This is a genomic window from Methylobacterium guangdongense, from assembly GCF_038442355.1.
Classification (GTDB): Bacteria; Pseudomonadota; Alphaproteobacteria; order Rhizobiales; family Beijerinckiaceae; genus Methylobacterium; species Methylobacterium guangdongense.
Genome location: NZ_JBBXMX010000001.1, coordinates 111,994 through 167,291, shown reverse-complemented (window position 1 = coordinate 167,291; position 55,298 = coordinate 111,994). Strand labels below are relative to the sequence as shown.

General features: G+C 70.6%; 57 protein-coding genes and 1 tRNA gene (2 of these 58 only partly in view). 40 read left to right on the top strand and 18 right to left on the bottom strand.

The window, feature by feature from the left end; translation table 11 throughout:
- The 3 genes in view from grxC to AAHG09_RS00840 are tightly spaced (at most 17 nt apart) and all read left to right on the top strand, a layout consistent with a single transcriptional unit that may run on beyond the window.
- Positions 1-143, top strand: partial view of a glutaredoxin 3 gene (gene grxC, locus AAHG09_RS00850; protein WP_342104570.1) — the 3' portion only. Its footprint begins 127 nt before the window's first position; 143 of the gene's 270 nt are visible here — the last part of the coding sequence; its start codon lies beyond the left edge, outside the window; the stop codon is at positions 141-143.
- On the top strand, positions 136-993 hold the full coding sequence (locus AAHG09_RS00845) for a carbon-nitrogen hydrolase family protein (protein WP_342104568.1): 858 nt from the start codon (positions 136-138) through the stop codon (positions 991-993). Before grxC ends, AAHG09_RS00845 begins: the two co-directional genes overlap by 8 nt.
- A 17-nt stretch (positions 994-1,010) precedes the next feature.
- On the top strand, positions 1,011-1,466 hold the full coding sequence (locus tag AAHG09_RS00840) for a DUF1178 family protein (RefSeq protein WP_342104567.1): 456 nt from the start codon (positions 1,011-1,013) through the stop codon (positions 1,464-1,466).
- A gap of 39 nt (positions 1,467-1,505) precedes the next feature.
- On the opposite strand, the gene AAHG09_RS00835 is transcribed toward AAHG09_RS00840, so the two are convergent.
- Positions 1,506-1,994: a disulfide bond formation protein B gene (locus tag AAHG09_RS00835; protein ID WP_342104565.1), complete on the bottom strand. Its 489-nt coding sequence runs from the start codon at positions 1,992-1,994 to the stop codon at positions 1,506-1,508.
- Between the two features lie 2 nt (positions 1,995-1,996).
- Positions 1,997-2,578 (bottom strand): YqaA family protein, encoded by a 582-nt coding sequence (locus tag AAHG09_RS00830; RefSeq protein ID WP_342104563.1) that lies wholly within the window; start codon positions 2,576-2,578, stop codon positions 1,997-1,999.
- A 125-nt stretch (positions 2,579-2,703) separates the two neighbouring features.
- Between AAHG09_RS00830 and AAHG09_RS00825 the strand changes: the two genes are divergently transcribed.
- From AAHG09_RS00825 to AAHG09_RS00810, 4 genes are all read left to right on the top strand, one after another.
- Positions 2,704-2,788, top strand: a tRNA-Leu gene (locus AAHG09_RS00825).
- Positions 2,789-2,948: 160 nt separating this feature from the next.
- A complete protein-coding gene (locus AAHG09_RS00820; RefSeq protein ID WP_342104561.1) occupies positions 2,949-3,890 on the top strand; it encodes an NAD(P)/FAD-dependent oxidoreductase in 942 nt (313 codons plus the stop codon).
- Positions 3,887-4,804: a histone deacetylase family protein gene (locus tag AAHG09_RS00815; RefSeq protein WP_342104559.1), complete on the top strand. Its 918-nt coding sequence runs from the start codon at positions 3,887-3,889 to the stop codon at positions 4,802-4,804. Before AAHG09_RS00820 ends, AAHG09_RS00815 begins: the two co-directional genes overlap by 4 nt.
- Positions 4,805-4,977: 173 nt before the next feature.
- Positions 4,978-5,151 (top strand): hypothetical protein, encoded by a 174-nt coding sequence (locus tag AAHG09_RS00810; protein WP_342104557.1) that lies wholly within the window; start codon positions 4,978-4,980, stop codon positions 5,149-5,151.
- 45 nt (positions 5,152-5,196) lie between these two features.
- Here AAHG09_RS00810 and AAHG09_RS00805 read toward each other — a convergent pair whose 3' ends face one another.
- The 3 genes from AAHG09_RS00805 to AAHG09_RS00795 form a co-directional block, all read right to left on the bottom strand.
- Entirely contained in the window at positions 5,197-6,363 is a 1,167-nt protein-coding gene (locus AAHG09_RS00805; protein WP_342104555.1) for an alanine racemase, read from the bottom strand.
- A 74-nt stretch (positions 6,364-6,437) separates the two neighbouring features.
- The gene (locus AAHG09_RS00800; RefSeq protein ID WP_342104553.1) at positions 6,438-7,073 is read right to left on the bottom strand and encodes a 2-dehydro-3-deoxy-6-phosphogalactonate aldolase; all 636 of its coding nucleotides are present in this window, start codon (positions 7,071-7,073) and stop codon (positions 6,438-6,440) included.
- Entirely contained in the window at positions 7,070-7,948 is an 879-nt protein-coding gene (locus AAHG09_RS00795; RefSeq protein WP_342104551.1) for a 2-dehydro-3-deoxygalactonokinase, read from the bottom strand. The genes AAHG09_RS00800 and AAHG09_RS00795 overlap by 4 nt, the downstream gene beginning before the upstream one ends.
- 214 nt (positions 7,949-8,162) lie before the next feature.
- Here AAHG09_RS00795 and AAHG09_RS00790 point away from each other — a divergent pair, with 214 nt between their 5' ends.
- The 12 genes from AAHG09_RS00790 to AAHG09_RS00735 all read left to right on the top strand — a co-directional run bounded on the left by AAHG09_RS00790 (position 8,163) and on the right by AAHG09_RS00735 (position 20,322).
- On the top strand, positions 8,163-8,921 hold the full coding sequence (locus AAHG09_RS00790; protein WP_342104549.1) for an ABC transporter ATP-binding protein: 759 nt from the start codon (positions 8,163-8,165) through the stop codon (positions 8,919-8,921).
- On the top strand, positions 8,914-9,657 hold the full coding sequence (locus AAHG09_RS00785) for an ABC transporter ATP-binding protein (protein ID WP_342104547.1): 744 nt from the start codon (positions 8,914-8,916) through the stop codon (positions 9,655-9,657). The genes AAHG09_RS00790 and AAHG09_RS00785 overlap by 8 nt, the downstream gene beginning before the upstream one ends.
- 93 nt (positions 9,658-9,750) lie before the next feature.
- Positions 9,751-10,968 carry an ABC transporter substrate-binding protein gene (locus tag AAHG09_RS00780; protein WP_342104545.1) on the top strand — a complete coding sequence of 406 codons (1,218 nt, stop codon included), beginning with the start codon at positions 9,751-9,753 and terminating at the stop codon, positions 10,966-10,968.
- 28 nt (positions 10,969-10,996) lie between these two features.
- Complete coding sequence (locus AAHG09_RS00775; protein ID WP_342104542.1) at positions 10,997-11,884, top strand: branched-chain amino acid ABC transporter permease; 888 nt, start codon at positions 10,997-10,999, stop codon at positions 11,882-11,884.
- 21 nt (positions 11,885-11,905) lie between these two features.
- Entirely contained in the window at positions 11,906-12,892 is a 987-nt protein-coding gene (locus tag AAHG09_RS00770; protein WP_342104540.1) for a branched-chain amino acid ABC transporter permease, read from the top strand.
- Between the two features lie 92 nt (positions 12,893-12,984).
- Positions 12,985-13,338, top strand: coding sequence for a hypothetical protein (locus AAHG09_RS00765; RefSeq protein ID WP_244043582.1), 354 nt, complete (start codon positions 12,985-12,987; stop codon positions 13,336-13,338).
- Between the two features lie 381 nt (positions 13,339-13,719).
- Positions 13,720-15,666 carry a DNA mismatch repair endonuclease MutL gene (mutL, locus tag AAHG09_RS00760; protein WP_342104533.1) on the top strand — a complete coding sequence of 649 codons (1,947 nt, stop codon included), beginning with the start codon at positions 13,720-13,722 and terminating at the stop codon, positions 15,664-15,666.
- A gap of 146 nt (positions 15,667-15,812) precedes the next feature.
- Positions 15,813-17,018: an acyl-CoA dehydrogenase family protein gene (locus AAHG09_RS00755; protein ID WP_342104529.1), complete on the top strand. Its 1,206-nt coding sequence runs from the start codon at positions 15,813-15,815 to the stop codon at positions 17,016-17,018.
- Between the two features lie 16 nt (positions 17,019-17,034).
- Positions 17,035-18,213, top strand: coding sequence for an acetyl-CoA C-acyltransferase family protein (locus AAHG09_RS00750; protein ID WP_342104527.1), 1,179 nt, complete (start codon positions 17,035-17,037; stop codon positions 18,211-18,213).
- A gap of 1 nt (position 18,214) precedes the next feature.
- A complete protein-coding gene (locus tag AAHG09_RS00745) occupies positions 18,215-18,982 on the top strand; it encodes an SDR family NAD(P)-dependent oxidoreductase (protein WP_342104525.1) in 768 nt (255 codons plus the stop codon).
- A 3-nt stretch (positions 18,983-18,985) separates the two neighbouring features.
- On the top strand, positions 18,986-19,996 hold the full coding sequence (locus tag AAHG09_RS00740) for a phosphotransferase family protein (RefSeq protein ID WP_342104522.1): 1,011 nt from the start codon (positions 18,986-18,988) through the stop codon (positions 19,994-19,996).
- A gap of 2 nt (positions 19,997-19,998) precedes the next feature.
- Positions 19,999-20,322: a DUF6285 domain-containing protein gene (locus tag AAHG09_RS00735; RefSeq protein ID WP_342104519.1), complete on the top strand. Its 324-nt coding sequence runs from the start codon at positions 19,999-20,001 to the stop codon at positions 20,320-20,322.
- A gap of 33 nt (positions 20,323-20,355) precedes the next feature.
- On the opposite strand, the gene AAHG09_RS00730 is transcribed toward AAHG09_RS00735, so the two are convergent.
- Positions 20,356-21,972: an AMP-binding protein gene (locus tag AAHG09_RS00730; protein WP_342104517.1), complete on the bottom strand. Its 1,617-nt coding sequence runs from the start codon at positions 21,970-21,972 to the stop codon at positions 20,356-20,358.
- A 199-nt stretch (positions 21,973-22,171) separates the two neighbouring features.
- Between AAHG09_RS00730 and AAHG09_RS00725 the strand changes: the two genes are divergently transcribed.
- The 4 genes from AAHG09_RS00725 (at position 22,172) to AAHG09_RS00710 (ending at position 24,925) form a co-directional block, all read left to right on the top strand.
- Positions 22,172-22,717, top strand: coding sequence for a phasin family protein (locus AAHG09_RS00725; RefSeq protein ID WP_342104515.1), 546 nt, complete (start codon positions 22,172-22,174; stop codon positions 22,715-22,717).
- A gap of 8 nt (positions 22,718-22,725) precedes the next feature.
- Positions 22,726-23,661 (top strand): alpha/beta fold hydrolase, encoded by a 936-nt coding sequence (locus AAHG09_RS00720; RefSeq protein ID WP_342104512.1) that lies wholly within the window; start codon positions 22,726-22,728, stop codon positions 23,659-23,661.
- Positions 23,662-24,048: 387 nt separating this feature from the next.
- Entirely contained in the window at positions 24,049-24,495 is a 447-nt protein-coding gene (locus AAHG09_RS00715) for a helix-turn-helix domain-containing protein (protein WP_342104510.1), read from the top strand.
- 76 nt (positions 24,496-24,571) lie between these two features.
- Complete coding sequence (locus AAHG09_RS00710; protein WP_342104508.1) at positions 24,572-24,925, top strand: cupin domain-containing protein; 354 nt, start codon at positions 24,572-24,574, stop codon at positions 24,923-24,925.
- 7 nt (positions 24,926-24,932) lie between these two features.
- Here AAHG09_RS00710 and rsmD read toward each other — a convergent pair whose 3' ends face one another.
- From rsmD to AAHG09_RS00690, 4 genes are all read right to left on the bottom strand, one after another.
- Complete coding sequence (gene rsmD / locus AAHG09_RS00705; protein WP_342104506.1) at positions 24,933-25,490, bottom strand: 16S rRNA (guanine(966)-N(2))-methyltransferase RsmD; 558 nt, start codon at positions 25,488-25,490, stop codon at positions 24,933-24,935.
- Positions 25,487-27,364 carry a pseudouridine synthase gene (locus AAHG09_RS00700; RefSeq protein ID WP_342104503.1) on the bottom strand — a complete coding sequence of 626 codons (1,878 nt, stop codon included), beginning with the start codon at positions 27,362-27,364 and terminating at the stop codon, positions 25,487-25,489. Before AAHG09_RS00700 ends, rsmD begins: the two co-directional genes overlap by 4 nt.
- 162 nt (positions 27,365-27,526) lie before the next feature.
- A complete protein-coding gene (locus AAHG09_RS00695) occupies positions 27,527-27,703 on the bottom strand; it encodes a DUF1328 domain-containing protein (protein WP_012317097.1) in 177 nt (58 codons plus the stop codon).
- 78 nt (positions 27,704-27,781) lie between these two features.
- Positions 27,782-27,973 carry a CsbD family protein gene (locus tag AAHG09_RS00690; RefSeq protein ID WP_342104499.1) on the bottom strand — a complete coding sequence of 64 codons (192 nt, stop codon included), beginning with the start codon at positions 27,971-27,973 and terminating at the stop codon, positions 27,782-27,784.
- Between the two features lie 147 nt (positions 27,974-28,120).
- Here AAHG09_RS00690 and AAHG09_RS00685 point away from each other — a divergent pair, with 147 nt between their 5' ends.
- Positions 28,121-28,567, top strand: coding sequence for a nucleoside deaminase (locus AAHG09_RS00685; RefSeq protein WP_342104497.1), 447 nt, complete (start codon positions 28,121-28,123; stop codon positions 28,565-28,567).
- Positions 28,568-28,613: 46 nt separating this feature from the next.
- Complete coding sequence (locus tag AAHG09_RS00680) at positions 28,614-29,318, top strand: SDR family NAD(P)-dependent oxidoreductase (RefSeq protein WP_342104496.1); 705 nt, start codon at positions 28,614-28,616, stop codon at positions 29,316-29,318.
- A 69-nt stretch (positions 29,319-29,387) separates the two neighbouring features.
- Here the strand turns inward: AAHG09_RS00680 and AAHG09_RS00675 are convergent, their stop codons facing one another.
- The gene (locus tag AAHG09_RS00675; protein WP_342104494.1) at positions 29,388-31,235 is read right to left on the bottom strand and encodes an outer membrane beta-barrel protein; all 1,848 of its coding nucleotides are present in this window, start codon (positions 31,233-31,235) and stop codon (positions 29,388-29,390) included.
- Between the two features lie 282 nt (positions 31,236-31,517).
- Here AAHG09_RS00675 and AAHG09_RS00670 point away from each other — a divergent pair, with 282 nt between their 5' ends.
- Together AAHG09_RS00670 and AAHG09_RS00665 are read left to right on the top strand one after the other, a co-directional pair.
- Complete coding sequence (locus AAHG09_RS00670) at positions 31,518-32,033, top strand: Ros/MucR family transcriptional regulator (RefSeq protein WP_342104492.1); 516 nt, start codon at positions 31,518-31,520, stop codon at positions 32,031-32,033.
- A 199-nt stretch (positions 32,034-32,232) separates the two neighbouring features.
- The gene (locus tag AAHG09_RS00665) at positions 32,233-33,411 is read left to right on the top strand and encodes an MFS transporter (RefSeq protein WP_342104489.1); all 1,179 of its coding nucleotides are present in this window, start codon (positions 32,233-32,235) and stop codon (positions 33,409-33,411) included.
- Positions 33,412-33,450: 39 nt separating this feature from the next.
- On the opposite strand, the gene AAHG09_RS00660 is transcribed toward AAHG09_RS00665, so the two are convergent.
- Positions 33,451-38,295, bottom strand: coding sequence for an NAD-glutamate dehydrogenase (locus AAHG09_RS00660; protein ID WP_342104487.1), 4,845 nt, complete (start codon positions 38,293-38,295; stop codon positions 33,451-33,453).
- 159 nt (positions 38,296-38,454) lie between these two features.
- Between AAHG09_RS00660 and AAHG09_RS00655 the strand changes: the two genes are divergently transcribed.
- From AAHG09_RS00655 to AAHG09_RS00640, 4 genes are all read left to right on the top strand, one after another.
- The gene (locus AAHG09_RS00655) at positions 38,455-38,871 is read left to right on the top strand and encodes a MarR family winged helix-turn-helix transcriptional regulator (RefSeq protein WP_342104484.1); all 417 of its coding nucleotides are present in this window, start codon (positions 38,455-38,457) and stop codon (positions 38,869-38,871) included.
- 30 nt (positions 38,872-38,901) lie between these two features.
- Positions 38,902-40,188, top strand: coding sequence for an MFS transporter (locus tag AAHG09_RS00650; RefSeq protein WP_342104483.1), 1,287 nt, complete (start codon positions 38,902-38,904; stop codon positions 40,186-40,188).
- 189 nt (positions 40,189-40,377) lie between these two features.
- Positions 40,378-41,544, top strand: coding sequence for a multidrug effflux MFS transporter (locus AAHG09_RS00645; RefSeq protein WP_342105441.1), 1,167 nt, complete (start codon positions 40,378-40,380; stop codon positions 41,542-41,544).
- Positions 41,545-41,615: 71 nt separating this feature from the next.
- On the top strand, positions 41,616-42,140 hold the full coding sequence (locus AAHG09_RS00640) for a DoxX family protein (protein ID WP_342104481.1): 525 nt from the start codon (positions 41,616-41,618) through the stop codon (positions 42,138-42,140).
- A gap of 15 nt (positions 42,141-42,155) precedes the next feature.
- Here AAHG09_RS00640 and AAHG09_RS00635 read toward each other — a convergent pair whose 3' ends face one another.
- The gene (locus tag AAHG09_RS00635; protein WP_342105439.1) at positions 42,156-43,604 is read right to left on the bottom strand and encodes an MFS transporter; all 1,449 of its coding nucleotides are present in this window, start codon (positions 43,602-43,604) and stop codon (positions 42,156-42,158) included.
- A gap of 217 nt (positions 43,605-43,821) precedes the next feature.
- On the opposite strand from AAHG09_RS00635, the gene AAHG09_RS00630 reads away from it, so the two are divergent.
- The 5 genes from AAHG09_RS00630 (at position 43,822) to panE (ending at position 48,029) form a co-directional block, all read left to right on the top strand.
- Complete coding sequence (locus tag AAHG09_RS00630; protein WP_342104479.1) at positions 43,822-44,712, top strand: DUF3313 domain-containing protein; 891 nt, start codon at positions 43,822-43,824, stop codon at positions 44,710-44,712.
- Positions 44,713-44,870: 158 nt separating this feature from the next.
- Positions 44,871-46,364 carry an IMP dehydrogenase gene (gene guaB / locus AAHG09_RS00625; protein ID WP_244007699.1) on the top strand — a complete coding sequence of 498 codons (1,494 nt, stop codon included), beginning with the start codon at positions 44,871-44,873 and terminating at the stop codon, positions 46,362-46,364.
- Positions 46,365-46,380: 16 nt separating this feature from the next.
- Complete coding sequence (locus AAHG09_RS00620; protein WP_342104473.1) at positions 46,381-46,617, top strand: hypothetical protein; 237 nt, start codon at positions 46,381-46,383, stop codon at positions 46,615-46,617.
- A complete protein-coding gene (locus tag AAHG09_RS00615) occupies positions 46,614-47,021 on the top strand; it encodes a type II toxin-antitoxin system VapC family toxin (protein ID WP_342104472.1) in 408 nt (135 codons plus the stop codon). Before AAHG09_RS00620 ends, AAHG09_RS00615 begins: the two co-directional genes overlap by 4 nt.
- A gap of 63 nt (positions 47,022-47,084) precedes the next feature.
- Complete coding sequence (gene panE / locus AAHG09_RS00610) at positions 47,085-48,029, top strand: 2-dehydropantoate 2-reductase (RefSeq protein WP_342104469.1); 945 nt, start codon at positions 47,085-47,087, stop codon at positions 48,027-48,029.
- A 10-nt stretch (positions 48,030-48,039) separates the two neighbouring features.
- Here panE and AAHG09_RS00605 read toward each other — a convergent pair whose 3' ends face one another.
- Positions 48,040-48,225 carry a hypothetical protein gene (locus AAHG09_RS00605; RefSeq protein WP_342104467.1) on the bottom strand — a complete coding sequence of 62 codons (186 nt, stop codon included), beginning with the start codon at positions 48,223-48,225 and terminating at the stop codon, positions 48,040-48,042.
- A gap of 152 nt (positions 48,226-48,377) precedes the next feature.
- On the opposite strand from AAHG09_RS00605, the gene AAHG09_RS00600 reads away from it, so the two are divergent.
- Positions 48,378-49,739, top strand: a complete 1,362-nt coding sequence (locus AAHG09_RS00600) for an RsmB/NOP family class I SAM-dependent RNA methyltransferase (protein WP_412759978.1) — start codon at positions 48,378-48,380, stop codon at positions 49,737-49,739.
- 80 nt (positions 49,740-49,819) lie between these two features.
- Positions 49,820-50,827 carry an alpha/beta hydrolase gene (locus AAHG09_RS00595; protein WP_342104465.1) on the top strand — a complete coding sequence of 336 codons (1,008 nt, stop codon included), beginning with the start codon at positions 49,820-49,822 and terminating at the stop codon, positions 50,825-50,827.
- 4 nt (positions 50,828-50,831) lie between these two features.
- Here AAHG09_RS00595 and AAHG09_RS00590 read toward each other — a convergent pair whose 3' ends face one another.
- From AAHG09_RS00590 to AAHG09_RS00575, 4 genes are all read right to left on the bottom strand, one after another.
- Positions 50,832-52,070 carry a peptide ABC transporter permease gene (locus tag AAHG09_RS00590; protein ID WP_342104463.1) on the bottom strand — a complete coding sequence of 413 codons (1,239 nt, stop codon included), beginning with the start codon at positions 52,068-52,070 and terminating at the stop codon, positions 50,832-50,834.
- A gap of 105 nt (positions 52,071-52,175) precedes the next feature.
- The gene (locus AAHG09_RS00585; RefSeq protein WP_342104461.1) at positions 52,176-52,700 is read right to left on the bottom strand and encodes a DUF2937 family protein; all 525 of its coding nucleotides are present in this window, start codon (positions 52,698-52,700) and stop codon (positions 52,176-52,178) included.
- Positions 52,701-52,769: 69 nt separating this feature from the next.
- A complete protein-coding gene (locus AAHG09_RS00580) occupies positions 52,770-53,783 on the bottom strand; it encodes a WD40 repeat domain-containing protein (protein WP_342104458.1) in 1,014 nt (337 codons plus the stop codon).
- The gene (locus AAHG09_RS00575) at positions 53,780-54,454 is read right to left on the bottom strand and encodes a YoaK family protein (RefSeq protein ID WP_342104455.1); all 675 of its coding nucleotides are present in this window, start codon (positions 54,452-54,454) and stop codon (positions 53,780-53,782) included. Before AAHG09_RS00575 ends, AAHG09_RS00580 begins: the two co-directional genes overlap by 4 nt.
- A gap of 207 nt (positions 54,455-54,661) precedes the next feature.
- Between AAHG09_RS00575 and AAHG09_RS00570 the strand changes: the two genes are divergently transcribed.
- Complete coding sequence (locus AAHG09_RS00570) at positions 54,662-55,090, top strand: response regulator (protein WP_342104453.1); 429 nt, start codon at positions 54,662-54,664, stop codon at positions 55,088-55,090.
- Between the two features lie 23 nt (positions 55,091-55,113).
- Positions 55,114-55,298 carry the 5' portion of a photosystem reaction center subunit H gene (locus AAHG09_RS00565; RefSeq protein WP_342104450.1) on the top strand. Its footprint extends 172 nt past the window's final position, so the window shows 185 of its 357 coding nt (coding positions 1-185); its start codon is at positions 55,114-55,116; the stop codon falls past the right edge of the window.

Genomic DNA, 55,298 nt, shown 5'->3' with positions numbered 1-55,298 from the left:
CCATGGTCGAGAAGGCCGGTGGCCGTACCAGCGTGCCGCAGATCTTCGTGGGTGGCCGGCATGTCGGCGGCTGCGACGACCTGTACGCCCTCGACCGGGCCGGCAAGCTCGACCCGCTCCTGAAAGACACGGCCGATGCCTGAGGCACGCTTCACGGCCGCCTGCGTGCAGATGCGCTCGGGCCGCGACCCGGGCGCGAACCGCGATGCGGCCGTGGCGGGCGTGCGCGCGGCGGCGTCCCGGGGCGCGGCCTACGTACAGACGCCGGAGATGACGTCCCTGGTCGAGCGCAACCGGCAGCAACTGTTCGCGCACGTCACCACCGAGGATCGGGATCCCATGCTGGCAGCCCTGCGTGAAACCGCGCGCGAGACCGGCACGGTGGTGCAGGTCGGCTCCATCGCGGTGCGCACCGGTGAGAAGATCGCCAATCGGGCCTACCTGATCGACGCCGGGGGCACGATCGTTTCGTCCTACGACAAGCTGCACCTGTTCGATGTCGATCTGCCGAGCGGCGAGCGCTGGCGCGAATCGGCGACCTATACCGGCGGTGCCTGCGCGATCGTCGCCGAAACGGCCCTGGCCACGATCGGGCTGACGATCTGCTACGATATCCGCTTCCCCGGCCTGTACCGCGCCCTCGCGGAGGCGGGTGCCGATGTGCTGACGGCGCCGGCCTGCTTCACACGCCAGACGGGCGCGGCCCATTGGCATGTGCTGCAGCGGGCGCGGGCGATCGAGACCGGCGCCTTCGTCATCTCGGCGGCGCAGGGCGGCGTCCATGAGGACGGCCGCGAGACCTACGGGCACTCGATCATCGTCGATCCCTGGGGGCGCGTGCTCGCCGACGCGGGCGGGGACGAGCCCGGACTCATCCTGGCGGAGATCGACTTGGCGCAGGTCGCCGATGCCCGGGCGCGGATCCCGTCGCTGAAGCACGGGCGCGCCTTCACCGTCGAGCGGGTCGGCCGACAGGTCGAGCCGGCACAGTAGACACCTCACGCAGAACAATGATCCGGTACAGTCTCGTTTGCGAGGCCGGGCACGGCTTCGAGAGCTGGTTCCCGTCCTCCGATTCCTTCGACACGCAAGTGGCGCGCGGGCTCGTCACGTGCCCCGTCTGCGAGAGCGCGTCCGTCAGCAAGGCGCTGATGGTGCCGAGCATCGCGCGGACGGATCGCGACCGGACGCCTGCCGCGCCGCCGCCGCAGGCCGAGGCTCCGGTGGCCCTGATCGCCGAGCCCGAGCGGCAGCTCCGGGCGATGCTCAAGGCCTTGCGGGAGCACGTCGTGGCGAATTCCGAGCATGTCGGCGACCGCTTCCCCGAGGAAGCACGGAGGATCCACTACGGGGAGGCGGAAGGCCGCGCGATCTACGGGGAGGCCAGCCCGACCGAGGCCCGCGCCCTGATCGAGGAGGGGATCGACGTCGCCGCGATCCCGATCCTGCCGGACGATCGGAATTAGACGCTGCTTTCAGGGGAGGGCGCCGGGCTCGCGGGGGCCTTAGCGCCGCACCGCCGCGGTGCCCGCCAGCGACGCCAGCGCGAAGGCCAGCACGGCGTTCCAGCCGGCGAGTGAGACTCCGAGCACGCGCAAGGCGGCCACGGAGCAATCCACCACCTTCGTCGACTGGAGGGCATTGAGGAAGTCGCCGATCTGGCCTGGATTGGCGCCGGTGCCCCCGCCGCAATCGGTCGGCCCGGGCCAGAAGCCCCATTCGGCCCCCGCGTGATAGATCCCGATGCCGGCGCCGTAGAGCAGGCCGAGGGCCGCGAGGCCGAGGGCAAGCCGGGCCAGGCGCTCCGGGGCGAACAGCGCGATCAGGCCGAGTGGCACGGCTGCGTAGTAGGGCAGGCGCTCCGTCAGGCACAGCTTGCAGGGCGCGTAACCGTAGCCGTACTGCATCACCAGCACGGCGGCGAGGATCGCCGCAGAGAGGATCGCCAGCCACAGGCCGGCGGTTTTGAGACGAAGCGCGGCCGCCGTATTCATCGCTACAGGATCACCTTGAACAGCACGAAGCCGAGAACGATTACCGCCACCGAGATCGCCGCCACCACGTTGAGATGGCGATCGAGGACGCCGCGGATCTGGACGCCGTAGCGGCCGAGCAGCCCGGCTAGGATGAAGAACCGAGCGCCGCGGGTGATGATCGACAGGACCGTGAACCAGAACAGCGAGTAGTGGGCGAAGCCCGACGTGATGGTGACGAGCTTGTAGGGGATCGGCGTCAGCCCCTTCAGCAGGATGACCCAATGGCCGTACCGGGCGTAGGACTCCTGGAAGGTCGCGGCCGAGTTCTGCAGGCCGTAGAGCCGGATCAGCCATTCGCCGACGGAATCGAACAGCAGGGCCCCGATCGCATAACCGACGAGGCCGCCGAGGACCGACGCGACGGTCGCGATGGTGGCGTAGAGCCAGACCCGGTCCGGGCGGCTGACCGCCATCGGCACCAGCATCGCGTCCGGCGGCACCGGGAAGAACGAACTTTCGGCGAAAGCCACGGCGCCGAGCGCGTAGGGCGCGGAGGGCCTGACGCTGAGGGCCAGGATCCACGCATAGAGCCGGCGGAGCATTCGATCTCCCGCATTGGTAATCGGCCGCCCTTTGAGCATAGGTGCCGCGGCTTGGCCAGATCGCCGGCCCCCGCGAAAATTACGCTTGGCCGGCGCAGGGGACCTGTGCGAAGAGCGCCCGGCAGGCGGGTATGGCGGAACTGGTAGACGCGGGCGACTCAAAATCGCCAGCCGCAAGGCGTGGGGGTTCGATTCCCTCTACCCGCACCAGCGCGCATTCCAGACCAATCTTCTCTTCGCGTGGGCCGGCTGCCGCAACCTGACATCGCGCGCGCATTGAGGACGGAGCGTCGCGCTGTCGGCGCCCGGGCTCACGCCTATCTGGGCTGAAGCGCGGCCCGCCGGGCCGCACCTCGGACAGGGTAGGGTGTTGAGCGACCGTCAGAGCGTGGCGATCCTGGGTGGCGGCATGGCCGGCGCCGCGGCGGCCCGGAAGCTCGCTGAAGCCGGGCTGACCGCGCAGGTGTTCGACAAGGGGCGGGCCGTCGGCGGACGGATGGCGACCCGGCGGCACGACGGGCTGCAGTTCGACCACGGTGCCCAGTTCATGCGGGCGCACGGCCCCGCCTTCGCGGCACAGCTGGCGGATTGGGAGCGGCGCGGCGTCGTCGCCCCCTGGGCGGGGGGCGGGCGTCGGGTCGGAATGCCCGACATGAAGGCGCCGGTACGCGATCTCCTGGCCGGGCTCCCCGTCGCCAGCGCCGTCACGGTCACCCGGATCCGGCGGACGGGCGCGGTGTGGCAGGTCGAAACCGCGCCGGATGCGGTTCATGGCCCGTTCGATGCCGTGGCAATCACGTTTCCGGCCCCGCAGGTGATAGCCCTGCTCGATGGATCCGGTTTCGCGCTCTCCGGCATCGCGCGCGCCAGCTACGCCCCGTGCTGGTCGCTGATGATCGCGACCGACGCCGCGGTGGCGGAAGCCCTGGTCGAACCGCGGACGGATCCGATCGGGCTCATCGCCGGCGATTCGTCGAAGCCGGGTCGCCCCGGGGGCAACCGGCTGACGGTTCACGCCACGGAAGAGTGGTCGCGCCGACATCTCGAAGAGCCGCACGACGCGATCATCGCCGCCCTGCTTCCCGCCGCCGAGCATCATCTCGGCATCGCCTTGAAGCCGACCTACGCGGCGGCTCACCGCTGGCGCTACGCCCAGGTGGAATGCTCCCTAGGGATGCCCTGCCTGTACGATCCGGCCCTGCGCCTCGGCGCGGGCGGCGACTGGTGCCTCGGGGCACGGATCGAGGCCGCCTACGACAGCGGGTCGGCGCTGGCCGCTGCCCTCCTGGCGGATCTCGGCGCCCCGGCATGATCCCGCCGATCGCCTTCCATCCGGCCTACGAGGCGAGCCTGCCCGCCGGCCATCGCTTCCCGATGCGGAAATACGGGCTGCTCGCAGAGACGCTGGTCGCCAAGGGGCTCGCGCCGCTGGGCTTCGTCACACCCGAACTCGCGAGCGCCGACATCCTCGTCCGCGCTCACGATCCCGCCTACGTGGCGGCTGTCCTCACCGGTACCGTGTCCCGGGAGGTCGAGCGGGCGATCGGGCTGCCGGTCGACGAAGCGGTGGTCCGCCGCTCGCGCAGTTCCGTGGGCGGGACCCTGCTGGCGGCGCGTCTGGCCCTCGCCGAGGGGCTCGCGGGCAGCGCGGCCGGCGGCAGCCATCATGCCCGGCGGCAGCAGGGGGCGGGGTTCTGCGTGCTCAACGACGTGGCGGTGGCGGCCCGCACCCTTCAGGCCGATGGCCTGATCCGGCGTGCGCTCGTGGTCGACCTCGATGTCCATCAGGGCGACGGGACCGCCGATTGCCTCGCCCTATGCCCCGACCTGTTCACCCTCTCCATCCATTGCGAGAACAATTACCCGGCGCAGAAGATCGCCGGTGACCTGGATATCGGCCTGCCGGACCGCCTGGGGGACGACGGCTACCTCGCGGTGCTGCGCGCCCGCCTGCCAGCGCTGCTCGACGCGTTGGCGCCGGATCTCGTGTTCTACAATGCCGGCGTCGACCCGCACCGGGACGACCGCCTGGGCCGCCTCTGCCTGACGGATGACGGTTTGCTGGCGCGGGACCGCTTCGTCGTCGGGCAGGCCCGGGCGCGCGGGATCCCCCTCGTGGCGGTCATCGGTGGCGGTTATGCGAACGATGTGGACGCTCTGGCGCAGCGCCACGCGCTGGTCTTCGAGGCGCTGGCCGCAGAGGCCGCGAACCCATCGGGGCTGTGAGGGGACGAATCCATCGCCGGATCTGATGCGCCGCCGCATCAGTGTCGAGCGGAGCGTCCCGAGTCCGTGACTTGGTAAGGTTTGCGCAAGCCTGAGGGCACAGGTTGCGAGGACTGCGGATCGCGTCGGCGAAGCCTCGCACATCGCACGCGGTCGCAGGTGAGGTTGAGTCCATGCTCGCGCGGGTCTGGGACGTGCTGAAGGCGACCCTGGCGGTGGCGGCCCTGATCGCGGCAGCGTTGGTTTCGGCCGACAAGCTCGACAGGCAGCGGGCTCAGCCGGCAGTCGGCGTCGTCGCGGGCGAACCCGTCATCACGGGCGCCATCGGGCCGGCGACGCGCCCCTGAACGAGGCCGGCTGCGCCCGTCCGACGCTGGTCCGGGAGCTTGGTCTCACCAACCGTTGATCCGCGGCCAGACAGCGCCGATCAGGCGGCTCCCCGCCACCACATGGTAGCGGTCATGTTGCGCCCCCGTGGCGCAGGCGTGGTTCGGCAGGATGCGCAGGCGCGCTCCCACCGGAAGGTCAGGCAGGGTCGCCGCCGAGCCCTTCCGCAACGCCAGGATGCCGTGCTCCTGATTGGCGTCGGCGACGATCAGGTCGGGATAGGGCCGGCCGGCGCGGTCGCACGCGAGCCCATAGCCCTGATCGACCGCCTGCCGGGCGGTGCCCCGGTCGCGCGAGAGCGCCATCCAGCCGGCATCGGTGATGATCCAGCCCTTCTCGCGCTGATGGCCGATCACCGTGGCCAGGACGGTGAGCGCGATGTCCGCCACCGCGCAGGAGCCGACGCCGGCCTGGAATAGGTCGCCGATCATGAAGACGCCGGCGCGGACTTCGGTGATGCCGTCCAGCCTCTCCGCATAGCGTGCGGTCGGCGTCGAGCCGACGCTGACCACCGGGCAGGGCAGACCGGCCTCGCAGAGCGCCGAGGCCGCCGTCACCGCGGCGACGCGTTCGGCCTCGGCGGCGGCGCGCAGCGCGTCCGGATCGCACAGCCCGTAACTGTCGCCGGCATGCAGGAGCACGCCGCGCAGGCTGGCCCCTCCGTCCAGGACACGGCCGATCGCGACGAGCTTGTCGGCATCCTGCGGCTTCACGCCCGAGCGGTGGCCGTCCGCGTCGACCTCGATCAGCACCGGCAGCCGGTCGCCGTGGCGGCGGCTCCAGGCCGCGACGGCCTCGGCCTGCTCGGCCGAGTCGAGGACGATCGCCAGATCCGTCTGCCAATGCCGCCGGATCCAGCCGACGCGTTCCAGCTTCTGCGGCGCGATTCCGACCGCGTAGATCATGTCGCGGACCCCGCCCTCGGCGAAGTACTCGGCCTCGCGCAGGGTCGAGACGGTCGCGGGGCCGGCCTCATTCGCCATGGCGATCCGGGCGACGTCGCGGGATTTGGCGGTCTTGAGATGCGGACGCAGGACGACGCCGAGCCCGTCGAGCCGCGCCCGCAGGGCGGCGACGTTGGCCTTCACCCGGTCGGCGTCGAGCAGGAGGCAGGGCGTCTCGATGAGATCGAGCCCGTCTTCGTCATCCGCCCCCGTGATCTCGTCTGCCATCACGCCGCTCCTGCCTCGTCAGGGATGGCTGTCTGATAGGCGTTCCACGGCGCCGGTCCAAGATGCGCCAGTGGCTAAGCGGCGCGCCGAAGCGCGTCCACGTAGGCCGCCGCGTCGCGCGCGACCTCGGCCGCCGCCTTGCCGGGGCGGTACAGATTCGAGCCGAGGCCGAACCCGTCGGCGCTCGCGGCGCGCCAAGCGGCGATCCCGTCCGGTGTCACGCCGCCGACGGCGAGCACCCGCGTCCCGGGCGGGAGGACGGCCCTGTGGGCCCGCAGGGCCGCCGTGGAGGCGACATCCGCGGGAAACAGCTTGAGCGCGGTCGCGCCGGCCGCCAGGGCTGCGAAGGCCTCTGTCGGGGTCTGATAGCCGGGCAGGGCGATGAGGCCGAGCGCACGGGTCGCACGGATCACCGCCGCATCGGTGTTGGGCGAGACGATCAGGCTGCCGCCGGCCTCCCGGACCGCCTCGACCTGTGCAGGTTCGAGGACCGTGCCGGCCCCCACCAGAGCGCGCCCTGCGAGGCGTTCGGAGAGGATCGCGATGCTGCGCAGCGGATCGGGGGAGTTGAGCGGCACTTCGATCAGCGTGAAGCCGGCCTCCGCGAGGGCATCGCCCACGGCGGGCGCCTCCCCGGGCGTCAGGCCACGCAGGATCGCCACCAGCGGGCAGGCGGCGAAGGCGGCTTCGAACCGATCGAGCAGGGTCATGCGTTCAGACTCCAGAGGGCGTGGATGCCGGCGGTCGTCGCCCCATCCGGCACGATGACCGGGGTCCCGCCCATTTCCGTCACCGCGACGGCGTAGAGCGCGCTCAGGGCGCCGCCGCCCAGCAGATGGACCGGCCGGCCGCCCAGGTCGTCCCGCGTCGCGACATCCGCCCCGATCAGCACCCCGCTGGCATAGGCGGCAGCCGCGGCGGGTTCCAGCCGGTCGAGCAGCAACCCGGCCCGCACCTCGAACAGGGTTGCGGCGAGATTGCCCGACGCGATCCCCCGGCGAAGGCCGCGGCGGAACGCAGCGCCGTCGGACACCGGCCCGTCGAGCATGCCCGCGAGAATGCCGTGGGTGCGGAGCAGGGAAAAGAATTCGCCGGTCATCACCGTGGTGAACGTCGTGATCGCCCCGTCGACGGTCTCGACCCATTTGTTGTGTGTTCCGGGCTGGCAGAACAGGGCGGTTGCGGGCGCCGTGCCCGCATGGATCGCGCCCAGGATCTGGATCTCCTCGCCGCGCATCACGTCGGGCCGACGGCCGTCCCGCAGGGCGACGCCGGGGACGATGCGCACATCGGGCGCGGCCTCCCGGCAGGATCCGGCGAGGCGCTCCAAGGTCGCGGGCGCGTCCACATAGGGCGCCTCGCACCAGCCCCGGCTCGATCCCACCATTCCGACCGCGATGACGGGTTCCGCGCCGAAACGCGTGCGCAACGCCGAGATCTCGGCCGGATAGGCATCCCGCGCGATGCTCAGCACGCCGCGGCCGTCCGTCAGGGTGTCGACCACCGTGCCGTCCGACGCCACCGCATAGGCACGCCGGTTGGTCGTACCCCAGTCGACCGCGATGTAGGCCGCGCGACCGGCCATGCGTTCCCCTCCGCGCCGAACGGTGAATTTGTCTGAGTTATAAGGGCGCTGGGATGCGGTCAAGCATCGGTTTGTCCGCACGCGCCGTCGGGTGCGAATATACCAGCCGGGGATTGTCGCGTCGCATCGCGCGTTTGCGATGGACGGACCCGCGGTGGTTCGGCGATATGGCCGCAAGATTCAAAACAAGAATCGACACTCGGGAGGACAGTGCTTGGCACGGGACGTGATCCTGGCGACCGATGGCCTGACGATGGAGTTCCGCGGGTTCCGCGCCGTGAACGGCGTGGCGCTGCAGGTCGAGCGTGGCACGATCCACGCGCTCATCGGGCCCAACGGAGCCGGCAAGACAACCTGCTTCAACCTGCTGACCAAGTTCCTGATCCCGACGGCGGGCACGATCCGCTACAAGGACCGCGACATCACCGGATTGAAGGCGGCCGACGTCGCCCGGCTCGGTCTCGTGCGCTCGTTCCAGATCTCGGCGGTGTTCCCGCACCTGACGGTCATGGAGAACGTCCGCATCGCCCTGCAGCGGCGGCGCCGCGGCGATTCCTTCGATTTCTGGCGCGCCGAGCGTGTGCTGCGCGCGCTGAACGGCGAGGCGCTCGCGCTCGTGGACGATGTCGGCCTCACCGAATTCGCCGACGTGCCGGCGGTGGAACTGTCCTACGGCCGCAAGCGGGCCCTCGAGATCGCCACCACCCTCGCCCTCGATCCCGAGATGCTGCTCCTCGACGAGCCGATGGCCGGGATGGGCCACGAGGATGTCGAGCGCACGGCACAGCTCATCCGCCGTGTTTCGAAAAGCCGGACCATCCTGATGGTGGAGCACAACCTGTCGGTGGTGGCGTCCCTGTCGGACCGGATCACCGTGCTGGCCCGCGGGCAGGTTTTGGCCGAGGGCGATTACGCCACCGTTTCCAAGGATCCGCGCGTGGTCGAGGCTTATATCGGGGCGGGACATGCCTGAGGCGGCCCTGAAGACAGCAACCCCCGCGGCGGCGACCGACGCGCTCCTCACCGTCCGCGGGCTAGAGGGGTGGTACGGCGAGAGCCACGTGCTCCACGGCATCGACATCGACGTCCGGACCGGCGAGGTGATCACGCTGCTCGGCCGCAACGGCGCCGGCAAGACCACGACGCTGCGGGCGATCATCGGCATCCTCGGCAAGCGCGCCGGATCGATCGTCTACGACGGCGTCGAGACGATCCGGATTGCCTCGCGCAACATCGCCCGGCTCGGCATCGGCTACGTCCCGGAGGAGCGCGGCATCTTCGCGAGCCTCACGGTCCACGAGAACCTGATGCTGCCGCCGCGGGTGAAGCCCGGCGGCATGTCGGTGGACGAGATCCACACGCTGTTCCCGAACCTGAAGGAGCGCGCCGGCAGCCAGGGCACCAAGCTCTCGGGCGGCGAGCAGCAGATGCTGGCCATCGGCCGGATCCTGCGCACCGGCGCCAAGCTGATCCTGCTCGATGAGCCGACGGAAGGCCTCGCGCCGGTCATCGTCCAGCAGATCGGCCGGACCATCCAGCAGTTGAAGGCTCAAGGATACACCATCATCCTGGTGGAACAGAACTTCCGCTTCGCGCAGACCCTGGCGGACCGGCATTTCGTGATCGAGCAGGGTCGGGTGGTCGACATGATCCCCAACGCCGAGCTAGATGCCAATATCGACAAGCTGCACGCCTATCTCGGCGTCTAGATCCTGTCCAAGAATACTGTCGAAGCGCCCAAATCGGCGTCCCGAGTTCCGGCCGGCGGAAGAACGCCGCGCCGCCAGTGGATGGAAACGCGTATGTTCGGACGTATCGCCCGGCCCGTGACCCTCGCCGCCCTCGCGGGCGCCCTGATGATGGGCACCGCCGCGGCGCAGACCAACGTCAAGATCGGCATCCTCGGCGACCGCTCGGGCGCCTATTCGGACATCAGCGGCGAGGGCTCGGTGGTGGCCGCCAAGCTCGCGGTCGAGGATTTCAAGCCGGAGCAGCATGGGCTGAAGGTCGAGATCCTCTCGGCCGATCACCAGAACAAGCCGGATGTCGGCGCCGCCATCGCCCGGCAATGGTACGACCGCGACAATGTCGACATGATCACCGACGGGGTGACCTCCTCGGTGGCGCTGGCGATCAGCCAGGTTACCAAGGAGAAGAACAAGGTCTTCATCGACACCGGCGCCGGCACGGCCGACCTCACCGGGCCGCAATGCACGCCGAACACGATCCACTGGGTTTACGACACGGTGGCGCTGGCCAACGGCACCGGCGGCGCCATGGTCAAGCGCGGCGGCAACACGTGGTTCTTCCTCACCGCCGACTACGTGTTCGGCCAGACGCTGCAGCGCGACACCTCCGCGGTCATCACCAAGAACGGCGGCAAGGTGCTGGGCTCGGTGAAGACGCCGTTCCCGACCTCGGATTTCTCGTCCTTCCTGCTGCAGGCTCAAGGGTCGGGCGCCAAGGTGATCGGGCTCGCCAATGCCGGGACCGACACGATCAACTCGATCAAGCAGGCCGGCGAGTTCGGCATCACCGAGGGCGGGCAGGCCTTGGCCGGCCTCCTGGTCTTCTCCTCGGACGTGCATTCCCTCGGCACCAAGGTCGCCCAGGGGCTGGTGCTGACCGAGCCGTTCTACTGGGACCTGAACGACCAGACCCGGGCCTTCTCGGACCGGTTCGCCAAGCAGATGAAGGGTGGCTCCAAGCCCACCGCCAACCATGCCGGCGTCTACTCGGACGTGCTGCACTACCTGAAGGCGGTGGCGGAGCTGAAGTCCACGGCGGATGGCGCCGCGACCGTCGCCAAGATGAAGGCGATGCCGACCGACGATCCGCTGTTCGGCAAGGGCGTGATCCGCGCCGACGGCCGCAAGATCCACGACATGTACCTGTTCGAGGTCAAGAAGCCCGCGGAGTCGAAGGGCGAGTGGGACCTCTACAAGAAGCTGGAGACGATCCCGGGCGATCAGGTCTTCCGCCCGCTCAACGAGGGCAATTGCCCCCTCGTGAAGGGCTGAGCAGGGGAGCGGGGCGCGGAGACCGGCCATGACCACGATCTTCGGAGTGCCGATGCAGGCCCTGTTCGGGCAGTTGCTGCTCGGCCTGATCAACGGCTCGTTCTACGCGATCCTGTCGCTGGGGCTCGCGATCATCTTCGGGCTCCTCAACATCATCAACTTCGCCCACGGCGCGCTCTACATGATGGGCGCGTTCGTGGCCTGGATGCTGCTCACCTATGTCGGCCTCGGCTACTGGTGGGCCCTGGGGCTCGCGCCGCTCGTGGTCGGCGCCTTCGGCATCGTGCTGGAGCGGGTGCTGATCGCCCGGCTCTACAAGCTCGACCACCTCTACGGCCTGCTGCTGACCTTCGGGCTGGCGCTGATCATCCAGGGCCTGTTCCGCAACCAGTACGGCGTCTCGGGGCTCCCTTACGCGATCCCGGCCGAGCTGTCGGGCGGCCAGCGCCTGCCCTTCATGTTCCTGCCGAACTACCGGGCCTGGGTGGTCGTGGCGTCGCTGACCGTCTGCATCGCCACCTGGCTCGTGATCGAGAAGACCAAGCTCGGCGCCTATCTCCGGGCCGCCACCGAGAATCCGACCCTCGTCCAAGCCTTCGGGGTCAACGTGCCGCTGTTCCTGACGCTGACTTACGGGTTCGGCGTCGCGCTCGCGGGCTTCGCGGGAGTGCTGGCCGCACCGATCTACTCGGTGAACCCCAATATGGGCGCCGACATCATCATCGTGGTCTTCGCCGTGGTGGTGATCGGCGGCATGGGCTCGATCATCGGCTCGGTGATCACGGGCTTCACCCTCGGCCTCGTCGAGGGGCTGACCAAGGTGTTCTATCCGGAGGCGTCCGCAACCGTGATCTTCGTGATCATGGTGCTGGTGCTGCTCGTCAAACCCGCTGGCCTGTTCGGGCGCACGGCCTGACCGCGAAGAGGCTCGACACCTATGGCCGACACCGCAACCATCGACGCCGCCCCGATCGCCGCCGTTCCGGCGACCGGCCGCGACGACAAGGCGCTCCATCGCCTGATCTTCGTCGGCATCGCCGTGCTGCTGATCGTGGCGCCGCTGGTGCTCTATCCCGTCTACCTGATGAAGGTGCTGTGCTTCGCGCTGTTCGCGCTCGCCTTCAACCTGCTGCTCGGCTACGGCGGCCTGCTCTCCTTCGGCCACGCCGCCTATTTCGGCATGGCGAGCTACCTCTGCGCCTACACGGCCAAGCAGCTCGGCTTCACGCCGGAACTCGCAATCCTCACCGGCACCGGCACCGCGGCGCTGCTGGGCCTCGTCTTCGGCGCGCTGGCGATCCGTCGCCAGGGCATCTACTTCTCGATGATCACCCTGGCGCTCGCCCAGATGGCGTTCTTCTTCTCGCTCCAGGCGAAGTTCACCGGCGGCGAGGACGGTATCCAGGCGGTGCCCCGCGGCAACCTATTCGGGGTGATCAGCCTCGCGGACGACCGGGCGATGTACGGCCTCGTCTGCGTGATCTTCATGGCCGGGATGCTGCTGATCTACCGGATCATCCACTCGCCCTTCGGGCAGGTGCTGAAGGCGATCCGCGACAACGAGCCGAGGGCGATCTCGCTGGGCTACCGGGCGAGCCAGTACAAGCTCGCGGTGTTCGTGCTCTCGGCGACGCTGGCGGGGCTCGCCGGCTCCACCAAGGCGATCGTTTTCCAGCTCGCCTCGCTCACCGACGTCCACTGGTCGATGTCGGGCGAGGTGGTGCTGATGACCCTGGTGGGCGGCATGGGAACCGTGTTCGGGCCGATCGTGGGCGCGCTCGTGATCGTCACCATGGAGACCTACCTCGCGCAGTTCGGCGCCTGGGTGACGATCATCCAGGGCTGCGTATTCGTGCTGTGCGTGCTGCTGTTCCGGGAGGGGATCGTCGGGCTCGTCGCCCGGCTGGTGCGCCGGCCCCTGTGAATCGGGCCGCCAATCGGATCACAGGCAATTGATGGTAAGGCGCCGTTAACCAAACCGTCTCAACTTGGAGTTCCACAGACTTCAGGTTCGCCATGATGAACGCCGGTTCGCTCAGCATCGACGACCCCGCGGTCGACTGCCCGGTCCCGCCGGAGACGGTCGGCCGTCTGATCAAGGCCGACCCGGAGGGCGCCGCCTACCTCCTGGACGGGATCCCGGAGGCGACCCGGGCGCGTCTCGCGGTCTGGCTCTACGGCCGCAGCCACACGCATGAGATCGGCGTCCGGGTGGCGGCGACCTGTGACGGGACGACCCTGCGCCGGGCCGCCGGGATCGTCGGCAACGTCCTGTACGACCTGTCCCGCCGCCCCTACGCGGCACCGAGCCATGGGACACGCGCCGGCGCGAACCGCATCTCCCTCGGCGGGTCCAAGCGGCGCGCCTGACCAGAGCCGGCCGAATCGATCGGTTTCCCGTCCTGAGAGCGACAATCTGGCTGCAGGATTGAGCGCGGGTCCCCTCTCCCGTGCGGGAGAGGGACAGGGTGAGGGATGAGAACGCGCAGAATGCGGCGCCCTGTCGGTGCATCGAGGGTGCGCTCGATCCTGGCACTTCGCGCCCGTCACCCCAACCCTCTCCCGCACGGGAGAGGGGACTGGTCGCGCTCCGTCATGAACGTTGTTGCGCGATTCAGATGCGGGAATACCGGAGCCCGCTTGGGATAGGGCGCGCGGCACGCTTTGTCGTTGGTTTCGGCGCCAGACGACCCAGTGATCAACACCGTCGGTGATTGGATCGGGAACGACGAGGGTCTATCGTCGCGGCCGATGTCCGCACCCGCCGTCCGCCGCCTCGACCCCATTCTCGTCGACCGCATCGCCGCGGGCGAGGTGGTGGAGCGCCCGGCCTCCGCCGTGAAGGAACTGGTCGAGAACGCCATCGATGCCGGGGCGCGGTCCATCGAGGTCACCGTCGAGGCGGGCGGCCGCCGGCTGATCCGCGTGGTCGATGACGGGCGTGGGATGACGCCCGAGGACCTCGAACTCGCCGTCGAGCGTCATGCCACCTCCAAGCTCCCCGGGGGTGACCTGACCGCGATCGACACGCTGGGCTTCCGCGGCGAGGCGCTGCCCTCGATCGGGGCGGTGTCGCGCCTCGCCCTCGTGACCCGCACGCCCGCCGCCGAGGCTGGGGCCAGCCTGACCGTGGAAGCGGGTCTGAAGGGGCCGGTCCGCCCGGCACCGGCCCAGCGCGGCACGCGGATCGAGGTGACCGAGCTGTTCGCCGCGACCCCGGCCCGGCTCAAGTTCCTGAAATCCGACCGGGCCGAGAACGCGGCCATCGCCGAGACCCTGCGCCGGCTCGCGGTCACGCAGGCCGGGATCCGCTTCACCCTCCGCACCGATGCCGGCCAGCCCCTGGTGTTGCCGGCCGAGACCGGGCCGGAAGGGGATCTGCGCCGGCTCACCGCGGTGCTGGGACCCGACTTTTCCGCCAATGCCCTGCCGGTCTCGCTCGCCCGGGAGGGTTTTGCGGTCACCGGCCATGTCGGCCTGCCGACCTTTCACCGGGGCGCGGCGACGCACATCCACCTCGCCGTCAATGGCCGCCCGGTGCGCGACCGCCTCCTTCTCGGGGCCGTGCGCGGCGCCTATGCCGACACCCTGGCCTCGGACCGTCACCCGGTGCTGGGACTGGCGGTCGCGTGCGATCCCGAGTTGGTCGACGTCAACGTTCACCCCGCAAAGACCGAGGTGCGCTTCCGCGAGCCGGGCCTCGTGCGGGCGCTGATCGTCAGCGCCATCCACGACGCCCTGCGCCGCGGCGGCGCCCGCTCGGCCACGACCGGCGCCGCCCGCACCCTCGACGCCCTGCGCCCGGCCGGCCCGGCCCTCGCGCTCCATACCGGGGTTGCGGCACCGAGCCTGTTCCAGCCCACGCGACCGGGCCCGTTCCCGGCCGGCGCCCCCTCGGTGGCGGCACCGGCGGGCTACCGGAGTTCACCGACATGGCGGCCCGCCCCGATGCCGCGCCCCGCGGAGCCGGCTTACGCCCTGGCGGAGGAGGGCGGATTCGCGGAGGCCGCACAGGCCGCCTTCGTTGCGGACGTCGCGGCTCCGCCCCAGGCGGATGTCCGGCCGCTCGCCGAGGCGCCGGAGGCGATCGACCATCCCCTCGGCGCGGCGCGCGCCCAGATCCACGAGACCTACATCCTCGCCCAGACCCGTGACGGCCTCGTGATCGTCGATCAGCACGCCGCCCACGAGCGCCTCGTCTACGAGCGGATGAAAGCCGAGCGGGCGGCGGGCGGCATCGCCCGGCAGGGGCTCCTGATCCCCGACGTGGTCGAGATGAGCTCCGAGGAGGCCGACCGTCTGGTCGCCGCCGCGCCGGACCTCGACCGGCTCGGCCTGACCATCGAGGCGTTCGGGCCCGGCGCCGTTCTGGTGCGCGAAGTGCCGGCCGCCCTGCTCGGCGCGTCGACCCGCGACCTCGTGACCGACATCCTCGACGCCCTGGAATCGAGCGGCGACGAGGAGGGCGGTGCTTCGGCCACCGAGGGCGGTCCGCTGGGCCGGCGCCTCGACGCCGTGCTCTCGCGCATGAGCTGCCACGGTTCGGTCCGCGCCGGACGGCGCCTGCGGCCCGAGGAGATGAACGCCCTCCTGCGCGAGATGGAGGCGACCCCGAATTCCGGCCAGTGCAACCACGGCCGCCCGACCTCGATCGAGCTGAAGCTCTCCGACATCGAGCGGCTGTTCGGCCGGCGGTGAAAGGCACGCTGCGGCGGCCGGGCGCGCCGAACAGCCGCCGCACTTCGTTTCGCCTTGCGATTGCCCCCACGGGCCTAGATCGTGGAGAGAACAGGCGCGCAGACATATCCTGACCGCGCACAGGCCTTCGCCGGAGCCCGCGATCCATGGATTTCACCATCTCGCCCCGCGTCGAGAATTATCGCGCGCGGATCGCGGCCTTCGTCGAGGCGCATGTCATTCCGCTCGAATCCGACCCGGCGGCCTATGACGGCCACGGCAACATCGCCCTGCCGGAACTCGCCCGTCTGCGCGGCCTCGCGCGGGAGCAGGGGCTCTGGTGCCTCCAGCTGAAGCCTGAGACCGGCGGGGCCGGGCTCGACAAGGTCGGCATGGCGGTCTGCTACGAGGCGATGAACCGTTCGATCTTCGGGCCGGTCGTGTTCAACTCGGCCGCGCCCGACGACGGCAACATGATGGTGCTGGAGAAGGTCGCCACCCCGGCCCAGAAGGAGCGCTGGCTCGATCCGATCGTGCGCGGCGAGGTCCGCTCGGCCTTCGCCATGACCGAGCCCCATCCCGGCGGCGGCTCCGATCCCGGCATGATCCAGACCCGGGCTGAGCGGCGCGGCGACACCTACGTGGTCACCGGCCGCAAATGGTACATCACCGGCGCCGAGGAGGCCGCGCATTTCATCCTGATGGCCCGCACCTCCGACGACGCGCGCAAAGGCCTGACCGCCTTCCTGTTCCACAAGGATCAGCCCGGCTGGGAGATCCTGCGGCGCATCCCGATCATGGGGCCGGAGGAACATGGCGGGCATTGCGAATTGCTGTTCGACGGTCTCGAGATCCCGGCCGAGAACGTCTTGATGAACGAGGGCGATGGGCTGAAGCTCACGCAGATCCGCCTCGGCCCGGCGCGGCTGACCCACTGCATGCGCTGGCTCGGCCTGTCGAAGCGCTGCGTCGAGATCGCCCGCGCCTACGCCGCCGAGCGCCACGGCTTCGGCATCCGCTTGGCCGACCGCGAGAGCATCCAGCTCATGCTGGGCGATCTCGCCATGCGGATCGAGATCGGCCGCCTGCTGGTGATGAAGGCCGCCTGGGCCCTCGATCAGGGGAGCTTCGCCCGCAAGGAAGTGTCGATGGCCAAGGTCCACGTGGCCAACCTGCTCCACGCCGCCGCCGACGTGGCGATCCAGATCAACGGCGCCCGGGGCTACTCCACCGATACGCCGCTCGAATGGATCTACCGCTACGCCCGTCAGGCGCGGCTGGTGGACGGGGCCGACGAGGTCCACAAGATGGTGCTCAACCGCAACCTGGAGGCCGAGGGCGACGCCTTCTGGTCCTGGCCGGTGGGCGCGTGAATCGGAGCGTATGACGATGACCGATGTCGTGATCACAGGCGCGGTGCGGACCGCGATCGGCACCTTCGGCGGCGCGCTCGCGGGCACGCCGCCCTCCGAGTTGGGGGCGCTGTGCGTGGCGGAGGCGCTGAAGCGGGCCGGCACGGCGCCCGAGCGGGTCGGCCATGTGGTGTTCGGCAACGTGATCCCGACCGAGCCGCGGGACGCCTACATCGCCCGCGTCGCCGCCATCGAGGGCGGGGTGCCGAAAGAAGTGCCGGCGATGACCGTCAACCGGCTCTGCGGCAGCGGATTGCAGGCGATCGTCTCGGCGGCGCAATCAATCCTGCTCGGCGATGCCGAGATCGCGGTGGCGGGCGGCGCCGAGAACATGAGCCGGTCGCCCCACATCGTGAAGGCGGCCCGCACCGGCCAGCGCATGGGCGATATCGCCCTCGTCGACTACATGATCGGCGTGCTGAGCGATCCGTTCGGCAACGGCCATATGGGCGTCACCGCCGAGAACATCGCGGAGCGCTACGGCGTCTCCCGTGACGCGCAGGATGCCTTCGCGGCCGAGAGTCAGGCCCGCGCCGCCCGGGCGATCCGCGAAGGCTATTTCCGTGATCAGATCCTGCCGGTGGCGGTCCAGCGCAAGCGCGAGACGGTGGCGTTCGACACGGACGAGCACCCGAAGGCGACCAGCGTCGAGGATCTGGCCAAGCTGCGCCCGGCCTTCTCCAAGACCGGCAGCGTTACCGCCGGCAACGCCTCCGGCCTGAACGACGGCGCCGCCGCCCTCGTCCTGTCGAGCGCGGCGCAAGCGGAGCGTTCGGGGGCGAAGCCCCTCGCCCGGATCGTCGGCTATGCCCATGCGGGCGTCGACCCGTCCGAGATGGGCATGGGCCCGGTCCCCGCCGTGCGCCGCCTGCTCGAACGGACCGGGCTGCGCGCGGGGGATTTCGACGTGATCGAGTCGAACGAGGCCTTCGCGGCCCAGGCCTGCGCGGTCTCCCGCGAACTCGACCTCGACCCCGCCCGGGTGAACCCGAACGGCGGCGCTATCGCGCTCGGGCATCCGATCGGCGCCTCGGGGGCGATCATCGCGGTGAAGACGCTCTACGAGCTGGCCCGCACCGGCGGACGCTACGGGCTGGCGACCATGTGCATCGGCGGCGGCCAGGGTATCGCGGTGGCCTTCGAGCGGCTGCACTGAGATGGCGGATCTGTTCGACCTCACCGGTCAGCACGTGCTGGTGACCGGTGCCTCCAGCGGGCTCGGCCGGCACTTCGCCGGGACGCTGGCTTGGGCCGGGGCGCGGCTGACCCTGTGCGCGCGCCGGGCCGATGCCCTCGCCGAGACCGTCGACAGCGTTATCGCGGCAGGCGGGCAGGCCCACGCGGTCGTGATGGACGTGACCGAGACGAGCAGCATCGCGCGGGCGCTGGATGAGGCCGAGGCGCGGTTCGGGCCCGTTCAGGTCCTCATCAACAATGCCGGCGTGACCGCCACCAAGCCGGCCCTCGACCTCGACGAGGCGGATTGGGATGCGGTGCTCGACACGAACCTGAAGGGGGTTTGGCTGGTGGCTCAGGCCACCGGAAAGCGGATGGTTCAGCACGGCGCGGGCGGTAGCATCGTCAACATCGCGTCGATCCTGGGCTTGCGCGTCACCGGCGGGCTCGCGCCCTACGCCGCCTCGAAGGCCGGGGTCGTCCAGCTCACCAAGAGCCTCGCCCTCGAATGGGCGCGCCACGGGATCCGCGTCAACGCTCTGGCACCTGGCTACATCAAGACCGAACTCAACGACGCGTTCTTCGAGTCCGAACCCGGGAGGGCCCTGATCAAGCGCGTGCCGCAGCGCCGGCTCGGCGAGGCGGCCGAGCTCGACGGGCCGCTCCTGCTTCTCGCCTCCAGGGCCGGCGCCTACATGACCGGCAGCGTCGTCGCGGTCGACGGCGGCCACCTCGTCTCGGGCCTGTAGCGGATGGACCAGGAACGGCTGCGCGCCTGGATCGCCGCGCATCTCGGCCGACCGGATCTCGCCATCGCGGAGATCCGCCCGCTCGGCGGCGGCTCGATCCAGGAGAACCGCCTCGTCCGCTGCCAGATCGCGGGCGAATCGCGCGACTTCGTGCTGCGCATGGATGCCTCCGCCACGATCGCGTCGAGCCGGTCGCGCGCCGAGGAGTTCCGCATCCTGGAGGCTGTCTGGAAAGCCGGCGTGCGCGTGCCCGAGCCCGTGGGCTTCTGCGACGATCCCGCGGTGATCGGCGCGCCCTTCGCGCTGATGGGGCTCGTCGAGGGCGTCGGGCTGGGGCCGCGCATCGCCAAGGACCTGAGCCTGGGCGGCGACCGTGAGCGTCTGGCGGAAGCCCTGGGCCGCGAACTCGCCAAGATCCACGCGGCCCTCGACCCGGCAACGCCTCCCGCCTCGCTCGCCTTCCTGGGTGCGCCCGAACCGGACCCGGCGCGGGCCGAGATCGCGCGGCTGCGGGCCAGCCTCGACGGGATCGGCGCCAAGCGCCCGGCGATCGAGTGGGGCCTGCGCTGGGGCGAGATCCGCGCGCCCGCATGCCCGGCCCCGAACCTCGTTCACCGGGATTTCCGCACCGGGAACTACATGGTCGACGCGAACGGTCTCACGGCTGTGCTGGACTGGGAATTCGCCGGCTGGGGCGATCCCGCGCAGGATCTCGGGTGGTTCTGCGCCGCCTGCTGGCGTTTCGGGCGGCCCGATCTGGAGGCCGGCGGCATCGGCTCCCGCGCGGCCTTCTATCGGGGCTACGTGGAAGCGGGCGGGCGACCGATCGATCCCGAGAGCGTCGCCTATTGGGAGGTGATGGCGCACCTGCGCTGGGCGGTGATCGCCCTGGAGCAGGGCGCGCGCCACGTCTCCGGCCGTGAATTCTCCCTCGAACTGGCGCTCACCGGTCGGATGGTGCCGGACCTCGAACGGGCGATCCTGCGGGCGACGGCACCCGCTTCGTGGAGCTGACCATGCAGGACGAACCCTCCGGCGCCGCCCTGCTGGACGCCGCCCGCCGGGCGCTGACCGAGGAGGTGGTGCCCGGCCTCACCGGTCGCCCGCGCTACGTCGCGCTGATGGTGGCCAACGCCATCGGCATCGCAGCGCGTGAGATCACCGAGGCGGAGCGTCTGTCGGGGGCCCAAGCGGGCGTCCTGGCCGGCGAGCCGGTCGAGGGCCTGGTCGCCGCGATCCGCGCCGGCGCCCGCGATGCCGATCCGAACCTATACGCGGCCCTGGAGACGGCCGCGGCTGCGGCTGGGCAGGTGTGGAAGCCGGCTTCTCGGGGCGGGTGAGTGTTCAACTCGAGGTAAAGCTCGAGCTGTCCTTCACAGCCCCCGGGCGCGATCCCGCAGCACGAACTTCTGAATCTTCCCCGTCGAGGTCTTCGGCAACGCGCCGAACACCACGGTCTTCGGCACCTTGAAGCGCGCCATCCGCGCGCGGCAGAAGGCGATGATCTCCTGATCAGCCGGCGGCTCCGCGCCGGGCTTCACCTCCAGGAAGGCGCAGGGGCTCTCGCCCCAGGTTGCATCCGGCCGCGCCACCACGGCCGCCAGCATCACCGTCGGGTGGCGCATCAGCACCTCCTCCACCTCCAGGCTGGAGATGTTCTCGCCCCCCGAGATGATGATGTCCTTCGCCCGGTCCTTGATCTCCACGGACCCGTCCGCATGCCAGACCGCGAGGTCGCCGGTCCGGTACCAGCCCCCGGCGAGCGCCCGGGCGGTGGCGTCTGGATTGTCGAGATAGCCCTTCATCACGGTGTTCCCGCGCAGGCAGATCTCCCCGACCGTGAGGCCGTCCCGCGGCACGGTCCGACCGGTCTCTGGATCGACAACCTGCGCGGCTTCCAGCGTTGCGAGCGGCACGCCCTGCCGCGCCATACGGGCGTAGCGGTCGGCCTCGTTGAGGTCGGCCCAGTCCGGCTGCGCCAGGCAGACGGTGGCGGGCCCGTAGCTTTCGGTCGCGCCGTAGAGATGGAGGACCTGAAAGCCCAGCTCCTCCATGGTGCGGATGATCGTGGAAGACGGCGCCGCCCCGCCGACCGCGCAGCGCACCCGCTGCGGGAAGGCCGTACGGTCGGATTCCGGCGCGTGCGCGATCATCGAGAGCACGATCGGCGCGCCGCACAGATGCGTGACGCCGTGCTCCGCGATCAGCCGGAAAATCGCCGCCGGCTCGACCTTGCGCAGGCAGATCTGGGTCGCGCAGGCGGCGACGCTCGCCCAGGGGTAGGACCAGCCGCTGCAATGGAACATCGGCAGCGTCCAGAGATACACGCTCTCGGCGGTCAGCCCGAAGGTGACGGCGTTGCCGAGCGCCTGGAGGTAGGCGCCACGATGGCTGTAGACCGCGCCCTTCGGATCGCCGGTGGTGCCGGAGGTGTAGAGCAGGCAGAGCGACTGCCACTCATCCGCGGGGCCGGTCCAGGCGTAATCCGGATCGCCCGCGGCGAGCAGGGTTTCGTAGGGGACGGCCTCGGCGATCTCCGTGTCGCCGATCGCCACGATCAGCAGAGGCCGCCCCAGCTCCGCCAGCGCCCGCGCGGCGAGGGGCGCCAACTCGGCCTCGACGATCAAGGCCTTGGCGCCGCCATGCGCCAGCGAGAACGCGATCGTCGCGGGGTCGAGGCGCGTGTTCAGCGGATTGAGGACGGCGCCGAGCATCGGCACGGCGAAGTGGGCCTCGATCATCTCGGGGACGTTGGGCGCCAGGATCGCCACGGTATCGAGCCGACCGATCCCCCTGGCCGCGAGGCCGGAGGCGAGGCGGCGGCAGCGCGCGTACAGATCGGTATAGGTGAGGCGCCGGTCGCCATCGATCACCGCGGTCCGGGCGCCGACCGCGGCGGCGGCACGCGCCAGCAGGCTCACCGGTGTCAACGGAACGGAATTGGCGGGCGTCCGGTCGAGATCGCGCTCGAAAGGATGAAGCTCCGTCATGGGTCTGCCTTCTGATCGGGCGGCGGGCGTGGCGTTCGCTCCGCCGGCCGATGATTTCCGGCCCGGCGCCGCTGTCAATCGCCGGACTGTCCTGCAACAGGGCCCGCGTCCCCATCTGTCACGACGCAAGGTTGACGGCGCGACGCCCCTGGCGGATGCCCATTCCCGGGCTTGGCCGATCCGGGCCGGCGGAGGGACGGTGACCGTGAGGAACGACAACCTGCCGATGGTGCCCGCGCAGGCGGGACAGGCCCTGGCCGAGGGCGGGGTGGCGCGGGCGCGCGAGGCCTACGAGCGCTTCGCCGAAGCCGGCGAGATGGCGCTCAACGCCTTCGAGGCATCGATGGCCCAGACCTTCGAGGGCTGGCGTTCCGTGATGGGCTCCAGCCGCGAGACCGCCCACCAGCTCACCGAGAGCAACGTCGCCGGCGTGCGCCGGACGCGCGAGCAGTGGGAGGCCGCCGGCGCGCGGCTCTACAACGCCTTCGAGGACAACGCCGCCCACGCAATGGCGGCGATGCGCGAGATCGGCCACCGCATGCTCGTGGCGTCGGATACGAACATCCGCGCCAACCTGGATTTTGCCGAGCGCGTGGCGAAGGCCGCGGATGCCCGCGAGGTCGCGGCCCTCAACGTCACCTTCCTCCAGGAGCAGGCGCGCCGGCTCACCGACCAGATGGTCGATCTCCACCAGACCACGAGCCGGCTTGCCCGCGAGGCCGCCGCCCGCACCGAAACGCCGTGAGCCTCGCGGTGCCCGTCGAAACGGCCGCGCCCGTGGCCCCGTTGCCGCGGCTCGACGATCTCACCCGGGCGGACGTACCGTTCCGGACCGGCGACTTCCTCGCCTACGCGCCGCACGATTTTCACCGCATCGCCTATGTCGAATGGGGCGATCCGGATTCGCCGCACGTCGTCGTCTGCGTCCACGGGCTGAGCCGCCAGGGGCGGGATTTCGATCCGCTGGGCTATCTCCTGGCCAAGATGGGCTACCGCGTCGTCTGCCCGGATCTGCCGGGCCGCGGCCTGAGCGGCTGGCTCAAGGATCCCGAACTCTACGGCCTGCCGCAATACGCCGCCGACATGGCGGCGCTGATCGCGCATCTGCGGCTTCCCGGGAAGATCGACTGGGTCGGCACCTCGCTCGGCGGCCTGACCGGCATGGTGCTCGCCGCCGCCGCCAACACGCCGATCCGCCGGATGGTCATCAACGATATCGGCCCGTTCCTGCCCTGGGCGCCGATCCGCCATATCGGTTCGCGCCTGCGCGATGCGCCCCGGCTGCACCACAACCTCGCCTCGGGCGAGTCGCGCCTGCGCACGGTGCTCGGCGCCTTCGGCCCGCTGACCGACGAGCAGTGGCGGCACATCGCCAAGCACAGCTTCTTCCCGGAGCCGAATGGCGGCTGGCGGCCCCACTACGATCCCGGCATCGGCGACGCCTTCCGGCCGGGCCGGGTCTACAGCGTCAGCATGTGGCGCGACTGGGACGCGATCCGCTGCCCGGTCCTGCTGCTGCGCGGGGAGCATTCGGAACTGCTCCTCGCCTCTACGGCCGACGAGATGACACGCCGCGGGCCGCCGACCGAGCGCGTCGAGATTCCGGATTGCGGGCACGCCCCCGCACTCCTCGACGAGCAACAACTTTCGATTGTAACTCGCTGGCTCGGCCCTGCGCAGAGCGCATGAGTGCCACGCGTGCACGGCTGCAGGGTGGCGAAGACACCGTGGCGCGAAATGCAGTCGATTTCCTGCACACGCTCGTGATGAACGCTTGGATCCCTCAGCGACGTAAATATTCCATACGCAGGTTCCACGTAGACTCGGAGCCTCGAAATAAGTCGGACGCTCGAGGTCTGCAGGTTGGCGCGTCGGCAGCATCCGGGTCGGATGACCATTTTTGGTATCTTAGATCTGGCGATCGTGACCTTTCGTTGCACACCGGGCTTGGCTGTGGCATCTACTGCGCGCAGACTCGAATCTGTGCTACGCAATGAAGTGGCACTGGGTTGTAGTCGGCGGCTCGGGTTGCGGCCGCGCAGACCCGCCAACAGAGACGACGTTCGGACATCCAACATGGCCAAGCCAAGCCCCAAGCCAAAGCAGACCACGGCGATCGATCATGGTGTTGGCAGCCGCATCGCGTTCCTGCGTGCGGCGAACGGGCTGAGCCAATCGGCCCTGGCCAGCGCCCTCGGGGTGAGCTTCCAGCAGGTCCAGAAGTACGAGACCGGCAAGAACCGCGTCGGCGCGGGCCGACTGCAGGCGATCGCCGAGCGGCTCGGCGTGCCGGTGTCGAGCTTCTTCGAGCCCGAGCCCGAGAGCACCACCGAGAACGGCCCGTCGCTCCTGCGCGTGAGCGGGGCGGTCGAGCTGCTGCGCGCCTATAACCAGATCGCCGACGATCAGATGCGCCGGGACGTGCTGAGCCTCGTGAAGTCGGCGGCGCGCATCGGCCAGAGCCGTGCTGCGGGCGCCCCTGCGGAGCAGGACGCGGTGCGCGACGCGGCGCCGAACGCCTGAGACCAGCGGCCTCTTCCCACGTAGGGTTGAGCCGGCCAGCGTTCGAGACGGGCGTTGGCGAAGGAAGAGCCCTCACGTGCAGCCCACCCACATCATCCGCTTGTTCGCCGACCTGCCGTCGAGCGGGCCGGAGGAACTTGTATCGGTGCTGCTGTCGGCACCGGGCTTGCGGGTGGAGCGGATCGTCTCGACCGGCCAGGCGAGCCCGCCTGGCTTCTATTACGATCAACCGCACGCCGAATGGGTGGCGGTGCTGGCGGGCTCGGCCGACCTGCGCTTCGCCGACGAAGCGCAGCCCCGGCGCCTCGAAGCGGGCGACGCGGTCCTGATCGCGCCCCACCGACGCCATCGCGTCGAGCGGACGGACTCGCCGACCGTCTGGCTGGCGATCCATTTCGGTCCCGACCTCGCGCCGCCCGGCGCAGCGTGAGGCGACCTCAGGCGTCGTAGCGCGCCAGGGTGATCGCCGTCTCGCCGTAAGCCCGGCGCTCGAGTTCGGCGAAGCCCTCCGGCCAGGCCAGATGCACGGTCTCGGCCTCCTCGACCACCACCAAAGCACCGGGCGCGAGCCAGGCACCGGCGGCCGCGCTGGCCAAGGCCCGGGGCGCGAGATCGCGGCCATAGGGCGGATCGCAGAAGATCAGCGAGAACTGTCCCGCCGTCCCGGCGGGGCCGAGCCGGGTCGCATCGCGCCGGAAGAGGCGTGTCACGCCCTCCGCGCCGAGGGCTTCGATATTCGACCGGATCACGGCCCGGGCCTCCGCCCCCTCGTCGACCAGGAGCGCGTAGGCCGCACCCCGCGACAGCGCCTCGAAGCCGAGGGCACCGGTTCCGGCGAACAGGTCGAGCACCCGTGCCCCGGGCAAGGCCTCGTCGTAGGCGTGCGTCAGGACGTTGAACAGCGACTCGCGGAGGCGATCCGAAGTCGGCCGGATGGAGTCGCTGCGCGGGGCTGAAAGCCGGCGGCCGCGCCAGGCGCCGCCGACGATCCTCATCGCGAACCGCGGGGCGGACGCCCGCCACCGGGCTTGCCCCCACCCTGTGCGCCGCCGGGACGCCCGCCAGGACGACCGCCCCCGCCGCCACCGCCGGGGCCGCCCCGGCCAGGCCCCTTGCCGGCGAAGCCGCCGCCCCTGTCGGCAAAGCCGCCGCTTTTGCCGGCGAAGCCGCCGCTTTTGCCGCCGGGCCGCGCGCCGCCCGCCTTCGCCCCGCCGAAAGCCGGCTTGCCGCCACCTGGTCTGCGGTCCTGCGCGCTGAAACCGGCCTTGCCGCGCGGCGCTCCGGCCGGTGCAGCTCCGTCAAACGATCGCTCCCGCCGAGGCCCCGCCTCGAAGGGCGGACGTGCATCCCGTCGCGCATCGCCCCGGCCGCCCTCGGCGCCGCGGGGCGCCGGGCGCCGTGGCCGCTCGCCCGGGCCATCCTGACCGCGCGGTGCCGCAGAGCGGTCGCCGCGCGGGGCGGACGCGCGCGCGTCGCCACCACCGGTACGGCCCGGACGGCCGCCCGCGCCACGCTGTGCGCCCGGCGGGCCGTCATCGGCGTACCGGCGACGGGCCTTCACCGGCTGTTCCGGCTCGGCCGGGGTGGCGGCGAGGCGCTCCACGACGACGCGGCGGTCCCCCGCCCGGATCGAGCCGACGCGCTCGCGTCCGCGCTCGGCTGCGGCGGCCTGTGCGGCGCGCGGATCGGCGCCGCGGCGCGGGACGTGTGTCCCCCGCGGCTTGGTGGCATCGTCGTCCCGCCACGCGGCCTTGCGCGGCCCCGGTCCGGACCCGCCGGTCGGGACGCGCGGGGCGGGCGCGGGGCGGGCGGCGTTGCGCCGGGGCGTGTCGCTGCCAGCCGGGGCCGATCTTGCGCCTCGATCGGCCGGCTTGGACCCGCCGAACGGCGTGATCGCTTCCCGCACCGGGCTGTCGAAATCCACGCCCGCCTGTTCGGCCAGCGACTTGCCCAGCTGATCCTTCAGCACGCGGGTCCGGATCTCCTCGACGAGGCCGACCTCCAGATCGCCGAGCTGGAACGGCCCGAAGGACAACCGGATCAACCGGTTCACCGACAGCCCGAGATGCTCGAGGATGCGCTTGACCTCGCGGTTCTTGCCCTCGCGCAGCCCCAGCGTCAGCCACACGTTGTCGCCCTGGACCCGGTCCAGCGTGGCCTCCACGGGACCGTACTCCATCTCGTCGATGGTGACGCCCTTCGACAGCCGGTCGAGTTGCGCCTGATCGACATCGCCATGGGCCCGGACTCGGTAGCGGCGGAGCCAGCCGGTCTCGGGATGCGCGATGACCTTGGCGAGGCCGCCATCGTTGGTGAGAAGCAGCAGGCCCTCGGTGTTGATATCGAGGCGGCCGACCGCGACCACCCGGGGCAGATCCTCGGGCAGGACATCGAAGACCGTCTGCCGGCCTTCCGGATCGCGGGCGGTCGTCACGACGCCGCGCGGCTTGTGGAAGATCCAAAGGCGGCTGCGCTCGCGCAGCGGCATGGGCTCGCCGTCGATCAGGATCTGGTCGTCGTCGGTGACGTTTCGGGCGGGCGAGGTCAGTGTCTCGCCGTTGACGCTCACCCGGCCGGCCAGGATCATCGTCTCGGCTTCGCGCCGCGAGGCAATCCCGGCCCGCGCCATCGCCTTGGCGATCCGCTCCCCGGGGAGCGTCGTCTCAGGGGTGGCCTCGTGGGATGTATCGTCGGTGCTCGGTTGGGCCGGCTCGGGGCGCGGCTTCGCCCGGGCGGGCTTGGGCGCCGCCTCCGCCGGATCGGCGGGGCGATTGGCGTCGGTTGCCGGGCTCCAGGCTCCCGCTCGCGAAGTGGCGGGCTCCGGGCGGTCGGAGACCTCCGGTGTGTCGTCGTTCGGCGTGTCGCTCATGACCGGCCCTTACCAGAGCCGAAACCGACAGGCGAGACGGCTCTTTCAGACGGTCGCGCCAGGGTGGCGAAACGCGAAGGGGCGTCCCCTACGGAACGCCCCTTACGTGCATCATCAAACAATCTCGCGGAACCGCGCCTCGCGGCGCTCACCATCCGCGTCTCACAGTCTGGGCGAGCGCCCGCGCATCACGCCGAAGACGGCGGAGATCAGGAACAGGGCGATGGCCACGAAGAAGACGATCTTGGCCGCTTCCATGGCGGTGCCGGCAATGCCGCCGAAGCCCAGCAGAGCCGCGACGAGCGCGACGACGAGAAACGTGACAGCCCAACCGATCATGGCATCCTCGCGTTGTTCGAGCCGGTCCATGGTGGGAACCCGCCACCGGCGGGTCCCGTTCCGATCATCCCGCGGTGATCAGAGCTTGTCGGTCGCGGACTTCACGGTGTCCTTCGCGTCGCCGACCGTGCTCTGGGTCTTGCCCTTGAGCTCCTGAGCCGCACCTTCGGCCTTCAGCTTCTCGCTGCCGGTCACGTCGCCGATGCCCTGCTTGGCCTTGCCGAGAGCCTCGTTGGCGGCGCCCTTGATCTTGTCGGTGGTGCTGCTCATGGCGTTATCCTTTTCGTAGGCCTGCGGCGGCGCCGCACGAGACGCTAAGAACGGTCACGGTCCGGCGAATGTTCCGAGTCTTCACATTGCTTTGGATCAAGACGCCGGCTGTATCCGAGCGCTCGTACTGTCCTGGGCGCCCGCGCCATGACGACTGATGCCCTGGATCGCGCCTTCGCGGCGGCACGGCGGGCGGCCGCCGCCGGCGAGGTGCCGGTGGGGGCGGTCGTTGTCCGGGACGGGGTCGTCCTGGCCGTCGCCCACAACCGGCCCCGGGCCCTGCGGGATCCGACCGCCCACGCCGAGATTCTGGCCATTCGGGCCGCCTGCCTGGCGATCGGCGATGAGCGGCTGACCGGCTGCGACCTCTACGTGACCCTCGAACCCTGCCCGATGTGCGCCGGGGCGATCTCGTTCGCGCGGATCCGGCGGCTCTACTACGCGGCATCGGATCCGAAGGGCGGGGGGGTCGAGCACGGGCCGCGGGTCTTCAACCAGTCGACCTGCCACCACGCGCCGGAGGTCTATAGCGGCTTCCGGGAGAGGGAGGCCGGCGCCCTCCTGCGGGACTTCTTCGCGGCGAAGCGGCTATGATCCGGGCCGACACGCTCGAGATAGCGCCAAGCCGGAGGACAGCGCCATGACGCCAGCTTATTCCCGCGCCCTGATCGTCGGGGCCGGCTCCGGTCTCAGCGCCTCCCTGGCCCGGCTACTCGCGGCGGATGGCATGCGGGTCGGCCTCGCTGCCCGCAATGTCGAGAAACTCGCCGATCTGGCCGCCGAGACCGGAGCGACAGTTCACGCCTGCGACGCGAGCCGGCCCGAGCAGGTCGAGGCGCTGTTCGCGCGCCTGGAGCCGGCCCTCGGGGGAGCGCCCGACGTGGTGGTCTACAATGCCAGCGGCCGGTTGCGCGGGCCCGTGTCGGATCTCGATCCGGCCGCGGTCGCGCAGGCCCTGATGGTCAGCGCGTATGGCGGCTTCCTCGTGGCGCAGGCTGCGGCGCGGCACATGCTGCCCCATCGCCACGGGGCGATCCTCCTGACCGGCGCCTCGGCGAGCGTGAAGGGTTTCGCCGGTTCGGCGCCCTTCGCCATGGGCAAGTTCGCCCTGCGTGGCCTCGGCCAGAGCCTCGCCCGCGAGTTGCAGCCGCAGGGCATTCACGTGGCGCACATCGTCATCGACGGGGCCATCCGGAATCCGGCCCGGGGTGGCGAGCCGGCGGATGCGCCCGACTCTCATCTCGATCCCGATGCCATCGCGCGGGCCTATCGCGACCTGCTGCGGCAGGATCGCAGCGCCTGGACGTCGGAGCTCGAATTGCGACCCTGGACCGAGCGGTTCTGAACCGCGCTCAGCGATCGTTTCGACGCGCTCTCGTGCGCCGAACCCGTGTTCCCGTCGGCGCAGAGCGCTCTACGGGTTCACCCGGAGACCGACCAGGAAGGTGTTGTCGTTGAAGCTCGATCCCGCCACCGAGCTGTTGATCTGCTGGTAGATGTAGGTGCCACGCAGGGTGAGCCAGCGGGTCAGGTGGTAGTCGAGCCGCGCGGTCGCCGAGACGCCGTTCTCGCGGATCGTGCTGCCCTGGTAGGTGTTCTTCAGGAACGATCCGCCCAGCACGATCGACAAGTTCCGGAACAGGTCGTGCTGGACTTCGAGCGTCGCGACATCCGTCAGGATGCCGCTCGAACCCGGGATCGTCGTCTCAGTGATGCCGGTCGCGGCGGTGAGGCGGACCGTGGTCAGCGGGCTCATCGACCAGACCAGCGCGGCGTTGACGAGCGGCGCATCGATGGCGCGCAGGGTCGGATCGACGTATTCGCGGTGCTGGATGCCGGCCGAGATCTCGCCGGTCAGCGTGCGGAGCAGGCCGAAGCTCGCGCCGACCAGGAAAGAGATGCCGTCGGAATCGCGCCGAACCCCGTTCAGGTCCCGCCGCAGGTCGTAGACGCGCGTGTCGCCGAGGATATCGATGAACGGGCTGAAGTCCGGATTGACCTCGTAGGCGGTGCGCAGCTGCAGGCTGTATTGGTTGAGGTTGCGGTCGGCCTGATTGATGATCGTCCCGTCCGACAGGCGGGCGTTGTCGAACTCCGAGCGGTCGATCGAGCCGCGGAGGGTGACCGACAGGCGGTTGAACGTTTCGGTGGCGCCGAGCGACGCGCCATAGACGGCGAGCAGCGGCCGCGTGGTCGCCGATGCGGCCTGGAGGTTGCCGGCGGCGATCTGGAGGTTGGGGTTCCCGGTCCGCTGCGTGTCGACCAGGAAGCGCCCCTCCGCGTCGATGTGCAGATCACGATTCGCGTCGAGCCGCCAGCGCACGACGCCGTCCGCCGCAGGCCGGCTCGCGGCCTCGTTCTGCGGCGTTTCGAGATAGGCGCCGCGCAGGGAGCCCTGCAGCGAGCTGGAAGCCCAGTTGCTCTGGAAGTCGACCGCCGCGTCGGTACGCAGCGCCACCGAGCCCCGGGCGAATTGCCGTGACGTCTGGTCGGGGTTCGAATCGTAGCCAAGGCTCTGCGCGAAGCTCGGCAGCACCGTGAACGTGCCGACCTGATAGCCGATCGGCGCGTAGGCGGGATCCGTGGGGATCGGCCGCGCGAGATCCGTCCCGAGGATGAAGCCCGGGGTCAGCAGGCCCAGGGTGGCCGAGTTCGCAATCAGCGGCAGGATCGGCCGGAGCTGGGTCGGTGCCTGCGGGAGCGGCAGCGGCACGCCGACCACCGGTTGCTGGATGATCGGGGTGAGCCTGCTCGCCGGGCTCGGCACCTGCGTGACGTTCTGGGTGATGCCGCGCGTCGCCGCGCCGAGCCGTCGCGGCGGCGCCGCCCGGGACCGCAGCAGGGCCGAGGGTGCGAGGTTGCTCGACCCGAGGGCGCTGCCGCCGGTGCGCTGGCCGCCGCTGTTCAGGCGTGTTCCGAGCTGCGAAGCGCCCGGCTGCGACTGACCCTGCGCCGGAATCGGGGGCGAGAGCGGCGACCGCAGGCTGTCGCCGCCAGTCTGGTCACCGCCGAGGGCATCGCCACCCGGCGAGCCGCGCCCGTCGTCCCGCGCAAGACCGTCCGGCAGGCGCCGCCGCAGCGACGGCAGCCCGTTCGGCGCCGTATCGAGGCCGACCCCCGGATTGTCGGGCTGCCCGGTAACGGGACTGATCGCGTCGAAGCGCTGGGCCGCGGTCGGCGACGCGGCGAGCGCCAGCGACAGCGCGGCGAAGGCGAGCCGCTTCTCGTGCCGTTCCCGCCGATCAGCCCGCGCCGTCCGCACTTGATTTCGATCTCCACAAATATCTCTGCCCTTGCGGACCGAGATTCCCCGACGACACCGCAGCTTGACGGGTCATCAGCATGGTTAATCGAGGCTAGCGCGGCGTGGTTAATGTGCCGTCAACGGGGGGCTGGGTCAGCATTCGATGGGTACCGGCCACTGTTTGGGAGTTAACGACAGTCCGATTGAGATTCGTGGCTCAATCCGCTAGGATCCGATAGAATTCGATCGCGTACAATTGGGTTTGTACGGATTGGATATTTGGCAGGGCGGGGGTCGATCATGCTGGGGAACGTCGAAAGCGAACAGTCGGGGCACATCGAGCTCGCGGTCGATATCGTCGCGGCCTACGTGTCGAACAATTCGGTGCCCTCATCCGAACTTCCCGGCCTCATCGAGGTCATTCATTCAGCTCTGAGCCGTCTTGTAGGGGCGGGCCAGACGATGAGCGGCCCGGCCGAGAAGGTGACACCGGCGCAGATCCGGAAGTCGATCACGAAAGATCATCTCGTCAGCTTAGAGGATGGGAAGCCCTACAAGACGCTGCGGCGGCATCTGACCCTGCGCGGCCTGACGCCCGAAGCCTACCGGGCCAAATGGGGCCTGCCGCGCGACTATCCGATGACGGCGGCGAGTTACTCGGAGCAACGGTCCGAGCTGGCACGCGCGCTCGGTCTGGGACAGCAACGCCGCAAGTACAAAGGGGCGGCGCGGGTATCAGCGGAGACATCCGAAGAGGAAACGCCGTCGGCGGCGCCGGCAAAGGTGCGCGGCCGCAAGAAGTCCCTGGCCGAATAGCGAACGCTCCACCATCCGAAACGCGACCGGCCCGGCGTCTCGTCCGGGAGCGGCCTCGTCGGCGATCGTGGCCCGGTGCAGTTGCACGTCGTGCAACCGTGCGCCGCGTGTCCGCGGCTGGTCAGGCAGGTCAGGGCTGCCATCTTGGGCATGTTGCGTCGCACCATCATGCGACCTTCGTGCGCTGGAGAGACTGGCCGTGCTGCCTTTGCCGATCCTTGCCCTCGCGGTCGCGTCCTTCGGGATCGGCACCACGGAATTCGTGATCATGGGCCTGCTGCCCGAAGTGGCACAGAGCTTCGGCGTCACCATTCCGCAGGCCGGCTATCTCGTCTCGGGCTATGCCATGGGGGTGGTGATCGGCGCGCCGCTGGTGGCGATCGCGACGGCCCGCCTTCCGCGCAAGACGGCGCTGCTCGCCCTGATGGCGGTCTTTATCGTCGGCAATCTCGGCTGCGCGCTGGCGCCCAGCTACGGGCTGCTGATGGCGGCCCGGATCGTCACGGCCTTCGCGCACGGGGCCTTCTTCGGCATCGGCGCCGTGGTGGCGCGCGATCTCGTGCCCCGCGAGCGGCGCACGCAGGCCGTTGCGCTGATGTTCACCGGCCTCACCCTCGCCAATGTCCTCGGGGTCCCGCTCGGCACGGCGCTCGGGCAGGAAGCGGGCTGGCGCTCGACCTTCTGGGCCGTGGTGGCGATCGGCCTCGCAGCCGCCTGCGCCATCCAGGTTTGCGTGCCCGCCGGGCTGCCCGGCACCCGCGGACGCCTGGTCAGCGAGTTCCGGGCCCTCGGCCGCTGGCCCGTGCTGCGGCCGATGCTGATCTCGATCCTCTCGTCGGTCAGCTTCTTCACGGTGTTCACCTACATCACGCCGTTCCTGACCACGATCAGCGGGTTCACGCCGCAGGGGGTGACGGGTGTGCTGTTCGCCGCCGGGGTGGGGCTCACCCTCGGCAACCTCGCGGGCGGGCATTTCGCCGACCGGGGCCAGATGGCGACGATCATCTGCAGCATCCTGGGCATCGTGGCGGTGCTGTTGATCCTGGCGATGGTGGCCTATCATCCGATCGCGACCGTCGCGGCGCTGGTCCTGTGGTCGGGGCTGGCCTTCGCGCTGGTCTCACCGCTCCAGATCTGGGTGGTCGAGGCGGCGAGCGACGCGCCGAATCTTGCCTCGACGCTGAATCAGGGTGCCTTCAACCTCGGCAACGCCACCGGCGCGTGGATCGGTGGCACGGCCCTGACACTGGGGGCCGGCTACGGCGAGTTGTCCGTGATGGCGGCCGTCGTGTCGCTGATCGGTCTCGGGCTCACCCTGACGGCGGTGAGCCGCTCGGCGCGGGCCTTCGGGCGCTCCCACCCGTCGCCCTCGGCCTGACGGGTTGCGGGGCGAAGGCCCCATCGCCCGGTCTGCGTCTCAATCGGCGCGCGCGAGATCGCCGAGCAGGCTGGCCGCCACCGTCGCCTTGGAGACCGTGAGGCCGGAGGCGCGAATCGCGTCGACCGCGTCGCGGATCCGCGTGAGCGACGCACCCCTGGCCTTCGCCCAGGCCTCGACCGCGTCCGGACCCGCACCCAGATCGGCCACGACCTCGGCGGTCAGCTTGCGATGGGCGCTGGCGATGCCCGCCACGGCGCGCTCCAGGGCGACGCGGTCGAACGTGTCGGCCACCGGGACATCCCGCGCGGCAGCCGCGAGATCGTCGAGGCGGAAGGCGTGCTCCAGGGCGAAATGCGTCGCCGCGACCTCCTCCACCGGCCGGCCGCTCAGTTCCGCGACGCGCACGATGTCGGGCGCCGAGACCAGGGCGGTGAGGGAGGCCAGCCGCCGGGCCTGGGCCGGCGCCATGCCGAGGCCGCCGAGTTCCGAGGCGCGCCCCTCGATCGCCGCCAGCGCGGTCGCGTCGAGGGCCTTCGGCAGCGCCGCCTCGACCGCCGCGATGCCGTCCCGGTAGCGCGCGACCACCGGGGCGAGCCCGCCGGTGAGATCGAGGTTGCGGATGAACCAGACGATCCGGTTCATCAGCAGTTCCTGCACCTCGGCATAGAGGCCGAGCTGGCCCTCGCCGGAGATCCGGCCCGCCAAGCCGTCGATGGCGCCGTTCAGCTCCATCAGGCCGAACGCGTCGCGGGTGACCGCGTAGGCCTTGGCGATCATGGCGGCGTCCGCGCCGGTCCCATCGACGAGGCGCGTCACCAGGGATGGGCCGCCCCGGTTGACGATGATGTTGGCGAGCGCGGTCGCGATGATCTCGCGGCGCAGCCGATGGCCCTTCACGGCGTCCGGGAACTGCTCGCGCAGGGCCTTCGGGAAGTAGCGCTGCAACTCCCGCTCGAAATACGGGTCGTTCGGCACGGCGCTGTCGAGGATCGCGTCGTGCAGGGAGAGCTTCGCGTAGGCCAGCAGCACCGCGTATTCCGGCCGGGTCAGCCCCTCGTTGCGGCGCAGGCGCTCGTTCAGCGCGGCGTCGTCGGGCAGGAACTCCACCGCCCGGTCGAGGCGGCCTTCGGCCTCCAGCGCCTGCATGGTCCGCATGGCGAAGCCGGTCTCGCCGAGACCACCCCGCTGGGCGAGCGAAAGGGCGAGCGTCTGCAGTTCATTGTTGCGCAGGACGAGGTGGCCGACCTCCTCGGTCATGGCAGCCAGCAGCGTGTTGCGGGCCTCATCGCTGAGGCGCCCGTCGCGCTCGGGCGTCATCAGGGCGATCTTGATGTTGACCTCGACGTCCGAGGTGTTGACGCCGGCCGAGTTGTCGATCGCGTCGGTGTTGAGCCGGACGCCGGCCCGCGCCGCCTCGATGCGCCCGCGCTGGGTCAGGCCGAGATTGGCGCCCTCGCCGATCACCTTCACCCGCAGCTCCGGCCCGGTGATGCGCACGGCGTCGTTCGCCCGGTCGCCGGCATCGTCGTCGGTCTCGGTGGTGGCGCGGACATAGGTGCCGATGCCGCCGAACCAGAGCAGATCGGCCGGCGCCTTCAGGATCGCCTGCATCAGCTCGGTCGGCGTGGCCTCGGCCCGGTCGAAGCCCAGGGCCGCGCGGATCTCACCGGAGAGCGGGATGGTCTTCAGGCTGCGCGGGAACACGCCGCCGCCCTGCGAGATCAGGCCCTTGTCGTAATCCGCCCAGGAGGAGCGGCCGAGATCGAACAGCCGCCGCCGCTCGACGAAGCTCCGCGCCGCATCCGGGTTCGGATCGAGGAAGATGTCCCGGTGGTCGAAGGCCGCGATCAGCCGGATGCTCTGCGAGAGCAGCATGCCGTTGCCGAACACGTCCCCCGACATGTCGCCGACGCCGACCGTGGTGATCGGATCGGCCTGCACGTCGACGTCGATCTCGCGGAAGTGGCGGCGCACGGCCTCCCAGGCGCCGCGGGCCGTGATGCCCATGCCCTTGTGGTCGTAGCCCTGGCTGCCGCCGGACGCGAAGGCGTCGCCCAGCCAGTGCCCCTTCTCCAGCGAGAGGGCGTTGGCGATGTCCGAGAAAGTCGCGGTGCCCTTGTCGGCGGCGACCACGAGATAGGCGTCGTCCGGGTCGTGCCGCACCGTGTCGGGCGGGGGCACGATGGCGTTGTCGACGATGTTGTCGGTGAGTTCGAGAAGCGTGCGGATGAAGATCCGGTAGCTCTCGGTGCCCTCCTGCATCCAGGCGGCGCGGTCCGCGGGCGGGGGCAGGCGCTTCGGGAAGAAGCCGCCCTTGGCGCCCACCGGCACGATCACGGCGTTCTTCACCTGCTGGGCCTTCACGAGGCCCAGGATTTCGGTGCGGAAATCCTCCGGCCGGTCGGACCAGCGCAATCCGCCGCGGGCGACGTAGCCGAAGCGCAGATGCACCCCCTCGACCCGGGGCGAATAGACGAAGATCTCGAACAGCGGCCGCGGCGGCGGCATGCCCGCCACCTTCGCGCAGGCGAACTTGAAGCTGATCGTCTCGCGCGGCTTCCCGTCAGCGCCTTTCTGGAAGAAGTTGGTCCGCAACGCCGCCTCGACGAGGTTCACGAAGCGGCGCAGGATCCGGTCGTCGTCGAGGCTCGTGACGTCCGCGAGCGCATCCTCGATGCCGGCGCGCACCTCCGCGGAGCGAGCGACGCGATCTTCGTTGCCGGCCGGGTCGAATCGGATCCGGAACAGGGTCACGAGCGCCCGGGCGATGCCGGGGTGCCGGCTCAGGGTTCCGGCGAGGTAATCCTGGCCGTAGCGGATGCGCAGCTGACGCAGGTAGCGCCCGAAGGCGCGCAGGAGCGCGGCTTCGCGCCAATCGAGACCGGCTTCGAGGATCAGCCGGTTATAGCCGTCGGATTCGGCCAAGCCCTCCGCGATGGCGAGCAGGGCGGCTTCCAGGGGCTGTTCCAGATCGGCCAGCTCGATCGCAGCGCCGCTGGCGCGTTCGAGCAGCATGTCGTGCAACCAGACCCGGTCGGCCTCGGCGGCGCCCGACGGCTCGATCCGGTAGGTGCGCTCGTTGATGACGCGGAAACCGAAATTCTCCAGGGCCGGCACGCGGTCCGAGAGGGCGATGGCGGTTCCGCGCGAGAACACCTTGAGGCGGACCTGTGCGGCCGCATCCGTGCTGCGCCGACCGAGATGTACGGCCCGCGGCTGCGCCGCGCTCAGATTCTCCAGAATCGCCACGTCATCGACGGCGACCTCCGGCTGGAAGTTGTCCCGGTAGGCGGCCGAGAACGCCTCCGCGTAGCGGGCCGCGAGCTGCCGCGCCCGGTCGCCGCCCTGGCGTGCCGCGAGGGCAGCCCGCAGGGCATCGCCCCAGGTGCGGATCAGGGCACCGATGCCGGCTTCGAGGCTCGCCGGGTCGATCTCCGGCGCGCCCTCGTCGGGCAGGCCGACGATGTAGTGCGTCCGGGCGAGGGGACCCTCCGGGAAGTCCGGATAGGCCGCGCTCAGCCGTCCGCCATAGGCCTCGGCGAGATAGGCGCCGATCCGGGCCCGCACGGTCGAATCGTAGCGATCCTTCGGGACATAGACGAGGAGCGAGACGAAGCGGCCGAACCTATCCGGCCGCGACAGCACGCGGATCCGCGGCCGGTCGGCCAAATTGGCGATGGCCAATGTGAACCGGTAGAGACGCTCGCCGTCGATCTGGAACAGCTCGTCGCGGGGATAGCTTTCCAGCACCGCCAGGAGGCTGCGGCCGGCATGGCTGGTCGGATCGAGCCCGGCGCGGGCGACGACGGCTTCGACCTTGCGGCGCAGGACCGGCACCTCGCGGGCGGGGCTGGCATAGGCCGAGGCCGTGAACAGGCCGACGATACGCACTTCACCGGAGAGCTTGCCCGCCCCCGAGAACAGCTTGACGCCGACATAGTCGAGATAGGCGGCGCGGAGGACGCGGGCTTTCACGCTCGCCTTGGTGATGATGAGCGGCTGCGGCTCTTCCAGGAAGGCGAGGATCTCCGGCGTGTAGTCCACCGGCGTCCGGCCCCGGCGCAGGGGGGTGGCCCCGGGATCGCGCAGGACGCCGAGGCTCGATCCTTCGATAAGGGGATGAGACTCGCCGTCGATTCCGTGCTCCTGCATGCCGAGCAGGAGGAACTGGCCGTCGATCAGCCATTCGAGGAAGGCGCGCGCCTCCGCGGTCTCGCCCTCCGGCATCGGGGTGGGCGAACGGCCGAGCTGCCCGGCGAGGTCGGTCAGGCGCGCCAGCATGGCGTCGTGGTCGTCGCTCGCCAGGGCGACGTCGCGATAGACCGCCGCCAGGGCCTCCAGCAGCCGGGTCCCGGCCTCCGCGTCCAAACGGTCGAGATGGAGGTGAATGAAGCTCTCGCGGGCGAGGCTGCCATGGGCATCCGCGGTGGTCTCGCCGACCACGCGAATCAGGGCGCCGCCGGCATCCCGCTCGACGCCCAGGATCGGGTGCGCGACGAGATCGGGCGACAGGCCCCGCTCGGTGAGTTCGGCCAGGGTCGAATCGAGCAGGAACGCGCGGTTGTCGTTGACGACCTCCAGGATCGTCACCTCGCGGCGGCGACCGTCCCGGACGAGCTCGGCATCGCTCAGTCGCATCCGGGCAGGGTCGCCCGGCCGGCGTGGATCCGCCAGGAACGCCCGGGCTTTGGCGGCGAGGTCGGCCAGGGCGTCGGCGGGGTAGGGGGCCAGATCCTCCGGGGTGACCCGCCCGAACAGGTCGCGCACGAAGCCGCCGGGGCCGCCCTGCTGTCCGACGATCTCGGCGGCCGCCTCGATCAGTCCCGTGCGGGCGGTCTTCTGCTCGGAGGACGATAAAGCCGTCGCGGTCTCGAGTGTCATCGCGCGCTCCTCCCGAACCGGGTCATCCCCAAGCGATAGCAGCGTGATCTGCCATGTCGATGACACGCCCCCCGGGTTTGCCGGCCCAGGCGTATCGATCCGCGCGAACCGTCAGGTTCCGCTTGCCGGCTGCGGCATAGGTGCATATACACCTATCCGATGAGCGACGGCCCGACCGAGCCCTGTACCTGTTCCGCCCTGCGCCGCGCGACGCGGGCGCTGACCGCGTCCTACGACGCGGCGCTGAAGCCGGTCGGCCTGCGGGTGACGCAGTTCGCGCTCCTGCGATACCTCGATCGCCTCGGCCCGATCCCGGTCTCCCGACTCGCCGCCGAAGCGGCGCTGGAGCGGACCACGATGGGCCGGAACCTTGACCCGCTCAAGCGGCGCGGCCTCGTGGCGATCACGCCCGGTGTGGAGGATCCGCGGGCGCGTATCGTGACGCTGACCGATGCCGGCCGCGACGCCATCGTGGCGGCCACGCCCTATTGGCGGGAGGCGCAGGCCCGCATCAACGCCCGGGTCGATCCCGCGACGGTCTCCGCCGTGGCGGAGGCCTTGATCTCCGCCGCCTGACCGACCCGTTTCCGCCCCCGGAGCCCGCTCATGTCAGCCCCCACCGCGAACAATCCCGCGCCCCGCCTGCACTATGCCTGGATCGTCGCGGCGGTGACCTTCCTGGTCCTGCTGGTCGGCGCGGGGGTGCGCGCCACGCCGAGCGTGCTGATCGTCCCCTGGGAGCGCGAGTTCGGCTGGACCGCCGCGATGATCGGGGTCGGGATCGCGCTCAACATCTTCCTGTACGGGATGATCGGACCCTTCGCGGTGGCGATCATCGAGCGGTTCGGCCTGCGGCGGTCCGTCTGCACGGCGCTCGTGATCCTCGCGATCGGCACGGCCGCGACCAGCCTGATGACCGCGCCGTGGCAGATGGTGCTGCTCTGGGGCATCGTGGTCGGCTCGGGCTCCGGCATGGTCGCCAACGTGCTCGGCGCCACGGTGGCCGGGCGCTGGTTCGCCAAGCGGCGCGGGCTGGTGCTCGGAATGCTGACCGCAAGCAGCGCCACCGGACAGCTCGTCTTCCTGCCGATGCTGGCGTCCCTCGCGGTGGGGCAGGGCTGGCGCTCGGTCTCGCTGGTGGTCGCGGCCGCGACCCTGGCGCTGATTCCGCTCGTCGCCCTGCTGCTGCGCGACCGGCCGGCCGATCTGGGCCTGCCCCGCTACGGCGAGACGGCGGTGACGCCGAATCCGGTCCTGACCGAGAACCCGGCCGCCCGGGCGCTCCGCGGCCTGCGGACGGGGCTCCGCTCGAAGGATTTCTGGTTGCTCGCCGGCACCTTCTTCATCTGCGGCGCCTCGACCAACGGGCTGGTCGGCACCCACCTGATCCCCGCCTGCATCGACCACGGTATCGCCGAGGTGACGGCCGCCGGGCTGCTCGCGCTGATGGGGATCTGCGACCTGATCGGCACCACGGCCTCGGGCTGGCTCACCGATCGGTTCGATTCGCGCAAGCTCCTGATGTGGTACTACGGGCTGCGCGGCCTCTCGCTGATCTTCCTGCCCTATTCCTTCGATCTCAGCTTCTACGGCCTGTCGCTCTTCGCGGTGTTCTACGGGCTCGACTGGATCGCCACGGTGCCACCGACCGTCCAGCTCGCCGGTAAGTCCTTCGGCGAGGAGAATGCCGCGCTGATGTTCGGCTGGATCGCGGCCGCGCACCAGATCGGCGCGGCGTCGGCGGCCTGGCTCGCCGGCATGGTCCGGACCGACACCGGCACTTACTTCGGCGCCTTCGTCTCGGCGGGCCTGCTGTGCCTCGTGGCCGCCCTGATGGCGACCTTCGTGGGACGCAGGCCGCAGGAACCAGCCCTGCGCCCGCTGCCGGCCTGAATCGCGTCGGTCGGGCTCGGCTGCCATAAGCGTGCCGCGATGGGAGCGCCCTGAACGGGTCCTCCCATCGCAGCCCGAGAGCCCGTTTTGACCGTCGCAGTCCGGCCCCCGCCGGCCCCGGAGACCCGCGCCCCGCGTCCCTGGACCGGTCCGGGCTTCGCCGAGTTCGTCGCCATCATCGCGCTGATGATGGCGGTGACGGCGATCTCGATCGACAACCTGCTGCCGGCCTTTCCGGCGATCGAGGCGCGCTTCGCCGTCGCCGATCCGAACCGGCTGCAACTCCTCGTCTACGTCTATATGATCGGCTTCGGCTTCGCGCAGATCGTGTACGGGCCGGTCTCGGATACGATCGGGCGCCGGCCGGTGCTGCTGGGGAGCCTCGCAATCTACGTGGTCGGCTGCGGCCTCGCCATGGTGGCGCCGAGCTTCTCCTGGCTGCTCGCCGCCCGGATCATCCAGGGCATCGGCGCGGCCGGCGGACGGGTGCTTTCGGTGGCGATCGTGCGCGACCGCTTCTCCGGCCGCGAGATGGCGAGCGTGATGTCGCTCACCATGATGGTCTTCCTGATTGTCCCGATGATCGCGCCGGCGATCGGCGGCATGATGCTGGCGCTCGGATCCTGGATCTACGTCTTCGTCTCGATGCTCGTCCTGGCCTTCTGGCTGACCGTCTGGTTCTCCTGGCGCATGCCGGAGACGCTGCATCCGGAATACCGCCGGCCGCTCTCGCCGGCCGCCACCTGGGCGGCGATCCGACTGACGCTGAAGACCCGCGTCGCCATCGGCTACACGACCGCGCTCGGCCTGCTGACCGGCTGCATCATGGGTTATGTCGGCTCGGCCCAGCAGATGTTCGACACCGGCCTGTACCATCTCGGCCCGCTCTTCCCCCTGGCGTTCGGATTGGTGGCGGGCGCGATGGGCACGGCGACGCTGATCAACGCCCGGCTTGTGCGGCGGCTCGGGATGCGGACGATGTCGCATGGCGGCGTGATCGCCTTCACGCTGGTGGGCGTCCTCCAGGTCGCCGTCGGGCTGGCGTATGGCGGGCACCCGCCGCTGGCCCTGTTCCTGGCGATCCTGGCGCTGAACCAGTTCCTGATCAGCTTCGCGATGCCGAACTTCAACGCGCTGGCGCTGGAGCCGCTCGGCGCGATCGCCGGCACGGCCTCGTCGTTCCTGGGCTTCTACACCACGATCCTCGGCGCGCTCTGCGGCTTCCTGATCGGCCAGTCCTTCGACGGGACGGTGCTGCCGGTGGGGATCGGATACGCCGTACTCGGCGGGCTGGCGCTTCTGGTCGTCGCCTGGACCGAGCGCGGGCGGCTGTTCCGGGGCGGCGTTGCCGGCTGAGCCGCAGGCTTAACCGGGTCTTCAGCGGCGGGGTCCAAGCTCCCGGGGTCTCCCCAGCGACCGGATTCCCGATGATCGACCGCGCCCAGAACGGAACGCTTCTCGCCGCGCGGCTGCTGCTCGCCGCCGCGCTCCTGCCCACGGGGATCGCGCGGGCGCTCAACGTCTCGGGCTTCGCGCTGACGCTCGCGGGCGGCGGCGTGCCGTTCCCGAACGCCGTGGCGACGGGCGCGGTGGTGGTGCAGGTGTTCGGGCCGCTGGCGCTGCTCCTCGGCGTGCTGCCGCGTCTCACCGGGCTGGCGCTCGCCGTCTTCGCGACGCTGACGGCCTTCGTGCTCCACGCGTTCTGGCACTATGTCGGCCCGGCGGCGGTCGCCGAGCGCACGCTGCTGCTGGCCGATCTCGGCCTCGCGGGCGGTTTCCTCATGTATGCCCTGGCGGGGCCCGGCGCGTGGAGCTGGCAGGGTTGGCGGGCCGGCTTGGCGGCAGAGGCGCCGAAAGCCAAGCCTGCCGGAAAGGCCGCCCCCAAGGCTTCGGCGGCGCGCGGCGGCGGTAAGCGATCTGCTGGCCGTGCACCCGCCCGCGCGGCGGCCTGATCGCCGCAACGCCCGTCAACCGTGCCGCGGTCGCATCTCCGTGGCGGCCGGCGGCGTCTGGGCGACGATCCGCCGCCCGGAGATCTCGGCCCCGGCATCCGGCGACAGGTTGCGGAAGGCCAGCACGGAGGCCGCCGAGATCACCGCCACCGCGAAGAAGGCCGGCCCGAAATCGCCCGCCGCGATCTGCGTCCGGCCATGCAGGCCGGCGGTCCCCTCGAGGGCCAGGGCACCCAGCGTTACGCCGAGGCTCAACGAGAGCTGCTGGCAGACGCTCGCGAAACTCGTCGCCGCGCTCATCTCGCGGGATTCGAGGTCGGCATACGCGATGGCGTTGACGCAGGTGAACTGGATCGAGCGCGAGCAGCCGCCGACGAAGAGCAGCGCCACCATGATCCAGTGGGAGGTCTCTGCCGTGTAGAAGCCGTTCACCGCCAGGAAGGCCGAGGCGAGCAGGGCGTTCCACGTCATCAGCGTCCGAAATCCCATGCGACGCAGGATCCGCGGCGCCAGGGTCTTCACGAACATCGCGCCAGCGGCCGCCGCGAAGGTGATCAGGCCGGAATGCAGGGCGTCGAGGCCGAACCCGACCTGCAGCATCAGCGGCAGCAGGAACGGGATCGCCCCGGTGCCGATCCGGAACAGGCTCCCGCCGAGCACCGCAACCCGGAAGGTCGGGCGCTCCATCAGGTCGAGCCGCACGATCGGGTGGGCCACCCGCCTGGCATGCGCCCAGTAGAGCGGCAGCAGGATCGCGCCGCCGGCCAGGCATCCCCAGGACACCACCGACGGCAGCAGATGGCGCCCCAGGGAGGCGAGGCCGAGCATCAGGGCGGCGAGGCCCGTCCCGAGCAGCAGGAAGCCCAGGATATCCAGCGGCGGTCGCTCCGGCTCGCGGACATCCTCGAAGTACAGCGTCGCCAGCACGATCCCGGCGCAGCCGATCGGCAGGTTGATGAAGAAGATCCAGCGCCAGTCGAACCACGTGGTGATCAGACCGCCCACCGGCGGCCCGAGCACCGGGCCCACCAGTGCGGGGAAGGTGAGGTAGGACAAAGCCGTGACGAGCTGCGATTTCGGCACGCTGCGCAGAACGACGAGCCGCCCGACCGGCACCATCATGGCCCCGCCCATGCCCTGCAGGAACCGCGCGGCGACGAACCATGCCAGCCCGTTCGCGGCCGCGCAGGCGAGCGAGCCCGCCATGAACACCACGAGCGCCGCCCGGAACACCGTACGCGCGCCGTAACGGTCGGCCATCCAGCCGCTGGCGGGAATGAAGATCGCGAGGCTGACCAGATAGGAGGTCAGGGCGAGCTTCAGCGCGATCGGATCCTCGTGGAGGCTCGCCGCGATGCTCGGCAACGCCGTGGCGATCACCGTCGAATCGGTGTTCTCCATGAACAGCGCTGTGGCGACCGTCAGGGGGACGATCCAGAACGGTCTTTGAGCGGCGGAGGACATCACGGGACAGACGCGCGTCGCGCCGTGCCGGTTGCACGGCGGAAGCGCCGAACTCGCATCCGCGTGTTTCGCGAATGTATCTATCTTGCAACAGAAGGTGCGCAGGTAGGCGTTGGCACCTTTTGCAAGCGAGACCCAATGGCTACGTTTGCTTCACGCGGCCGTGAGATCGGTCTGTGAAGAGGTTTCGTCCCTGGGACGGGCCGCGAGGAGTTCGATGCCGTCCAGCCCCAGCAAGGCCCGCTTCCTGCCGCGGATCGCCGCCGGCGTCGCCCTGTTCTCGATGGTGGCCGCCTGCGGCACCGTTCTGCTCAACGATCGCGGTTCGCTGACGCGCTACGACCGCCTGAAGGCGAGCGATCAGGTCGCCTCCGCATCCCGGATCTACGTGGACCGGCCCGCGCTGGCCCGGGCCCACACGGTACGCATCATCCCGACGGCGTTCCACGCCGACGTGGCGGGCGCCGGTCCGCTCACGCCCGTCGAGCGGCGTCTGATCGCCAACGCGGCCGACCGGGCGCTCTGCTACGATCTGTCTCTGAAGTACGACATCGTGTCGGGGCGCGACGCGGATCTCACCGTCCGGGCGCAGGTGACGCGGGTCGATCCGACGGATCTGCTCGGGGCGGGCGCGACCATCGCGGGCTCGGCCGGCGTCACGGTCGCGTCGCAGTTCGGGCTGAGCGCGGCCGAGGGGATCGGGCGCATCCCGATCCCGCGCATCCCGATCGGGCTCGGCAGCCTCACCGTGGAGGCCGAGGCGCTGGATCGCCGCCGCGAGCAGCGCGCCGCCATGGTGTGGGGCGGGGCGGCCAATTCCTTCACCAGCCAGCCGCGCTTCTCCCGCGCCAGCGACGCCTACGACCTCGCGGGCGAGTTCGGGCAGGATTTCGGCTACATGCTGGCCACCGGCGACGACCCGTTCACGGCGCCCAACACGCTGCCGACCTGGGATCGCATCCGCATCACGACCCTCGGAGAGGCCCCCCTCGACCCGGATTGCGAGGCGTTCGGCCGGGCACCGGGGATCGACGGCATCCTCGGCGATTATATCGGCCTGCCGCCCGAATACACCGACAAGGGACCGGGCGCCCCCGCGGTGCACTGAGCCGCCGATCGGAAAAAACCCGTGAGCCATGCGTGTTTTCGCGTTGCGCCGCGGCATGCGCGCATTGGCGCCATCGTGGGCACCGTGATACTGGCACTTGCCAACCCGATCCCGCTGCGCGCCCCCAAAACGCGCCGCCGTCCGAGGAAAGTTGGCACATGGCCCGAGTAGAAACCGCATCGATCATCGAGGGCCTGACCTTCGACGACGTGCTCCTGCGGCCAGCCGCCTCCTCGGTGATGCCGACCGAGGTGAGCGTCGCCTCCCGGCTGACCCGCACCATTCCGCTGAACCTGCCGATCCTCGCCTCCGCGATGGACACGGTGACCGAGGCGCCGATGGCCATCGCCATGGCGGCCAATGGCGGCATGGGCGTCATTCACCGCAATCTCGAGCCGCCGGAGCAGGCCGAGCAGGTCCGCCTCGTCAAGAAGTACGAGTCCGGCATGGTGATGAACCCGATCACCATCCACCCGGACGAGACCCTGGCCGATGCCTTCGAGGTGATGAAGCGGAACCGGATCTCCGGCATCCCGGTGGTCGAGCGCGGGCCGAACGGCTCGCGGGGCAAGCTCGTCGGCATCCTGACCAACCGGGACGTGCGGTTCGCCACCAATTCCGCCCAGCCGGTCGCCGAGCTGATGACCCGGGACCGCCTGATCACGGTCCGCGAGGGCGTGACGCAGGACGAGGCCAAGCGGCTGCTGCACCAGTTCCGGATCGAGAAGCTTCTGGTCGTCGACGACCATTACCGCTGCATCGGCCTGATCACCGTCAAGGACATCGAGAAGCGCGTCACCTACCCCTTCGCCGTGAAGGACGAGCAGGGCCGCCTGCGGGTCGCGGCCGCCACCACCACGGGCGACAGCGGCTTCGAGCGGGCCGAGCGCCTCATCGATGCCGGCTGCGACGTGATCGTGGTCGACACCGCGCATGGCCACTCGATCAAGGTGCTCGATGCCGTCGCCCGGGTGAAGCAGCTCTCGAACGCCGTGCAGGTGGTGGCCGGCAACGTCGCCACCCGCGAGGGCGCTCAGGCGCTGATCGATGCTGGCGCGGACGCCATCAAGGTCGGTATCGGCCCGGGCTCGATCTGCACGACCCGCATCGTGGCGGGCGTCGGCGTGCCGCAGCTCACCGCGCTGATGGAGGCGGTCGAGGCCGCCGCCGATGCCGATATCCCGGTGATCGCCGATGGCGGCATCAAGTATTCCGGCGACCTCGCCAAGGCGATCGCAGCCGGTGCCTCGGTGGCGATGCTCGGCTCGCTGCTCGCCGGCACCGACGAGGCGCCGGGCGAGGTGTTCCTCTACCAAGGCCGCTCTTACAAGTCGTACCGGGGCATGGGCTCGGTGGGCGCGATGGCGCGCGGATCGGCGGACCGCTACTTCCAGGCCGAGGTCAGCGACACCCACAAGCTCGTGCCGGAGGGCATCGAGGGTCAGGTGCCCTACAAGGGCCCCGTGGGCAACGTCCTGCACCAGCTCGCCGGCGGCCTGCGCGCCGCCATGGGCTATGTCGGCGGGGCGACGATCCCGGATTTCCAGGAGCGCGCGCGCTTCATCCGCATCACCAATGCCGGCCTGCGCGAGAGCCACGTCCACGACGTGACGATCACGCGGGAGAGCCCGAACTATCCGTCGCGGACCTGAGCTTTGGGAGGCGGTGATGGTCGCACCTTGGCCTTTGAGTCGCCATGCAGCCGTCTTCGACGCACCGCGCGAGGACGCCGGCGCGCGGGCCGAGGCCAGCGCACGGCATCGGCGCGAGGATGAGGTTCGGGAGACGAACGATCTGTCGGGTATGGATGCCCTGTCGCTCGTACGGAGCATCCGGGCTCAGGCGCTGCAAAACCCGTCTCCCGATAGTACTGCGATGATCCGCGCCGATCGCGACGGACGATGATCGTCGTCGATGCCTGCGTGGCAGTGAAGTGGTTCCTCCCGGAACCGCTCAGCGACATCGCGGACCGAATTCTGCTGGAAGACGAGGTTCGGATCGCCCCGGAGCACATTCTGGTGGAGGTCGGAAACACGTTGCTGAAAGCCCATCGGGCCCATGCAATCACCCTGGATCACGCACGGGATGCGGTTGCGGCCTTGAGCAGGCTGATACAACTTCGCCCCGTCCGGGAAATCGCGGATGCTGCTCTGCAACGCGCCAACGCCGTCGGATGTACGAACTATGAGGCGCTCTACGTGGCGGCCAGCGAGCGTTGGGGTGCGGCCCTGGTCACCGCTGACGCCAAGCTGGCGCGGCAACTTCGCATGGCGGGCTGGAGCGGAGATCTCCGTCTCCTCGAGAGCTGAGCCGTCCGTGCTCGACAAGGCTACCCGCCGATCGCTGATATCGGACCGGCCAGGAGATATTCGATGCGCACGCTGATCGTCGGAGCCGGCGCGACCGGCGGGTATTATGGCGCGCGGCTCACCGAATCCGGCGCCGACGTGACCTTCCTGGTCAGGCCGGCGCGGGCGGCCAAGCTGGCGGCGGACGGGCTGAATGTCCGCTCGCCGCTCGGCGACCTGCACATCCCCAATCCGCCCACCGTCACGGCCGACCGGCTGGCGGAGGCCGGCCGGTTCGACCTCATCCTCCTGTCGTGCAAGGCCTACGACCTCGACAGCGCCATCGCGGATCTCAGCCCCGCTGTCGGCGCTAAGACGGCGATCCTGCCCGTGCTGAACGGTCTCGCTCACCTCGACGCCCTCGATGCCCGGTTCGGCGCCGAGCGGGTCCTCGGCGGCTCCTGCGCCATCGCGGCGACCCTCGCGCCGGACGGCACGATCCGTCACATGAGTGAATTGTGCAGCATCACCTACGGTGAGCGGGACGGATCGCGCTCGGCCCGGATCGAGGCGGTCGACGCCCTGATGCGCGGGCTGAAGTTCCAGCCGCGGCTGAGCGAGTCGATCCTGCTGGAGATGTGGGAGAAGTGGGTCTTCCTCGCGACGCTCGCGGGGGCCACGACCCTGATGCGCGCTGCGGTCGGCGACATCGTGGCGGCGCCGGGCGGCCCGGAGCTGATGGCGGCGCTCCACGGCGAATGTACCGCGGTGGCCTCGGCGAGCGGGTACGTGCCGCGGGGTATGGTGGCCGAGCGGGCGCGGGGGCAGCTCACGGCCGCCGGCTCGACCTTCACGGCCTCGATGCTGCGCGACATCGAGAACGGCGGGCGCATCGAGGCCGATCACGTGATCGGAGACCTGATCGCCCGCGGCCGCCGGCTCGCGCCGGAGGCGGGGTTCCCGTTGCTCACGCTGGTCTATACCGGCCTCAAGGCCTACGAGGCGCGGCGGGCGCGGGAGACGGCCTGAGCCGCCGATCCTAGTACCGGCCGGGCGGCGGCGCGGGCGGATTGCCGTATTCCAGCTGCGTCTTGGCATCGACGGGCCGGCGCGGCGGCGGGGAGAAATCCGGTTGGGCAGCCGGGGCGCTGGCACAGGCGGCCAGCGAGGCCGCGACCAGGGCCGCGAGGGCGACGCGAACGGTTGACGAAACAGACGACGTCATGGGCGAAAGGCCTTTCGGAACGCAGCCGGCGTCGAACCGCCCTGGCCCGGCGCCGCTGGATGCCATACGACACGTAGCGGCTCACCGAGCGGGCCGCCCGTCGCAGGTTCTGAGCCGGGATCGCGCCCGAAGCTCGGCCGTAAGATGGCGGCATCGCGCGCCAAGCGTGGCCGTTTCGCGACGGCGTCGACTCATTCCAAAGGAACAGACCCCTGACACCCGCCGCTCGCTGCTCCGCCGCCATCGAGGTGCTCGCCGATATCGCCGAGCGCCGTCGCCCGGCCGCCGACGCCCTCAAGGATTGGGGGCTGGCGCACCGGTTCGCCGGATCGGGCGACCGGGCCGGCATCGCCAGTCTGGTCTATGACGCCCTGCGGCGCCGGTCGTCGGCGGCCTGGATCATGGGGTCCGACGCGCCGCGCGCCGTGCTGATCGGGGCGCTGCGACTGCAACAGGGACTCGCGGCGCATTCCGTTGCGGCCCTGTTCTCGGGCGAGCGCTTCGCACCGGAGCCCCTGACCGCCGACGAGCGCGCGCGGCTCGACACCGCGACGCTTGAGGATGCGCCGCCCGAGGTGGCGGGCGATGCCCCCGCCTTCGTTCTGCCGGACCTCGCAGCCACGCTGGGCGACGATCTCATTCCGGAATTGAAGGCGCTCGCCCGCCGCGCGCCCCTCGACATCCGCGTCAACACCCTGCGCGGCCCGCGCGGGGAGATCCTGCCGGCGCTCGCAGCATACGGCGCGGAGTCGACGCCGCATGCGCCCCACGGTCTGCGGATCCCGATCGGAGCGGATGGGCGCGGCCCCGCGCTCCATGTGGAGGCCGAGTTCCTGGAGGGCTGGTACGAGATTCAGGACGAGGGCTCGCAGCTCGCGGCTTTGCTCGCCGCGCCGCGGCACGGCGAGACCATCGTCGATCTCTGCGCGGGCGGCGGCGGCAAGACCCTGGCGCTCGCGGCCGAGACCGGGAACGGCGCCCGCCTGATCGCCACCGACGGCGATCCGCGCCGCCTCGCACCGATCCACGAGCGCCTGCGCCGATCGGGCGCCGCGGCTGAGGTGCGGACCCCGCGCAGCGGCAAGGCCCGGGCCGACGTGCTGGAGGATCTCGACGGCACCGTCGACCGGGTGCTGGTCGACGCCCCCTGCACCGGCTCCGGGACGTGGCGGCGCAACCCCGACGCCAAGTGGCGGCTACGCCCCGGCAGCCTCGCGTTGCGGACCGCCGAGCAGGCCCAGGTGCTCGACCGGGCGGCGCGGCTGGTCCGGCCGGGCGGCCGCATCGTCTACGTCACCTGCTCGCTGCTGAAGGCCGAGAACGACGCGGCGGTGGCGGGCCTCCTCTCGCGCTGGCGCGGGCGGTTCACGGTGGTGCCGGCCAACGATGTCCTGTCGACGGGGCCTGTCTCGCTGGGCGAAGCGGTCCGAACGACCACCCACGGGATCCAGATGAGCCCGCACCGGACCGGCACGGATGGCTTCTACGTCGCGGTGATCGCCGCGAACGGCTGAGACGGGCGCTTTCGGGACCCCATCGCCCCCGGCCGCGTTGCACCCGCTGTCCCGATCGATCCCCATCCCAGGAGTCGTCCTTGCGCCTGGACCGTCGCCTCCTGCTCGCCGGCCTCGGAAGCCTCGTCGGCCTGCGGCCCACCGAAGCCGCGACGGACGGACCGCCGGAACCCGCGCCGCACGAGGCGATCAAGGCTCTGCCGCGCACCTTGCCGGGGGCCGACCTTCAGGTGATCGACCTGTGGACCGGGGATCCGCCGGGCGGCGGCCGGGGACCGGATGCGCAGGGCTATCGCTACGTCGAAGGCCCGATGGGCGACATCACCCGCGTGGCGCGGCCCTGCCTGCTGGTGATGCGGCCGGCCAACGCGAACGGCGCCGCGATGATCGTAGCGGCCGGCGGCGGTTACGAGTTCATCGCGATCGGCAACGAGGGTGTCCCGGTGGGGCGCGTGCTCAACGCCGCCGGCATCACGGTCTTCCTGTTGATCTACCGCCTGCCGGCCGAGGGTTGGGGCTCGGGTCCTGATGCGCCGCGCCAGGACGCCCAGCGCGCCCTACGGCTGGTCCGGTCCCGGGGCACGGAATTCGGCATCGATCCAGACCGCGTCGGCGTTCTGGGCTTCTCGGCCGGAGGTCATCTGATGGGGGAGACTGCGGTCGGCAGCGCGCAGAATCTCTACCCGGCCGAAAACCCCGTCGATGCCATGCCGGTGAGACCGACGCTCGCCGGGTTGATCTACCCGGTCATCACCATGCGCAAGCCGTTCGACAAGACGCATACCCGGCGGATCCTCGTCGGCGATGACGTGACGGCGCTCGAGATGAAGACCTACTCGGTCGATCTCCAGGTCGGGCCGGAGACGCCGCCGACCTTCCTGGCCCAAGCGATCGACGATCCGGTCGCGGTGGCCGACCATCCGCTGCTGATGTTCGCCGCCCTGCGCAAGGCCCGGGTCCCGGCCGAGCTGCACCTATTCGAGCGCGGCGGCCATGGATTCGGGTTGGGCGCGCCCGGCACGCCGGCGGCGGCCTGGCCCGGATTGTTCCTGGCCTGGATCCGTCTCCACGGCTTCCTGCAGCGCTGACGCCTCAGCCGCCGCTGGCGATCACCCGGTGCAGCTTGGCGACCTTCGGGCGGCTGGTGCGGAACTGGCCCCGCTCGACCGACACGAACACCACCGCCGCGATGGCGAGGGTCGTGAGCCACCAGATGGCGGTCAGCCCGACGCTGAGGCATGCCACCGTGAACGCGGCCGCGAAGCAGCCCATCGCGCCGGGGACCAGGGCCGGCCCGTCGCGCCCGGTCCGCCGGACCGAGGCGTAGAGCGCGAAGGCGGCCGCCAGCGCCCCCACGATCCCGAGCTCATACCAGAACTCGAACAGGGCGGTCGTCGGCGCGTTCAACGGCAGGAGACCGACCAATCGGCCGCGCAGGGCGGTCTCGAAGCCGTGGCCGGTGATGAGGCGTACCGGATCGGTGGTCACCACCTTCTGCCAGCTCTTGAGGGACAGCACGGTCGGCGCGAGCGGCCCCAGCACGGCGGATGCGACAGGCCGCGCGAGGAACGGCAGCAGCGGTGCCGCGGCGAGCAGGGCGGCCGACACGATCGCGGTCAGCTGGACACCGAGCTTCTGCCGGTAGCTCGTCACCGCGAAGGCGACGGCCCCGACCGCCAGGGCGGCGATCTGCGTCGCGTCCGGCTGCACGGTGAGCGCCAGGGCGACGAGGAGAGCGAGCGCCAGCGCCTCGCGGTCGCGGCGGCGGGACCGCAGCCACGCCAGGGCCGGCCAGACCAGCAGGATCAGCAGCACCAGCCCGCGATCCAGGGCGCCGTCATCCTCGGTGCCGGGGGGCGCCATGTGGGCACCGAACAGACCGAGCACGATCGCCACGATCGCGCCCGCCACGACCCCCAGCGGCAGCAGGTAGAGGTTGGCCGAGCGCATCCGGTCGGGCAGGGCGAGGTAGCCCAGCAGCGCGAGCCCGATCGTGGCCGCGAGGTTGACAAGCCGCTCCAGGGCCGGCCCGAGGAACGGCGTCCAGGTCAGCGACAGGGCCGACCACAGCACCACCAGCATGCCGGCCAGGAAGGCGGGGGCGGTGAGAAGGCGGTGGACGGACGGACGGACCGGCCGCTGCCGCCGGTCGATCACGCTGGCGATGATCAGCAGGATGACGGCGATCGGCGCGAGGATCACGGAGGCGCGCCGGGCGACCTGCGCGAGGACGGGGAGCACCACGAACAGCCCGAAGAAGCCCAGGCGCCGCAGCAGGGCTGCGGCGTCGAGCGCCGGATCGGCGATGGCAGAGTTCGACGCGCGCGGCATCCTGCGCCTTCTACCGGACCGGAACGGCCGGTTCTGTGCTCGATACGCAAGGCTTGCGCAAGTCGCTGTAGACGCGGCGCCACACCCGGCGCCGGGCTTGCGCCGTCAAGCGACGGTGGCGGTCTCGCGCGGGCGCCGCCGCAGCGTCCGCCGCCCGAGATCCGAAACGATCCGCCAGCCGCCCCAGGCGGCGAAGAATCCGATCAGGCCGGCCGCCAAACCGTCAGCCGTGGTCGGGATGGCCGGGCTGAAATCCCGATACGCCGCCTCGGCGACCGGGACGTCGGGATCGCGCAGCATCGCGACGACGCGGCCCAGCGGGCTCGTCGCGGTGGCCAGGGCCTGCTGCTGCGCGCTCAGGCGGGCGAGGCGCGCGATATTGGCCTGCGCCGCAGCCCCACGGCGGGCCACGAGCTGATCGGGGTTGCTGCGCAGGCGGTCGACGGCGCCGTCCCGGGTCGTGCCAGAGGCCTGCGCGTCGGATTCGAGCACCGCCACCTGACGGCGCAGCTCATCGGCGGCGCCGCCGAGGCGCTGGGCATATTGCTGCGCAAACTCGGGCGCCTGCGCGGCGATCGCGCCGCCGAGGAGGCCGAGGGCGAGCCCGAGGGTACGGAACACGCGAAACACGTCAGGCCTCCCTGAGGCGGATTGGGCTTCGAACACTGAGCACGCCGGGCGCGGCGATTCCTACCGCCCTCACGCGGGAAGCGTCAGCAGGCCGGCCTGACCGTCACCGCAGCCGAACAGCAACCGGCCGCCGCGGCCATCCCAGGTGAGCGCCGTGACCGCGCTGCCGGGAACGGACGGGCGCACGAGCAATTCCGCGGCATCGGTGAACCGGACCAGCAGGATGCAGCCGTCCTCGTAGCCGATCGCCAGCACCGGCGCCTTGGGGTGGAACGCGACCCGCGACACCCGGGCGGGGCGGACGCCGCATTCCCGCGGGGGCTTGCCGGTCGGCCCCTCCTTCGAATCGAACGGCCAGACGATCGCCGCCTCGGCGCCGCCGGTGGCGAGCCAGTGCCCGTCCGACGACCACGCCACCGAGCGGACCTTGCCGGGATAGCCCGACATCCGCATGTGGCCGCGATCCGGCTGGAGCCGCCAGCCGTGCAGGGCATTCTCCTGCATGGTGGTCACGACGAAGCGCCCGTCCGGCGACCACGTCACGTCGATATGCGAACCCTTCCATTCGATCACCTCGGCGGGTGTTTCGAGATTGGGGTACCAGAGGCTGACGCCGTTGTAGTGGGCGATCCCGAGGCGGTAGCCCTTCGGCGCGAAGACGAGCCCGCGCCCCGTCGAGGGCCCCTGGAAGGTGCGTTCGCGGCCCTTGGCATCCCGCGCCACGACGGTGCGCCCGGCCGACCACGCCACGGCGCCGTCCGGATGGAGCGCAAGGGCGTCGATCCACGCCCCGTTCTTGGCGGCGCCGAGCTGTTCCAGGGTTCCGTCGGCCCGGATCTCGACCACGCGGCCGTCATCGCCGCCGGTGAGCAGGCGCGCGCCGCTGCCGGCCGCCACGAGGATGCCGGCTTCGGGATGTGCGGCCAACCGCGTCAGGCCACCGTCCCGCGCCAACGCGACCGTGCCGTCGCTCAGCGCCAGCGCCGGCACGTCCTTGAGGAAATGGGCCGCGATCACGTGGGCGCCGGGATCGAGCGCGGCGACGTGCTGGGTGAGGGAGGGGTGGCTCAAGGTGCTGCTCATGGGGCGGGGACCTTCGCGGCAGGCGGCCTCGCGCGCAAGACCAGGACAGCCGTGATCAGCGCCAGGCCGCCCGAAAGCGCCGCCGGCGCGATCAGCGCGTACAGGGAGAACAGCGCGTAGCCGTGCGCCCCGAGATACGCCCCCAGCAACAGGGACAGCCAGACCAGCCCGTCGCCGACCCAGCCGAGCGGATCGCCGGTACGGGTCAGCGCCTGGGCGATCTTCTGGCCGAGGCTGAACAGCGCGCCGGTGACGAAGGTGGTGCCGGCGCGGAATCCCTTGACCTGCGCCAGCACCGCGTTCTGGGAGCCCATCGCCACGGCGACGAAGAAGGCGGCGAGCCCGAGTTCCGGCGATTCGAGGCCGAGCCCGAGGCCGCCGAGGATCAGGAGCGATTCGTAGCCGAGCACCGCAGGCGTGGTCCAAGGGGGCGGCACGAGGATCGCGAGCCCGCTGCCGAGCACCGAGCCCGTGAGGAACGCAAACAGCAGGATCGCCGGCAGCACCATCCGGTGCAGCTCGGCTCCCGCCCCGAAGACCGCGAGCTGCGTGGTGTTGCCGCTCATGAACGAGGTGTAGAGCCCGCCGAGCCGCACGAAGCCGAGGGCGTCCACGTATCCGGCCAAGCCCGTCAGGAGGAGGCCTAGCCCGAGCTGAAATCTCCGGCTCACGATCCCGCCTCCTGCTCCGACTTCGGTAAGCTTCCGTTAACCAATTGGCCGGCCTCGTTCACCCGCTTCGAGGGGCAGTTAACGGGACGCTCACCAAACCCGTGCAATTCGATCGAAACAGGGTGAACGCCGTGTCGGGAGGGGCCGTTGCCCCTGCGATCCGGTCGAGGGACAGCAGGACCTCGTCGGGTGAGTGGGAGTAGCGTCATGGTTCCGTTCGCCGCCGCTTTTGTCTGCCCGTCGCTGCCTGTTCCGGACTCGGCCGCAGCCACGATCCTGATCGTCGAGGATGAGCCGACCGTCTGCGAGCTGGCTGCCGAAACGCTTCTCGATGCCGGCTATCGCGTGCTCACCGCCGCGGATGCGTGGCAGGCCGAGGCGATCCTGGCCAACGAGAGCGTCGATCTGCTCTTCACCGATATCGATCTGGCCCGCAACACGAATGGCCTCGCGCTCGCCCGCCGGGCGCGCCAGATCTGCCCGGATCTGCCGGTGGTCTACACATCCGGGGGCCGCGACGGTCTTCCGACCCGCGACTCCGTCTCCGGCTCGGTCTTCGTGCCGAAACCCTATCGCCCGAGCCAGCTCGTGGCGCTCACCCGCGACGCCCTGAACGCCGCGTTCCTTCACGCCTGAACGGATCTCCGAGGACCTTCGCCATGTGGCGCTTCCTTCCCGCCTTCGGTTTCGTCCTGGTGCTCTCGGCAGGGCCAGCCGGCGCGGCCTGCGATGTGAAGGGGGCCCAGATCGAAGAGGCCATCGCGGCCAAGAGCACGCTGAAGTCAGAGGCCAACGCCCAGCTCGTGCGCGATTTGCGGACGCTGCGCGACGCCGCGATCGTCCT

Bases quoted from the DNA above. Each gene is read 5' to 3' on its own strand.
- AAHG09_RS00680 (WP_342104496.1), top strand. From the start codon at position 28,614: ATGACGCCAGCTTATTCCCGCGCCCTGATCGTCGGGGCCGGCTCCGGT.
- AAHG09_RS00800 (WP_342104553.1), bottom strand. From the start codon at position 7,073: ATGACCCTGCTCGATCGGTTCGAAGCCGCCTTCGCCGCCTGCCCGCTG.
- AAHG09_RS00695 (WP_012317097.1), bottom strand. From the start codon at position 27,703: ATGATCGGTTGGGCTGTCACGTTTCTCGTCGTCGCGCTCGTCGCGGCT.
- AAHG09_RS00655 (WP_342104484.1), top strand. From the start codon at position 38,455: ATGAGCGACGGCCCGACCGAGCCCTGTACCTGTTCCGCCCTGCGCCGC.
- AAHG09_RS00775 (WP_342104542.1), top strand. From the start codon at position 10,997: ATGACCACGATCTTCGGAGTGCCGATGCAGGCCCTGTTCGGGCAGTTG.
- AAHG09_RS00840 (WP_342104567.1), top strand. From the start codon at position 1,011: ATGATCCGGTACAGTCTCGTTTGCGAGGCCGGGCACGGCTTCGAGAGC.
- AAHG09_RS00755 (WP_342104529.1), top strand. From the start codon at position 15,813: ATGGATTTCACCATCTCGCCCCGCGTCGAGAATTATCGCGCGCGGATC.
- AAHG09_RS00730 (WP_342104517.1), bottom strand. From the start codon at position 21,972: ATGACGGAGCTTCATCCTTTCGAGCGCGATCTCGACCGGACGCCCGCC.
- AAHG09_RS00805 (WP_342104555.1), bottom strand. From the start codon at position 6,363: ATGGCAGACGAGATCACGGGGGCGGATGACGAAGACGGGCTCGATCTC.
- AAHG09_RS00835 (WP_342104565.1), bottom strand. From the start codon at position 1,994: ATGAATACGGCGGCCGCGCTTCGTCTCAAAACCGCCGGCCTGTGGCTG.
- AAHG09_RS00615 (WP_342104472.1), top strand. From the start codon at position 46,614: ATGATCGTCGTCGATGCCTGCGTGGCAGTGAAGTGGTTCCTCCCGGAA.
- mutL (WP_342104533.1), top strand. From the start codon at position 13,720: ATGTCCGCACCCGCCGTCCGCCGCCTCGACCCCATTCTCGTCGACCGC.
- AAHG09_RS00785 (WP_342104547.1), top strand. From the start codon at position 8,914: ATGCCTGAGGCGGCCCTGAAGACAGCAACCCCCGCGGCGGCGACCGAC.
- panE (WP_342104469.1), top strand. From the start codon at position 47,085: ATGCGCACGCTGATCGTCGGAGCCGGCGCGACCGGCGGGTATTATGGC.
- AAHG09_RS00605 (WP_342104467.1), bottom strand. From the start codon at position 48,225: ATGACGTCGTCTGTTTCGTCAACCGTTCGCGTCGCCCTCGCGGCCCTG.
- AAHG09_RS00735 (WP_342104519.1), top strand. From the start codon at position 19,999: ATGCAGGACGAACCCTCCGGCGCCGCCCTGCTGGACGCCGCCCGCCGG.
- AAHG09_RS00690 (WP_342104499.1), bottom strand. From the start codon at position 27,973: ATGAGCAGCACCACCGACAAGATCAAGGGCGCCGCCAACGAGGCTCTC.
- AAHG09_RS00750 (WP_342104527.1), top strand. From the start codon at position 17,035: ATGACCGATGTCGTGATCACAGGCGCGGTGCGGACCGCGATCGGCACC.
- AAHG09_RS00635 (WP_342105439.1), bottom strand. From the start codon at position 43,604: ATGTCCTCCGCCGCTCAAAGACCGTTCTGGATCGTCCCCCTGACGGTC.
- AAHG09_RS00795 (WP_342104551.1), bottom strand. From the start codon at position 7,948: ATGGCCGGTCGCGCGGCCTACATCGCGGTCGACTGGGGTACGACCAAC.
- AAHG09_RS00845 (WP_342104568.1), top strand. From the start codon at position 136: ATGCCTGAGGCACGCTTCACGGCCGCCTGCGTGCAGATGCGCTCGGGC.
- AAHG09_RS00660 (WP_342104487.1), bottom strand. From the start codon at position 38,295: ATGACACTCGAGACCGCGACGGCTTTATCGTCCTCCGAGCAGAAGACC.
- AAHG09_RS00630 (WP_342104479.1), top strand. From the start codon at position 43,822: ATGCCGTCCAGCCCCAGCAAGGCCCGCTTCCTGCCGCGGATCGCCGCC.
- AAHG09_RS00645 (WP_342105441.1), top strand. From the start codon at position 40,378: ATGGCGGTGACGGCGATCTCGATCGACAACCTGCTGCCGGCCTTTCCG.
- AAHG09_RS00810 (WP_342104557.1), top strand. From the start codon at position 4,978: ATGCTCGCGCGGGTCTGGGACGTGCTGAAGGCGACCCTGGCGGTGGCG.
- AAHG09_RS00685 (WP_342104497.1), top strand. From the start codon at position 28,121: ATGACGACTGATGCCCTGGATCGCGCCTTCGCGGCGGCACGGCGGGCG.
- rsmD (WP_342104506.1), bottom strand. From the start codon at position 25,490: ATGAGGATCGTCGGCGGCGCCTGGCGCGGCCGCCGGCTTTCAGCCCCG.
- AAHG09_RS00620 (WP_342104473.1), top strand. From the start codon at position 46,381: ATGGTCGCACCTTGGCCTTTGAGTCGCCATGCAGCCGTCTTCGACGCA.
- AAHG09_RS00670 (WP_342104492.1), top strand. From the start codon at position 31,518: ATGCTGGGGAACGTCGAAAGCGAACAGTCGGGGCACATCGAGCTCGCG.
- AAHG09_RS00770 (WP_342104540.1), top strand. From the start codon at position 11,906: ATGGCCGACACCGCAACCATCGACGCCGCCCCGATCGCCGCCGTTCCG.
- AAHG09_RS00640 (WP_342104481.1), top strand. From the start codon at position 41,616: ATGATCGACCGCGCCCAGAACGGAACGCTTCTCGCCGCGCGGCTGCTG.
- AAHG09_RS00745 (WP_342104525.1), top strand. From the start codon at position 18,215: ATGGCGGATCTGTTCGACCTCACCGGTCAGCACGTGCTGGTGACCGGT.
- AAHG09_RS00740 (WP_342104522.1), top strand. From the start codon at position 18,986: ATGGACCAGGAACGGCTGCGCGCCTGGATCGCCGCGCATCTCGGCCGA.
- AAHG09_RS00765 (WP_244043582.1), top strand. From the start codon at position 12,985: ATGATGAACGCCGGTTCGCTCAGCATCGACGACCCCGCGGTCGACTGC.
- AAHG09_RS00700 (WP_342104503.1), bottom strand. From the start codon at position 27,364: ATGAGCGACACGCCGAACGACGACACACCGGAGGTCTCCGACCGCCCG.
- guaB (WP_244007699.1), top strand. From the start codon at position 44,871: ATGGCCCGAGTAGAAACCGCATCGATCATCGAGGGCCTGACCTTCGAC.
- AAHG09_RS00780 (WP_342104545.1), top strand. From the start codon at position 9,751: ATGTTCGGACGTATCGCCCGGCCCGTGACCCTCGCCGCCCTCGCGGGC.
- AAHG09_RS00570 (WP_342104453.1), top strand. From the start codon at position 54,662: ATGGTTCCGTTCGCCGCCGCTTTTGTCTGCCCGTCGCTGCCTGTTCCG.
- AAHG09_RS00650 (WP_342104483.1), top strand. From the start codon at position 38,902: ATGTCAGCCCCCACCGCGAACAATCCCGCGCCCCGCCTGCACTATGCC.
- AAHG09_RS00830 (WP_342104563.1), bottom strand. From the start codon at position 2,578: ATGCTCCGCCGGCTCTATGCGTGGATCCTGGCCCTCAGCGTCAGGCCC.
- AAHG09_RS00815 (WP_342104559.1), top strand. From the start codon at position 3,887: ATGATCCCGCCGATCGCCTTCCATCCGGCCTACGAGGCGAGCCTGCCC.
- AAHG09_RS00580 (WP_342104458.1), bottom strand. From the start codon at position 53,783: ATGAGCAGCACCTTGAGCCACCCCTCCCTCACCCAGCACGTCGCCGCG.
- AAHG09_RS00590 (WP_342104463.1), bottom strand. From the start codon at position 52,070: ATGCCGCGCGCGTCGAACTCTGCCATCGCCGATCCGGCGCTCGACGCC.
- AAHG09_RS00715 (WP_342104510.1), top strand. From the start codon at position 24,049: ATGGCCAAGCCAAGCCCCAAGCCAAAGCAGACCACGGCGATCGATCAT.